This is a genomic window from Pseudoalteromonas sp. SR45-1 (assembly GCF_014163655.1).
Taxonomy (GTDB): Bacteria; Pseudomonadota; Gammaproteobacteria; order Enterobacterales; family Alteromonadaceae; genus Pseudoalteromonas; species Pseudoalteromonas distincta.
This window is the reverse complement of the sequence record NZ_JACJDR010000012.1, coordinates 57,672-115,342: the sequence shown is the minus strand read 5'-3', so window position 1 is coordinate 115,342 and position 57,671 is coordinate 57,672. Positions and strand designations below refer to the sequence as shown.

The 57,671-nt window shown below is 38.1% G+C and carries 52 protein-coding genes (1 of these 52 only partly in view); 28 read left to right on the top strand and 24 right to left on the bottom strand.

Annotated features, from left to right (window positions below; translation table 11 throughout):
• Nucleotides 1–195 precede the first annotated feature (195 nt).
• The 14 genes from H5089_RS13540 (at nucleotide 196) to H5089_RS13475 (ending at nucleotide 10,968) form a co-directional block, all read left to right on the top strand.
• Nucleotides 196–774: an LON peptidase substrate-binding domain-containing protein gene (locus H5089_RS13540; RefSeq protein ID WP_024596915.1), complete on the top strand. Its 579-nt coding sequence runs from the start codon at nucleotides 196–198 to the stop codon at nucleotides 772–774.
• A gap of 68 nt (nucleotides 775–842) precedes the next feature.
• Complete coding sequence (locus H5089_RS13535; protein WP_002962457.1) at nucleotides 843–1,466, top strand: sigma-70 family RNA polymerase sigma factor; 624 nt, start codon at nucleotides 843–845, stop codon at nucleotides 1,464–1,466.
• Nucleotides 1,459–2,139 (top strand): ChrR family anti-sigma-E factor, encoded by a 681-nt coding sequence (locus tag H5089_RS13530; protein ID WP_002962459.1) that lies wholly within the window; start codon nucleotides 1,459–1,461, stop codon nucleotides 2,137–2,139. The genes H5089_RS13535 and H5089_RS13530 overlap by 8 nt, the downstream gene beginning before the upstream one ends.
• A gap of 8 nt (nucleotides 2,140–2,147) precedes the next feature.
• Complete coding sequence (locus H5089_RS13525) at nucleotides 2,148–3,101, top strand: DUF523 and DUF1722 domain-containing protein (protein ID WP_024606012.1); 954 nt, start codon at nucleotides 2,148–2,150, stop codon at nucleotides 3,099–3,101.
• Nucleotides 3,101–4,495 carry a deoxyribodipyrimidine photo-lyase gene (gene phrB / locus H5089_RS13520; RefSeq protein WP_182692601.1) on the top strand — a complete coding sequence of 465 codons (1,395 nt, stop codon included), beginning with the start codon at nucleotides 3,101–3,103 and terminating at the stop codon, nucleotides 4,493–4,495. The genes H5089_RS13525 and phrB overlap by 1 nt, the downstream gene beginning before the upstream one ends.
• A 1-nt stretch (nucleotide 4,496) precedes the next feature.
• A complete protein-coding gene (locus H5089_RS13515) occupies nucleotides 4,497–4,925 on the top strand; it encodes a nuclear transport factor 2 family protein (protein WP_182712422.1) in 429 nt (142 codons plus the stop codon).
• Between the two features lie 2 nt (nucleotides 4,926–4,927).
• Nucleotides 4,928–5,638 carry an SDR family NAD(P)-dependent oxidoreductase gene (locus H5089_RS13510; RefSeq protein ID WP_182692603.1) on the top strand — a complete coding sequence of 237 codons (711 nt, stop codon included), beginning with the start codon at nucleotides 4,928–4,930 and terminating at the stop codon, nucleotides 5,636–5,638.
• Nucleotides 5,635–6,891 (top strand): NAD(P)/FAD-dependent oxidoreductase, encoded by a 1,257-nt coding sequence (locus H5089_RS13505; RefSeq protein WP_182712421.1) that lies wholly within the window; start codon nucleotides 5,635–5,637, stop codon nucleotides 6,889–6,891. The genes H5089_RS13510 and H5089_RS13505 overlap by 4 nt, the downstream gene beginning before the upstream one ends.
• Nucleotides 6,884–7,621, top strand: a complete 738-nt coding sequence (locus H5089_RS13500) for a DUF1365 domain-containing protein (protein WP_182712420.1) — start codon at nucleotides 6,884–6,886, stop codon at nucleotides 7,619–7,621. The genes H5089_RS13505 and H5089_RS13500 overlap by 8 nt, the downstream gene beginning before the upstream one ends.
• A gap of 37 nt (nucleotides 7,622–7,658) precedes the next feature.
• Nucleotides 7,659–8,921 carry a cyclopropane-fatty-acyl-phospholipid synthase family protein gene (locus H5089_RS13495; RefSeq protein WP_182712419.1) on the top strand — a complete coding sequence of 421 codons (1,263 nt, stop codon included), beginning with the start codon at nucleotides 7,659–7,661 and terminating at the stop codon, nucleotides 8,919–8,921.
• The gene (locus tag H5089_RS13490) at nucleotides 8,899–9,399 is read left to right on the top strand and encodes a DUF2878 domain-containing protein (RefSeq protein ID WP_182712418.1); all 501 of its coding nucleotides are present in this window, start codon (nucleotides 8,899–8,901) and stop codon (nucleotides 9,397–9,399) included. The genes H5089_RS13495 and H5089_RS13490 overlap by 23 nt, the downstream gene beginning before the upstream one ends.
• 53 nt (nucleotides 9,400–9,452) lie before the next feature.
• Nucleotides 9,453–9,941, top strand: coding sequence for a chalcone isomerase family protein (locus H5089_RS13485; RefSeq protein ID WP_002962471.1), 489 nt, complete (start codon nucleotides 9,453–9,455; stop codon nucleotides 9,939–9,941).
• A 1-nt stretch (nucleotide 9,942) separates the two neighbouring features.
• Nucleotides 9,943–10,482 (top strand): DUF3833 domain-containing protein, encoded by a 540-nt coding sequence (locus H5089_RS13480; RefSeq protein ID WP_024596925.1) that lies wholly within the window; start codon nucleotides 9,943–9,945, stop codon nucleotides 10,480–10,482.
• 210 nt (nucleotides 10,483–10,692) lie between these two features.
• Nucleotides 10,693–10,968: an HU family DNA-binding protein gene (locus tag H5089_RS13475; RefSeq protein ID WP_002962474.1), complete on the top strand. Its 276-nt coding sequence runs from the start codon at nucleotides 10,693–10,695 to the stop codon at nucleotides 10,966–10,968.
• Nucleotides 10,969–11,060: 92 nt separating this feature from the next.
• Here the strand turns inward: H5089_RS13475 and ilvN are convergent, their stop codons facing one another.
• Complete coding sequence (gene ilvN, locus H5089_RS13470; protein ID WP_182712417.1) at nucleotides 11,061–11,558, bottom strand: acetolactate synthase small subunit; 498 nt, start codon at nucleotides 11,556–11,558, stop codon at nucleotides 11,061–11,063.
• Nucleotides 11,558–13,282: an acetolactate synthase 3 large subunit gene (locus tag H5089_RS13465; RefSeq protein ID WP_024596926.1), complete on the bottom strand. Its 1,725-nt coding sequence runs from the start codon at nucleotides 13,280–13,282 to the stop codon at nucleotides 11,558–11,560. The genes ilvN and H5089_RS13465 overlap by 1 nt, the downstream gene beginning before the upstream one ends.
• Nucleotides 13,283–13,771: 489 nt before the next feature.
• Here H5089_RS13465 and H5089_RS13460 point away from each other — a divergent pair, with 489 nt between their 5' ends.
• On the top strand, nucleotides 13,772–16,786 hold the full coding sequence (locus tag H5089_RS13460; RefSeq protein ID WP_182712416.1) for an immune inhibitor A domain-containing protein: 3,015 nt from the start codon (nucleotides 13,772–13,774) through the stop codon (nucleotides 16,784–16,786).
• A 69-nt stretch (nucleotides 16,787–16,855) separates the two neighbouring features.
• On the opposite strand, the gene H5089_RS13455 is transcribed toward H5089_RS13460, so the two are convergent.
• The 6 genes from H5089_RS13455 to H5089_RS13430 form a co-directional block, all read right to left on the bottom strand.
• Nucleotides 16,856–17,863 (bottom strand): isocitrate dehydrogenase, encoded by a 1,008-nt coding sequence (locus H5089_RS13455; RefSeq protein WP_039487666.1) that lies wholly within the window; start codon nucleotides 17,861–17,863, stop codon nucleotides 16,856–16,858.
• A gap of 206 nt (nucleotides 17,864–18,069) precedes the next feature.
• On the bottom strand, nucleotides 18,070–19,758 hold the full coding sequence (locus H5089_RS13450; protein WP_182712415.1) for a hypothetical protein: 1,689 nt from the start codon (nucleotides 19,756–19,758) through the stop codon (nucleotides 18,070–18,072).
• 11 nt (nucleotides 19,759–19,769) lie between these two features.
• Nucleotides 19,770–20,153 (bottom strand): DUF3192 domain-containing protein, encoded by a 384-nt coding sequence (locus H5089_RS13445; RefSeq protein ID WP_182712448.1) that lies wholly within the window; start codon nucleotides 20,151–20,153, stop codon nucleotides 19,770–19,772.
• Between the two features lie 69 nt (nucleotides 20,154–20,222).
• Entirely contained in the window at nucleotides 20,223–20,996 is a 774-nt protein-coding gene (xni, locus tag H5089_RS13440; RefSeq protein WP_024596930.1) for a flap endonuclease Xni, read from the bottom strand.
• Between the two features lie 10 nt (nucleotides 20,997–21,006).
• Nucleotides 21,007–22,350, bottom strand: a complete 1,344-nt coding sequence (gene ppnN, locus H5089_RS13435) for a nucleotide 5'-monophosphate nucleosidase PpnN (RefSeq protein ID WP_024596931.1) — start codon at nucleotides 22,348–22,350, stop codon at nucleotides 21,007–21,009.
• Between the two features lie 62 nt (nucleotides 22,351–22,412).
• Complete coding sequence (locus H5089_RS13430) at nucleotides 22,413–23,948, bottom strand: GGDEF domain-containing protein (RefSeq protein ID WP_182712414.1); 1,536 nt, start codon at nucleotides 23,946–23,948, stop codon at nucleotides 22,413–22,415.
• A gap of 204 nt (nucleotides 23,949–24,152) precedes the next feature.
• Here H5089_RS13430 and H5089_RS13425 point away from each other — a divergent pair, with 204 nt between their 5' ends.
• The 3 genes from H5089_RS13425 (at nucleotide 24,153) to H5089_RS13415 (ending at nucleotide 30,479) form a co-directional block, all read left to right on the top strand.
• Nucleotides 24,153–25,940, top strand: a complete 1,788-nt coding sequence (locus H5089_RS13425; protein ID WP_182712413.1) for a M61 family metallopeptidase — start codon at nucleotides 24,153–24,155, stop codon at nucleotides 25,938–25,940.
• Between the two features lie 178 nt (nucleotides 25,941–26,118).
• Entirely contained in the window at nucleotides 26,119–28,209 is a 2,091-nt protein-coding gene (locus tag H5089_RS13420; RefSeq protein WP_182712412.1) for a bifunctional diguanylate cyclase/phosphodiesterase, read from the top strand.
• Between the two features lie 98 nt (nucleotides 28,210–28,307).
• Nucleotides 28,308–30,479, top strand: coding sequence for a S46 family peptidase (locus tag H5089_RS13415; protein WP_182712411.1), 2,172 nt, complete (start codon nucleotides 28,308–28,310; stop codon nucleotides 30,477–30,479).
• 105 nt (nucleotides 30,480–30,584) lie between these two features.
• On the opposite strand, the gene map is transcribed toward H5089_RS13415, so the two are convergent.
• Entirely contained in the window at nucleotides 30,585–31,361 is a 777-nt protein-coding gene (gene map, locus H5089_RS13410) for a type I methionyl aminopeptidase (RefSeq protein WP_024605997.1), read from the bottom strand.
• Nucleotides 31,354–31,560, bottom strand: a complete 207-nt coding sequence (locus H5089_RS13405; protein ID WP_024596935.1) for a ParD-like family protein — start codon at nucleotides 31,558–31,560, stop codon at nucleotides 31,354–31,356. The genes map and H5089_RS13405 overlap by 8 nt, the downstream gene beginning before the upstream one ends.
• Before the next feature lie 204 nt (nucleotides 31,561–31,764).
• On the opposite strand from H5089_RS13405, the gene H5089_RS13400 reads away from it, so the two are divergent.
• The 5 genes from H5089_RS13400 to gntR all read left to right on the top strand — a co-directional run bounded on the left by H5089_RS13400 (nucleotide 31,765) and on the right by gntR (nucleotide 39,347).
• Nucleotides 31,765–34,284 (top strand): bifunctional diguanylate cyclase/phosphodiesterase, encoded by a 2,520-nt coding sequence (locus tag H5089_RS13400; protein WP_220486963.1) that lies wholly within the window; start codon nucleotides 31,765–31,767, stop codon nucleotides 34,282–34,284.
• Nucleotides 34,285–34,593: 309 nt separating this feature from the next.
• Complete coding sequence (locus H5089_RS13395) at nucleotides 34,594–35,865, top strand: O-acetylhomoserine aminocarboxypropyltransferase/cysteine synthase family protein (RefSeq protein ID WP_182712410.1); 1,272 nt, start codon at nucleotides 34,594–34,596, stop codon at nucleotides 35,863–35,865.
• 258 nt (nucleotides 35,866–36,123) lie between these two features.
• Nucleotides 36,124–36,504, top strand: coding sequence for a BlaI/MecI/CopY family transcriptional regulator (locus H5089_RS13390; protein ID WP_182712409.1), 381 nt, complete (start codon nucleotides 36,124–36,126; stop codon nucleotides 36,502–36,504).
• An 11-nt stretch (nucleotides 36,505–36,515) separates the two neighbouring features.
• On the top strand, nucleotides 36,516–38,132 hold the full coding sequence (locus H5089_RS13385) for a M56 family metallopeptidase (protein WP_182712408.1): 1,617 nt from the start codon (nucleotides 36,516–36,518) through the stop codon (nucleotides 38,130–38,132).
• A gap of 204 nt (nucleotides 38,133–38,336) precedes the next feature.
• Nucleotides 38,337–39,347, top strand: a complete 1,011-nt coding sequence (gntR, locus tag H5089_RS13380) for a gluconate operon transcriptional repressor GntR (RefSeq protein WP_182712407.1) — start codon at nucleotides 38,337–38,339, stop codon at nucleotides 39,345–39,347.
• Between the two features lie 109 nt (nucleotides 39,348–39,456).
• Here gntR and gntU read toward each other — a convergent pair whose 3' ends face one another.
• Nucleotides 39,457–40,800, bottom strand: coding sequence for a gluconate transporter (gntU, locus tag H5089_RS13375; RefSeq protein WP_004586388.1), 1,344 nt, complete (start codon nucleotides 40,798–40,800; stop codon nucleotides 39,457–39,459).
• Between the two features lie 150 nt (nucleotides 40,801–40,950).
• Here gntU and H5089_RS13370 point away from each other — a divergent pair, with 150 nt between their 5' ends.
• Entirely contained in the window at nucleotides 40,951–41,484 is a 534-nt protein-coding gene (locus tag H5089_RS13370; protein ID WP_182712406.1) for a gluconokinase, read from the top strand.
• A gap of 55 nt (nucleotides 41,485–41,539) precedes the next feature.
• On the opposite strand, the gene H5089_RS13365 is transcribed toward H5089_RS13370, so the two are convergent.
• From H5089_RS13365 to hisG, 10 genes are all read right to left on the bottom strand, one after another.
• On the bottom strand, nucleotides 41,540–41,728 hold the full coding sequence (locus H5089_RS13365; RefSeq protein ID WP_182712405.1) for a DUF1289 domain-containing protein: 189 nt from the start codon (nucleotides 41,726–41,728) through the stop codon (nucleotides 41,540–41,542).
• A gap of 1 nt (nucleotide 41,729) precedes the next feature.
• Nucleotides 41,730–42,269, bottom strand: coding sequence for a hypothetical protein (locus H5089_RS13360; RefSeq protein ID WP_182712404.1), 540 nt, complete (start codon nucleotides 42,267–42,269; stop codon nucleotides 41,730–41,732).
• 108 nt (nucleotides 42,270–42,377) lie between these two features.
• Nucleotides 42,378–42,992 carry a bifunctional phosphoribosyl-AMP cyclohydrolase/phosphoribosyl-ATP diphosphatase HisIE gene (hisIE, locus tag H5089_RS13355; RefSeq protein WP_182712403.1) on the bottom strand — a complete coding sequence of 205 codons (615 nt, stop codon included), beginning with the start codon at nucleotides 42,990–42,992 and terminating at the stop codon, nucleotides 42,378–42,380.
• Nucleotides 42,983–43,762: an imidazole glycerol phosphate synthase subunit HisF gene (gene hisF / locus H5089_RS13350; protein WP_182712402.1), complete on the bottom strand. Its 780-nt coding sequence runs from the start codon at nucleotides 43,760–43,762 to the stop codon at nucleotides 42,983–42,985. The genes hisIE and hisF overlap by 10 nt, the downstream gene beginning before the upstream one ends.
• Entirely contained in the window at nucleotides 43,744–44,478 is a 735-nt protein-coding gene (locus H5089_RS13345) for a 1-(5-phosphoribosyl)-5-[(5-phosphoribosylamino)methylideneamino] imidazole-4-carboxamide isomerase (RefSeq protein WP_182712401.1), read from the bottom strand. The genes hisF and H5089_RS13345 overlap by 19 nt, the downstream gene beginning before the upstream one ends.
• Nucleotides 44,479–44,511: 33 nt before the next feature.
• The gene (gene hisH / locus H5089_RS13340) at nucleotides 44,512–45,102 is read right to left on the bottom strand and encodes an imidazole glycerol phosphate synthase subunit HisH (RefSeq protein ID WP_002960265.1); all 591 of its coding nucleotides are present in this window, start codon (nucleotides 45,100–45,102) and stop codon (nucleotides 44,512–44,514) included.
• A complete protein-coding gene (hisB, locus tag H5089_RS13335) occupies nucleotides 45,099–46,160 on the bottom strand; it encodes a bifunctional histidinol-phosphatase/imidazoleglycerol-phosphate dehydratase HisB (RefSeq protein ID WP_008138596.1) in 1,062 nt (353 codons plus the stop codon). Before hisB ends, hisH begins: the two co-directional genes overlap by 4 nt.
• A complete protein-coding gene (gene hisC, locus H5089_RS13330; RefSeq protein WP_182712400.1) occupies nucleotides 46,157–47,266 on the bottom strand; it encodes a histidinol-phosphate transaminase in 1,110 nt (369 codons plus the stop codon). The genes hisB and hisC overlap by 4 nt, the downstream gene beginning before the upstream one ends.
• The gene (gene hisD, locus H5089_RS13325) at nucleotides 47,256–48,557 is read right to left on the bottom strand and encodes a histidinol dehydrogenase (RefSeq protein ID WP_024597350.1); all 1,302 of its coding nucleotides are present in this window, start codon (nucleotides 48,555–48,557) and stop codon (nucleotides 47,256–47,258) included. Before hisD ends, hisC begins: the two co-directional genes overlap by 11 nt.
• A gap of 5 nt (nucleotides 48,558–48,562) precedes the next feature.
• Nucleotides 48,563–49,462, bottom strand: coding sequence for an ATP phosphoribosyltransferase (gene hisG / locus H5089_RS13320; RefSeq protein WP_002960257.1), 900 nt, complete (start codon nucleotides 49,460–49,462; stop codon nucleotides 48,563–48,565).
• A gap of 419 nt (nucleotides 49,463–49,881) precedes the next feature.
• Here hisG and H5089_RS13315 point away from each other — a divergent pair, with 419 nt between their 5' ends.
• On the top strand, nucleotides 49,882–50,118 hold the full coding sequence (locus tag H5089_RS13315; RefSeq protein ID WP_182712399.1) for a hypothetical protein: 237 nt from the start codon (nucleotides 49,882–49,884) through the stop codon (nucleotides 50,116–50,118).
• Nucleotides 50,119–50,232: 114 nt separating this feature from the next.
• Here the strand turns inward: H5089_RS13315 and H5089_RS13310 are convergent, their stop codons facing one another.
• The gene (locus H5089_RS13310; protein ID WP_182712446.1) at nucleotides 50,233–52,086 is read right to left on the bottom strand and encodes a cytochrome c/FTR1 family iron permease; all 1,854 of its coding nucleotides are present in this window, start codon (nucleotides 52,084–52,086) and stop codon (nucleotides 50,233–50,235) included.
• Between the two features lie 283 nt (nucleotides 52,087–52,369).
• The gene (locus tag H5089_RS13305; RefSeq protein WP_024597348.1) at nucleotides 52,370–53,653 is read right to left on the bottom strand and encodes a sodium:proton antiporter; all 1,284 of its coding nucleotides are present in this window, start codon (nucleotides 53,651–53,653) and stop codon (nucleotides 52,370–52,372) included.
• Nucleotides 53,654–53,984: 331 nt separating this feature from the next.
• Here H5089_RS13305 and H5089_RS13300 point away from each other — a divergent pair, with 331 nt between their 5' ends.
• The 3 genes from H5089_RS13300 (at nucleotide 53,985) to H5089_RS13290 (ending at nucleotide 57,010) form a co-directional block, all read left to right on the top strand.
• A complete protein-coding gene (locus H5089_RS13300) occupies nucleotides 53,985–55,901 on the top strand; it encodes an ATP-dependent DNA helicase (protein WP_182712398.1) in 1,917 nt (638 codons plus the stop codon).
• Nucleotides 55,902–55,910: 9 nt separating this feature from the next.
• Nucleotides 55,911–56,612 carry a tRNA (adenosine(37)-N6)-threonylcarbamoyltransferase complex dimerization subunit type 1 TsaB gene (gene tsaB / locus H5089_RS13295; protein WP_182712397.1) on the top strand — a complete coding sequence of 234 codons (702 nt, stop codon included), beginning with the start codon at nucleotides 55,911–55,913 and terminating at the stop codon, nucleotides 56,610–56,612.
• A gap of 68 nt (nucleotides 56,613–56,680) precedes the next feature.
• A complete protein-coding gene (locus H5089_RS13290; protein ID WP_007580633.1) occupies nucleotides 56,681–57,010 on the top strand; it encodes a hypothetical protein in 330 nt (109 codons plus the stop codon).
• 95 nt (nucleotides 57,011–57,105) lie between these two features.
• Here the strand turns inward: H5089_RS13290 and H5089_RS13285 are convergent, their stop codons facing one another.
• Nucleotides 57,106–57,671, bottom strand: partial view of an alkaline phosphatase gene (locus H5089_RS13285; protein ID WP_182692913.1) — the final stretch only. Its footprint extends 724 nt past the window's final position; 566 of the gene's 1,290 nt are visible here — the last part of the coding sequence; its start codon lies beyond the right edge, outside the window; its stop codon occupies nucleotides 57,106–57,108.

Below are 57,671 nucleotides of genomic sequence, written 5' to 3'. Positions count from 1 at the left end.
TGTTTGCATTAATGTTAGCACCCGTAGTCAGTATGATTAGCGCTTATTACTCGGTTCAAGTGTTTAAAGCTATGGGAGGTTGGTTTAATCTTTAGCCAATTATATAGCTGGTAATTAATTCGATTCATACAAAGCTGATCGACTTAGCAAAAGCGCACGTAAATAAAGGCAGAGTGTTTGAAAGAAGTAGACTTTATGAAACGTGCGATTTTTCCATTACCCATTTTTATGTTACCTGAAGGCTATACGCGATTACGCATATTTGAGCCTCGCTATTTAAATATGGTTAAAACCGCATTAAAAAACAATACAGGGTTTGTGCTTTGTACATTTGAGCACGACACGCCATTTAATATAAGCGCGCAAGGTTGCCTTGTTGATATTATTGATTTTGACCAAGACGACAACGATGTATTATTAATCGATGTGTTTGCTTCTCAAAGCGTTCAAATAAATGACGTTTATCAAGACGAGGACGAACTGCGACATGGTTTGGTGTCTTCTTGTAATACGCCATATTGGTATAAGGATTCTAACAACTCAGTTGGCGAACATGACTTATTGCATGATGCGCTTTTAAACGTGTTTAAAAGTAATCCGGAACTTAATTTACTGTACAAAAAAACTCACTTTGACAAACTGCCTTGGATTGCAGCCCGTTGGCTTGAGCTCCTACCTATTTCTATTGAGAAAAAACAGCAACTTGCGTTTGAAACGAACTTTGATAACTTACTGAATTTCCTCCATACTGTGATTAATAACGAATTTGCCTAAATTTTATGATCCTAAATTAATTATTGCCCGTATTACTTAATACTAAAGCAATAACGGGATAAATTATTATGGTAAGTCAACAACAATCACCACGTTGTGAACCTAATACAGGTAAGTACACTGCCATGCCAGAAACGCCGAGTAAAGAACTCATGCAAGCGCTTATAGATGTTGCACAGTCACGCGATAAAAAAGCATTTTCCTATTTATTTGAATACTTTGCGCCAAAAATTAAACGCTTTGGAATTAAGCAATTTGGTGTTGAAGCTCAAGCAATGGAGCTTGTGCAAGAGACGTTAACATCTGTTTGGCGTAAAGCACATTTGTATCACAGTGATAAAGGTGCGGCTACTACTTGGGTTTATACCGTTATGCGTAACGCTTCATTCGATATGCTTCGTAAAATGAAAAGTAATAAAGAAGAAAACATAAGCGAAGATATTTGGCCGTTATTAAACGAATCACAAGATACACATCACGAATACAGTGATCATTTAGAAGATAAACAAATTAAACGTTATTTAGACAAATTACCTATTGCTCAACGCGAAGTGGTAAGAGGCGTTTATTTTCAAGATATGTCGCAAGAGCAACTTGCACATCAACTTAATATTCCAGTAGGCACGGTAAAATCACGATTACGTTTGGCCTTGCAAAAATTACGTAATGAAATGGGAGATCAGCATGATTAAACATCACCCGAGTGAAACTTTACTGACACAGTATTGCGATGCATCACTTGCTACATCATTGAGTTTAGCCGTTTCTATACATGTAGATATGTGCCCTGTGTGCCAAGCTAAAGTAGCTAAAATTGAGGCAAGCAATGCAAACGCATTATTTAGCGAAGAGCCAGCGCAATATGAGAAACCTCAAGCTGAGCAACCTGAGTTACTTGAAGAATTTGAATTGAATGTGCTTGATATGATCACATCTGATGATTCTATCGACGAAGTTTATGAAGTAGAGCCTGTTTCTATTAAAGTTAATGAGCATAACTATCAGCTTCCACGTGCGCTAACGCGTATTTCTCACAGTAAATTTACCCAAGTGGGTAAGCTTGCGAGATCTCGTATTGCACTTGATGATGGCCCATTACGTTCTAGCTTGTTACATATTGATGCTGGTGGTGAAATACCAGAACACACGCACACTGGCTTTGAAGTTACTTTACTCCTAGATGGCGAGTTTAGTGATGAAGAAGGAAAATATGTCCCAGGTGACTTTATATGGCAAGATGGTAGTCACCAACATACTCCTTTAACAAAAGATGGTTGTTTGTGCTTTACAGTTGTCAGTAGTGCGCTACATTTTAATAAGGGCTTCAGCAAGTTACTAAATCCAATAGGTAATTTGATTTACTAAGAGAATTTATGCACACAGATATAATAAAAATAGGTATAAGCGCCTGCTTAGCAGGCGAAAAAGTTAGATTTGACACAGGTCATAAAAAGTCAAATTTCTGTATGGATGAGTTAGGTAAACACGTTGAATATACACGGTTTTGTCCGGAGGTAGCGGTAGGTTTACCAATACCTCGACCAACTATTCGCCAAGTTAAAGTGGGAGATACTATTAAAGTATGTCGCCCAGATGGTACTGGAGACGTAGGCCAACAACTTACCGAGTATGGTAAAAAAGTTGCAACAGAACAAGCTAAAGAGTTGAGCGGGTTTGTATTTTGCGCAAAAAGTCCAAGCTGCGGCATGGAGCGCATTAAAATATACAACGAAGCAGGCACGGGTAATACTTCTGAAGGCGTTGGTTTTTTTGCTGAGCAAATAATGAAGCACAACCCATTATTGCCATGTGAAGAAAACGGACGTTTAAATGACATGCACTTACGTGAAAACTTTGTAATGAGAATTTACGTATTTAAAAACTGGCAAAAATTAGTACAAGAGCCGCTTACGGTTCACAAGCTTACTCAATTTCATTCTCAGTATAAGTACTTGTTGATGGCTCACAATTACCAAGCTTATCGAGATTTGGGTAATCTGCTTGGAACGTTCGTAGGTGACAATATAAATGCAGTTGCGGATGAATATATTTTAGGTTTGATGACGGGTCTGAAAAAGCCAGCTTCTCGCAGAAATAATTGCAACACCCTAATGCATTTACAAGGCTACTTTAAAAATGATTTATCGAAGGTTGAAAAACAAGAACTTCGTGATGCGATAGACGAATACCGCGAAGGATTGGTGCCATTGTATGTACCACTTACCTTGTTAAAACATCATTTGAAAGTTCATCCGAATGAGTACCTTGAAAAACAAGTGTTTTTTAACCCATACCCTCACGATTTAAAACTACGATTTGGTATTTAATGGATACATTATTTTGGTTTAGGCGCGATTTGCGCCTTTTTTCTAATGAAGCGTTAATTCAAGCGCTAAATAATGGCGCTAAACACGCCATTTTTTTTGTGTCTGAAAAGCAGTGGCAACAACACCAAGCTGCGCCTATTCAGATTGACTTACTCAAGCGCCGAGTTACTTATCTTCAATCACAACTTGCTGATTACGGTATTACTTTACATATTATTGAAGCGCCTAGCTTTAGTGATTGTACGCGCGAGCTGATTAACTTTTGTAAAGCAAACGATGTAAAACACGTAATTGCTAATACAGAGTATGAGCTTAATGAAGTAAACCGCGATAAAGCAATTTTGCATGAATGCGATGAGCTTTCTATTACTTTTACTTTGTACGAAGGTGATTTAATTGCACCTGCAGGCTCTGTCAAAAATCAAAGTAATGAAATGTATAAAGTGTTTACTCCCTTTAAACGTGCATGGTTAAAGCAGTATCAAGATACACACTTTAGTTTGCCACAATGGCCTTTAACTTCTGAGCCAATAAAATTTGATGAAAGCGACTTACTAAAAAGTGATGGATGCTCAGATAAGTGGCCGGTTGACGACGAAACACTCTCTACCGTAGTTGATAATTTTATATGCGACAAACTTACAAGTTACGACGACCAGCGTGATATTCCCAGTGTAAAAGGCACATCGGGTTTAAGCCCGTATTTAGCACTAGGTATTGTAAGCACAAAGCAACTGCTTATTAATATTCAGCAGCGTTATCCTGATATTTTAACTACATCAAAAAGTAAAACGTTTACGTGGATTAACGAGCTTGTTTGGCGCGAATTTTACAGACATTTAATTGCTGAATTTCCGAAGCTTTCGCGCGGCGATAACTTCAACGAAAAGTATAATGCTGTAGTGTGGCGTAAAAGTGAAAGCGATTTTAAAGCATGGTGCGAAGGGCGTACAGGTTACCCATTAGTGGATGCAGCAATGCTACAACTTAAGCAAACCGGTTGGATGCATAATCGTTTACGAATGGTTGTTGCAAGCTTTTTAACTAAACATTTATTAATAGACTGGCGTAAAGGTGAACGCTTTTTCATGCAGCACTTAATTGATGGCGATTTAGCCTCAAATAATGGTGGTTGGCAGTGGGCTGCAAGTACGGGCTGTGATGCTCAGCCTTATTTTAGAGTTTTTAATCCTATCAGACAAAGCGAGCGCTTTGATCCAACGGGCAAGTTTATCCGTAAGTATTTGCCAGAGCTTGAAAACGTGCCAGATAAACACATTCATTTTCCACACACTTATTTAGCCGCAACAGGCAAAGATAAGGAATGTTACTGGCCAGCAATAGTTGATCATAAAGCGGCACGAGAACGTGCACTTGCTGCATTTAAGGTGTGATATGGATAACCAGTTACCAGTAGATAAATTTGTTGAAATATACCAACAGCTTAATAGTACTAATCTTGATTTATTGAGTGATATTTACTGTGACAACATACAGTTTATAGACCCGATGCATGAAATTAACGGCATTGTAGAATTGCGCAGGTACTTTGCTAACTTATACAGCAATGTTAAGCATTGCCAGTTTGATATTACTGATTCGTTTAATAGCGGTAACAATGCTTTTATTTATTGGACTATGCATTATGCACATCCAAAGCTGTCATCAGGTAAAACTATCTCGGTAGACGGTCATAGCAAGCTTATTTTTAAAGATGGCAAAATTATTAAGCACAGAGACTACTTTAATGTGGGCGAGTTGTTATATAAACACATTCCTTTACTTGGTAGCGTTATAAAGCTAATTGATAAAAGGGCAGGTTAATTATGATCACACTTATAACGGGTGCTACATCAGGTATTGGCGAGCAGCTAGCAATTAAATATGCACAGCTAGGAGACACTGTCATAGCTTGCGGCCGTAATAGTGATAAGCTTGCCGAGCTTGCTAAATACGACAATATCCAAGCATGTAAATTTGATGCAACTAACCTGCAAGATATAAAAGAGTCTACTATTGGCTTTCCTCAATTTGACCGTGTTATTTTAAACGCTGGTAATTGTGAATATATAGATGATGCGCGCAACTTTGATAGCGCGTTGTTTGAGCGTGTAATAAACGTTAACTTACTTTCTATGGGGTATTGCCTTGAGGCGTTACTTCCTAAAATAAATCCAGGCGGCCAACTTGTTTTGGTCAGCTCAAGTGTTACTTACCTTGCGCTACCTCGTTCAGAAGCTTATGGCGCATCAAAAGCGGGTGTAAGTTACTTAGCAAAAAGCTTAGCGGTTGATTTAAATGATGTTGATGTGACTTTAGTTCATCCTGGGTTTGTAAAAACGCCACTTACTAATAAAAATGATTTTCCGATGCCTATGGCCGTTACGGCTGAAAAAGCAGCTGACTACATGATTAAGGGTATCCAAAAACGCCGCAAAGACGTTCATTTCCCTTATCGTTTTACACTTATATTAAAAGCTTTACGCATTTTACCACTGCCGATTTGGCTTAAAATCGCAAAAGGATTAGCCCGTTGAAAAAAATAGCAATAATAGGAACTGGTATATCTGGTTTAACATGTGGGCATTTGCTTCACAAACATTACGATGTAACCGTATTTGAAAAAAATGATTATATAGGTGGCCATACAGCAACGGTTGATGTTGATGTGTGTGGCATCAAATACGCAATAGATACTGGCTTTATTGTATTTAATGACCGAACTTACCCATATTTCGAAAAGCTACTTTCGCGCATTGGTATTGATAAACAAACAACCCAGATGAGCTTTAGTGTGCATAACGAAGCCACTGGTTTTGAATACAATGGACATACGTTTACAAGCTTATTTGCACAGCGTCGTAATATTTTTAGACCTAAGTTTTGGCGATTATTGTACGACATTGTTAGGTTTAACAAACTGTGCAAAACAATGCATGAAAAAGGTGATTACCAGTCTGATCAATCATTAGGGCAATTGCTTAACGATAACCAGTTTAATGACTTTTTTAAATACCATTATATTCTTCCTATGGGCGCGGCTATTTGGTCTACCAGTATTAAAGAAATGGAAAACGTAGGCGTTGAGTTTTTTGTTAAGTTTTTCTTTAATCATGGGCTTTTAGATGTAACCAATAGACCACAGTGGTATGTAGTACCAGGAGGCTCTCGTCAGTATATAAAGCCGCTGATCAGAGGTTTTGCCGACAAAATTAACCTCAATACAAATATTAAATCAGTTACGCGGCAAAATGATGAAGTAACAATAGAGTTTGCCAATGGTGAGCAAAGTAAATTTGATAAAGTAATATTTGCTTGTCATTCAGATCAGGCGCTTGCACTACTGGGTGATGCTACTGAGCAAGAAAAGTCAGTATTGGGTGCAATAGCTTACACTGAGAACTCAGTGGTGTTGCACACCGATACAAACCTTTTACCAGATAGAAAAGCGGCATGGGCAAGCTGGAACTACCTACTTAACAACAACACTGATAAAGCTGCTGTTGTAACTTACCAAATGAATATTTTGCAAGGTATACAATCAGATACACAGTTCTGTGTAACGCTTAACCATCTTGAAGGAATAAGCCAAAGTAAAATTTTGCGCGAGTTTACTTATCACCACCCTGTATTTAACCAAGAGTCTATTGCGGCTCAAAAACTTAAACACAGTATTGACGGACACAACAATAGTTATTTTTGTGGCGCTTATTGGTACAATGGTTTTCATGAAGATGGCGTACACAGTGGTGTAGATGTAGCCAAGCAACTTGGGGTCGAATTTGACTAGTGCAGTGTATTTAGGCGATGTTAAACATCGCCGTTTTGCTGTTAAAGAACATCGCTTTAGTTACCCTCTGTATATGATGTGGGTAGATTTAAATAATCCTCAACAACTAAATGGTGTGCATAAACACATAGGTACGTCAGGCTTAAAGGCGTTAAAGTTTAATGAAGCTGATTATCTTAAAGGCACCTCACAGCTTGCTAAACGTCCTCTTATTGAGCGTGCACACGAACAACTTGCCAATTTAGGTATTACTGAAACCTTTACTCATATTTACATGCTTGGGCAACTTCGTTGTTTTGGTGTGTATTTTAGTCCTGTTAATTTTTACTTTTTTGGTCATAACGACACCCGTTTTAAATACATGATTGCTGAAGTAAGTAATACACCATGGAACGAACGTCATTATTATTTAGTACCTTTAGAAAAAAAAGTGAACTTTAAAAAGGTTTTTTCCGTATCACCTTTTATGAATCTAGATATGAACTATCATTGGCATGTTAAGCAATCGCCTGATAAAACATTGATACACATTGAAAATAAGCGAAATGAAGAGCTATTATTTGATGCTACACTTCGCTTAAAACGTAAAGAACTTACTAAAGAAGAAGTTAATAAGTTATTTAAACGTTTTCCGGCCATGACATGGTCTATTTTCAAAGGTATTTATTATCAAGCGTTAAAGTTGTTTATAAAACGAGTTCCTTTTTTAGGTCACTCAGGCAAGCCATAAAGCACATAGATAGTCAGGACAATTAATAGGTATTTCAATGGATAAAGTGTCGAGCTTAAACTGCGAACAAAGCACAAACTGGTTAACTAACATATATAAAAAATTAGTGACTAAAGCCTTTTCGTCAATTGAAACAGGCCAAGTTATTTTAGTAGATGCAAACGAGCGTACAGTTTTTGGTGACCCATCCTCAGCACTAAAAGCAACGATTATAGTAAACGATAAAGCTATGTATAAGGCATTTGCATTATCTGGGAGCGTCGGCGCTGGTGAAGCGTATATTTTGGGGCATTGGTCTTGTGACAACTTAACCTCTTTCATTGAGATATTTGCTATAAATGAGAAGCAACTTGATGAGTTTGAGAAGAAATTCGCATTTTTTAGTAATATTGCACACCGGTTTAATCACATAAAAAATAAAAATTCTGAATCGGGCTCTAAGAAAAACATCGTTGCTCATTACGACTTAGGTAATGATTTGTACGAATCATTTTTGAGTAATGAAATGCTTTATTCAAGTGCTGTATATCCTACAAAAGAAGCGACACTTGAAGAGGCTCAGCAATACAAGCTTAAACGCATTTGTGAGCAAGTTGAGCTTCAAAAAAATGATTCAGTAATTGAAATTGGTACAGGGTGGGGGGCTTTTGCTATATATGCAGCCACACATTACGATTGCCATGTAACAACAACAACCATATCTGATGAGCAACATGATTATGTCGCTAATAAAATTTCAGAACTTGGTCTAGAAAGTAAAATTACATTACTTAAGCTTGATTACAGGCAATTGAAAGGAAAGTACGACAAGCTTGTTTCTATCGAAATGATAGAAGCGGTAGGCCATGAGTACTTACCTAGCTTTTTTACCCAATGTGGTGAATTGTTAAAAGATGATGGTGCCATGCTCATACAAGCCATAACTATTGGCGATCAGCGTTATAAGCATTACTTAAAAAACTCTGATTTTATTCAGCAGTATATTTTTCCAGGCGGGTGCTTGCCATCACTTAACGAAATGAGTGAGCAGATTAAAAATAATACCGACATGGTAATTCATACTGTTAATGATATTGGTGCACACTACGCAAGAACATTAGCAGATTGGCGAAGCCGTTTTATAAAAAGCTGGCCTGATTTGGACCGCTCAAAATTTGATGAACGTTTTTATCGTTTATGGTTATTTTATTTTGCTTATTGCGAAGGCGCGTTTAGAGCCAGAGCAACAAGTACGGTGCATTTAATGGCGCGTAAACCACGTTTTGTTAGCGATAACGATGATATTGCGCTCGGTTACTAATTTTGTTTTATTTCAAGCAGTGTGGTTTTTATCCTTGCTGCTTGAAGCTGGCTCGCTACTTTTTAGCGGATTGATTATTGTTTTAATGTTTTGGTTGTCAAAACAAAAAAAACAAGACACCTTACTTCTAATTAAAGCCCTACCTTTAGCACTATTGTTAGAATTTATAGCGGTAAAGTTAGGCTTGTTAGAATTTAAAGTTTATCCCTTCCCTCTATGGCTCGTCTTTTTATGGGCTGCGTTATTACTTTCTTTAAATACCTCAATGGTTTTTTTGAGTAAATTAAAGCTTTGGCAGGCCTTTTTAGTATGCATGGCTTTTGCGCCAGCAAGTTATTGGGCTGGGGCGCGCTTTGAAGTAATAAGCTTAGGCTTACCTTTATGGCAGTTTTGGTTCGTTTACGGTGCGCTTTGGTCTACAGTGTTTACTGTTATTCTTTTTATAAACCAAAAAATCAAGTTATTCATCAATCGCTGATCGCCCACAATTCCCATTTCGTAACATTACACATTGACTCGAGGGAGCTTATTTTGAAATTTTTACTAAAGGCAGTTACTTTTTATTTGCTTACAACTTCAATTGTTTTAGCTGACACACAGTTTAATAAAGTAGGCGAAGCACGTATGGAGTATTTATTTTGGGATGTATATGACGCGGTTTTATTTACCCCTTCAGGTAATTACAGCGCAGGAACGCATCCTATTAAATTTAAACTTACCTATTTACGTGACTTTGAAGCTAAAGAAATCGTAAAAGCAACAAATGAGCAGTGGGAGCATATTGGAAAAAAAGAGCTAGCAGACAAATACGACAGTAAATTATTGTCTATTTGGCCTGATATTAGACAAGGTGATTCGCTAACGTTAGTCACAAATGAGCAGGGTATGAGTACTTTTTATCATAATGATGAAAAAATTGGCGAAATAAATGAACCTCAATTTTCGAGTGATTTTTTAGCCATTTGGCTGGATGAAAAAACCTCTGAGCCGAAACTACGAAAGCAACTATTAGGGAATTAATATGAATGTATTTAACGCGTTTAAAACAGCTCTTGTATGCTTATCTGCTTTGTTGCTGATAAGCTGTTCGGCACCAAATGTAGAGCATTATAAAAATACATCGCCAAACTTTGACTTTAAAACATTTTTTAGTGGAAATTTGAAAGCCTACGGTGTTGTACAAGACTTTAAGGGTGAATTGACCCGCAAGCTTGTCGTAGATATGAATGCGAACTGGGATGGTAACCAGGGCGTTATTGAAGAAGACTTTGTTTATGACGATGGCGAAACTCAAAAGCGTATTTGGAAAATAACGTTAAACGAAGACAATAGTTTAACGGGTGTGGCAGATGATGTTATAGGTACTGCAAAAGGTAGAAGTGATGGCAGCGTATTTCATTGGAATTACGATGTAGAGCTTCCATACGATGGCAGTACTTTAAAAGTGAATTTTGATGATTGGATGTACCTGGTTACACAATCGCGCTTGATAAACCGCACATCTATTGTTAAGTTTGGAGTCGAGGTCGGGGAAGTGACCTTAGTGATCGAAAAAATATAGCTTATTTACCCAGTTGCTTAACTTGCGCCAAAATTGTACTCAAATTAAGTCTTTGTTAACCCAACACGCTGTATTTTACAGAGAATTATTTAAATTTTACTCATTTTTTAAGAATTTAAGCAAAAAATGCAATTTGCTGTTGCTAACTCTTTAAAAATGCATAAAGATAGGTTTTGCGAAGGCAAAATAATAACGAATAGGAATCTAACAATGAATAAAGCTCAATTAGTTGAAAAAATTGCTACTGATGCAGAAATCTCTAAAGCCGCTGCTACTCGTGCTCTTGACGCGTTTACAGGTGCTGTAACTTCTTCTTTAAAAGAAGGTGATTCAGTAGCATTAGTTGGTTTTGGTACTTTCTCAGTAAAAGAACGTGCAGCTCGCACTGGCCGTAACCCACAAACGGGTGCTGAGATCCAAATCGCAGCGGCAACTATCCCAAGCTTTAAAGCAGGTAAAGGTCTTAAAGACCAAGTAAACCCTTAATAGGTTTAACGAATTAAATTAAAAAAAGAGCTAATTAGCTCTTTTTTTTTATGTTTAATAAAGACATCAATTGATGCCTTTATATTATAAATTTATGCTTTTAAGGCTTTATCGCCTCGACCAATGCCAACAGCGCCAGAACGTACAACTTCAATAATATCGGTTTCATGACGAAGAGTGTCTAAAAACGATTCTATTTTGTCTGTACTGCTCACTAGTTGTAGACTATAGCTTTGTCGGCCCATATCTAAAATAGCACCTTGGAACACATCAACTACTCGCGTAACCGCTGCACGAGTCGTCTCGTCTTGAGCTAATACCTTGACAAGCAATAGCTCACGTTCAATGTGACTCATTTCTGTTAAATCGATAATTTTAAGCACGTCGACTAATTTGTTAACCTGCTTTGTAATTTGCTCTACAACTCTGTCATCACCCATAGTGGTAATGGTAATACGTGATAGTGATTGATCGTCAGTTGTGCCAACAGTTAGGCTGTCGATGTTATATGCACGTTGTGAAAAAAGCCCAACAATACGTGATAGGGCACCTGGTTCGTTTTCTAATAAAATAGATAAAATACGACGCATTATGCTTTTACTCCTTTACGTAACCACATCTCATCAATGCCGCCTAACTTAATTTGCATTGGGTATACATGTTCTTTTTCATCAACGTTTATATCTAAAAAGACTAATCGGTCGTTAATTGACATTGCTTTATCGATAGCAGGTTGTAACTCATCTAGTGTGTTTACTTGTATGCCTACATGGCCGTAGCTTTCAACTAACTTAACAAAATCAGGTAGTGAATCCATGTAAGATGATGAATGACGTCCACCGTAAACCATGTCTTGCCATTGGCGTACCATACCTAAAGAGCGGTTATTAAGTGATACAACTTTTACCGCTAGGTTGTACTGTAAACAGGTTGATAGTTCTTGAATATTCATTTGAATAGAGCCATCACCCGTAATACACACAGACTCTTTATCAGGAAAGGCTAGCTTTACACCCATTGCAGCAGGTAAACCAAAGCCCATGGTGCCTAAGCCGCCTGAGTTGATCCATTGACGAGGATGCTTAAATGGATAATATTGCGCTGCAAACATTTGATGCTGACCAACGTCAGAACTTACGTAAGCGTCGCCATTAGTAGCTTTATAAACCGCTTCAATTACAGCTTGTGGCTTAATTTTGTCGCCATCAGTGTTGTAGCTTAAGCACTTTTGTTCGCGCCAGCTGATGATTTGTCGCCACCAATCCTCTTGCGCGCTGCGGTCTATTTTAATTGGGCTTTTATCAATACCCGCTTGTAGTTGTTCAAGTACGGTTGCTAAACAACCTACAACTGGTATGTGTGCTTTAATTGTTTTAGAAATTGAAGTTGGGTCAACATCAACATGAACAATTGTGGCATTAGGGCAAAACTTTTGAACATTATTAGTTACCCTGTCATCAAATCGGGCACCAAGCGCTAAAATCACATCGGCGTTAGCCATTGCTTTGTTTGCCTCAAGCGTGCCGTGCATGCCTAACATACCTACAAAGTTTGGATGCACACCTGAAATACCACCCAATCCCATTAGTGTATTTGTAATGGGGGCATTTAATGATTCAACTAAATGCGTTAATTGCTCTGATGTATTTGAAATGACAATACCACCACCAGAGTAGATAACCAGTTTTTTGGCCTCTAAAATAGCTGTTACGGCTTTGCGAATTTGTTTTGAGTGCCCTTTAGTATTAGGGCTGTAAGTTCTCAGCTCGGTGGTTTTAGGAAATTCGTATTCAAACTTAATAGCAGGGTTAAGCATATCTTTTGGAAGCTCAACAACGACAGGACCTGGGCGGCCAGTGCTAGCAATATAAAAAGCTTTAGCTAAGATTGTAGGGATGTCTTTAGCACTTCTACAGTTAAAACTGTGTTTAACTACAGGGCGAGAACAACCCACAATATCGGTTTCTTGGAATGCATCGTCGCCAATCAAATTTGTAGGCACTTGGCCTGATAACACAACCATAGGAATTGAATCCATGTAGGCCGTTGCAATACCTGTAATACAGTTTGTAGCGCCAGGGCCTGAGGTTGCAAGTACAACACCAACGTCTCCAGTAGCGCGGGCATAGCCGTCAGCCATATGTGTTGCAGCTTGTTCGTGACGTACTAATATATGTTCAATGTCATCTTGCTGAAAAAGTGCATCATATAAGTCTAAAACCGAACCACCGGGATAGCCAAATATGTATTTTACCTTTAACTCTTTTAATGCCTGAACTACTAGTTCAGAACCATTATATTCTTGTTTGCTCATCCTCATTCCTCTGTGCGCTTTTTTATGCATAAAAAAACCCCCGCGTAGTGCGAGGGTTTTTAAAAAGCAGTATCACCTTTTAATACATCCCCGCTGGGCTTATAACTAAGACCAGTACGAGTACGACTAAAAGATTAATGTGTGTGTTCATAGTTTTTACTCTACTTAGCAAAACACTGCTTTTAAATTAAAGATTTTGTATAGGTTTATTTTTAAGGGTTTTAAGCCTTCATGTCAACCTTGAAAGCTGTTTTTTGCATTTTAAATTCGTTTTGTGGCTTTTTTTAATTTAAACCTGCAGAAAGCCTATGTTTAATTGAGTTTACTGGCAGAAATTATGCATTTTAGGTTGTAAGTTCGATTTTAGATATAAAAGAGTGTGAGAGACCATTAGCTTTAATTGCATATGTTAACTATATGTTTTTATCGCATGTTTAAATTTCTATTATTAGGTATGATTGCTACATAATTATGTTTGAGGAAAACACAGTGAAAAAAGTGACGTTAATTGCGCTTTTAACTACGCTATTAAGCCCTATGGTGGCGGCTAATAACTTAAGTCCGCATGATGTTGGTATAACTAACGAAGAGCGTATTTCATATTGGCTTAAAAAAAGAGACCAAATATCTTCAAGTGAGTTAGATAGTTCATTTAAGTCATATATGAGTAACAAAGACGTTGCCAATCACTCAATTAAAAATGGCTTTAGGCAATTTAAATCCTCTTCCAACTTTTTTTCAAACACAAATAAACAACAGGTCGCTTTTTCAACGTCGCTAGTGCCAGATCAAAGCGTTAATGATGTAAAAGTGTTAGGTATCTTAATTGATTTTCCTGATCTTAAACATGACGACAATCAACTTGTAGAGCAAGACACCGACATGTTTTACGCTGATTATTCAACTGAGCACTATCAGCAAATGCTTTTTAATACTCAAGGTTATACAGGCCCTGATGGACAAAGCTTAAAAACGGCTGCTGATTATTATAAAGCGGCTTCGGGAAATAGCTTAAACTTTAGCGGGCAGGTATATGGTTGGGTAACCGCTAATAGCAATGCAAAAATATATGGTGAGCGCCAAGGCAGTACACGGGATATAAATGCGCCCGCTTTAATTAAAGAGGCTGTGGAGAAAGCAGTTGCAAAGTTTAATATTAATTTAGCGGATTATGACTTAACTGATTTAGATGATATTGATGGCGACGGTATCCTTAATGAACCTAATGGCATTATTGACCATGTAATGGTATTTCATTCAAGTATTGGCGAAGAAGCGGGTGGCGGTTACCTAAGCACCGATGCTATTTGGTCGCACCGCTACTATGTATTTGATGAAAATAGCGGGCCGAGCGAGATTGCAGGCAGCAACATTAAGCTCTTTGGTTATACCATTAACCCTATTGATGCCGGGATTGGTGTGGTTGTGCATGAATTTGGGCATGATTTAGGATTATTAGATGAATACGACTTACAATCTAACACGGTAGGTGAGCCTGTCGCGTCTTGGTCAGTTATGTCGACAGGAAGTTGGGCTGGTTCGCCAAGAGGCTCAGAGCCAGTTATGTTTAGCCCTTATGCGCTTGAATATTTACAAAAGCGGTACCAGGGTAACTGGGTTAACCAGCTTACGCTTGATATGGATGAGATAGAGGCTAACTCACAGCAAACATTAATTAATACTGCGAGTACTTCACAACAGCAAAATCAAATAAAAATATCACTACCACCAAGGCTCGAAAAATTTAGGGCTCCAATAGAAGGTGATTTTCAATACTATTCAAATACGGGCGACAATATTAGCAACAGCTTAGCTAATACAATAGCGCTACCAAGCACAACTGAGACACTTACTTTAAGCTTTATTGCTTATTACAGTATTGAGCGCGATTACGATTTAGTTCAAGTAAAAGTAGATGGCGAGCCAATCGCGAGTAATTATACGCAAGCGCTTAATCCATACTACGGTGATATTGGTCCGTATATCTCAGGTGATTCATTTCTTAATAGTGATGCTAAGCAACCTAACGGCTATTTGACCCATAAGTTTGATTTATCAGCTTATGCTGGGCAAACAATTGATTTAAAAATTGAATACATAACAGATGCGAACACACATTATTATGGTTTTGTTGTTGATGATATGCGCATTGAGCAAAGTGATACTTTAATTTGGCAAAATAATGCACAAGATCAAGTTAACACTGTGTTTAATGGCTTTGAAAAAGTTGGTAGTTACACATATGCATCGCCATCACATTACTATTTACAACTGCGTTCATACACAGGCGTTGACAGTAGTTTGCAAGCAGAGCAGTACTCACCGGGGTTATTATTGTGGTACAGCAATGAATCTCAAGCAGATAATAATACTACCGAGCATCCAGGCAGTGGTTTTGCATTAGTGGTAGATGCCGATCAGCGATCAATAAATAAAGGTAGTACGCAAACTCCGGCAGCTTCAGCAATTCAAATACGTGATGCTGCTTTTAGCCTATATCAACAAAGGGCAGGGTTAGGTGATGATGATTTATCAGCTATCACCGGGTTTACTGATAAAACCGATTATAGCTTTGAAGCGCAAAAACCATCGGGTGTTGTGCTTCCACAGGTTGGTTTTGGATTTAGTATTATAAGCCAGTCAACAGACAGTGAAGATATAGAAGTAGAGCTTACTTACGATGTTACTAAGGGTATTAATTTTACTAAAAACGGTTTAACCGTTAATTTTAGTGTAGAAGGTTTTGCACTTACTCCTGCGGACAAATTTACGTGGAGTTTTGACGATGGAAGCTCCAGCACAGAGTTAACGCCTACTTATGAATACCAAGACTATGGCACTTATAACGTTGAGTTTATGGCAGATAATGGTACTTCACAGCAAGTCGCTGTAGCACAAGTTACATTAGTTGAACCATTAACTGTAAATGAAATTGAATATGTAATAAACCAAGGAGCTTTAACAGCTGAGGCATCGCTTACAGGTGGAATCGCACCGTATACTTATAATTGGCAGCTAGGAGATGGAAGTACTTTAGCGACTCAATCGCTTACGTATAATTATTTGTACTCTGGCGATTACCAAGTAACGCTTACAGTGACAGATGACGAAGGCACTGAACAATCAAAAGCGATTGATGTAACTGCTAATGTTCCGCTTAGCATAAACGCAAACGTTACAGTTAGTGATTTAAGCGCACAATTTAATGCCCAAGTAACCGGCGGCTTTAATAGTTATACTTACAGTTGGGATTTTGGTGATGGCAGTGCGTTATCAAATTTACAAAACCCAAGGCATACTTATCAAGCTGACGGGACTTATAACGTAACGTTGAATATTACTGATACTCAAACCAATGATACTTTTACTCAAGAGTTATCTGCTACTGTACAAAAACAACAAAGTAGTTCGGGTTCAAGTGGCGGATCACTGGCGGGTTTATTAGGATTACTACTTTTGGGCTTAATTAGGTTTAATACTAACCTGCATAAATACACTAGGTAGTAAACGTAGTTAGCAAACACAAAAAAGCCCGCTAAATTAGCGGGCTATTTAAATTAATAACAATATTAATTATAAACGGTCAATTACTGATTGAGTGAAATCAGTTGTACCGTGGCTGCCACCTAAATCGCGAGTTGTACGGTCGCCTGATTTAATTACATCAGCAACAGCACTACGAATACGCTCTGCAGTATCGCCCATATTTAAATGCTCAAGCATTTGAATAGACGCTAAAATTACAGATGTTGGGTTAGCTAAGTTTTTGCCAGCAATATCTGGTGCACTACCGTGTACAGCTTCAAAAATTGCTGCGTCTTCACCAATGTTAGCACCAGGTGCCATACCTAAACCGCCAACTAAACCAGCACAAAGGTCAGATAAAATATCACCAAATAAGTTAGTCGTAACAATTACGTCAAACTCTTCAGGTGTCATTACCAGCTTCATACATGTTGCATCAACAATCATTTCATTTGATTCAATTTGTGGGTAACGCTCAGCTACTTCACGTGCTACTTTTAAAAACAAACCAGATGTTGATTTTAAAATGTTAGCTTTATGAACTGCAGTTACTTTTTTACGACCTTCGCGTACCGCTAGCTCGTATGCAAAAGTTACGATTTTTTCTGCGCCTTCACGCGTAATGATCGATTTTGCTTCTGCTTCATTTCCGTCTTCACTTACTACTTGGCCAGCACCTGAGTACATACCTTGCGTGTTTTCACGAATAGTAATGATATCAATATCGTCGTAACGCGCTTTAGTACCAACAAATGATTTAACTGGACGTACGTTAGCGTATAAACCAAATTGCTTACGAAGTGTTACGTTAATAGATGTAAAACCTTCACCTACAGGCGTAGTTAATGGGCCTTTAAGAGTGATTTTGTTTTTAGCAATTGTATCAACTGTTTCTTGCGGTAATAACTCACCTGTTTTTTCAAGTGCAGCTAGGCCAGCATCAACAAATTCATAATCAAAGTCGCAACCTGCGGCTTTTAATATTTCAAGTGCTGAGTCGATAATGCTCGGACCGATGCCGTCGCCTTTGATCACTGTGATGGTTTGTTTGGCCATTGACTTTTCCTTTAAAGAGTTTGATTTGCACATAAATTATTACTCTGAGAGAGTAACCGCTTGTTAGAACATTTATGTGAACGTGCTTGAAAATTTAAGGGCGCATTTATACCAATTTATTACCCATTTTGCTAGTTTATACAAAAAATACTGGGTATACACGAAAGTTATAATGGGTATAAAGACATAAAATAGCTTCTAATAAACTAAATACTATTAAACAACTCGAGAGATTCTAATTGTTGATAAAAATCAGCTTTGTTATGCCACTTGAGTATTTTTAGCTGTTCATTTAACGTTTGCTGCTGCCACGGAGTTAGCAAAAGTTCTGGTTTAAACACATTTTGAGCAACAACCTTAAGTGTGATCCAAAGTTTATGGGTCTCAGTTAAGTGCTTTTTAGGTGTTTGCTCTGCTTCTAAGAGTGCTGCTGTCCATGGGTTATCACTCAATAAAAGAGTAAGCTGTTGTGTTAGTTGTTCGGTGTTAATTGAATTTACCCCAAAAAATGAGCAGATAGGGGCACTCAATGTTTTATTTGGTGTGTCGTCAATCAGTGTTTTACGAGAAAGTTGTGTACTGCATTGCGTTAATAAAAAATGGGCGTAAGCGTATAAAGGTAAAGTAATGTGCTCAAACTGGTCGTGATCATTTTTACTAACCAATAAAGCCATTATTTTTACTAATCCATTTAATCTGTTAGTCACGTAGGCTTGCAATGGATGTGGGGTAACATTAACTAATTGTTCAAAAACAACCCGTTGAATTATTGCAGGTGCATTATAATAACCGACCATAGATAAACTATGTTTTAAGTCTTTTGCGGGCTGATGTTCTTTATTATATGGTTTTACTGCCTCGCATAAATTAGCAATTACGAGAGGGTGGGGCGCCATCAGCAGGCTTAATCCTTTATAGCTGTATTCGTGCTGTAACTTAATATTACTTATTAGCTCAAGTAAAGATTGTGCCTTATCAATCTCAAGCTCACTTTGTGGTTTTACATGTTCACTGTTAAATACTTTAAAGCTAATGGTTTTATCAGTGCAATGCCATTGTTTTGGATTATCGTTAAGCGTTGCTTTTACTCTGTACCAGGTTAATTTATTTGGATTTGCTGTACTAATTAAAACATGCCGTTGTTGTGCATCAGTTGCTAAATAAATCATGGTTTGCTCAGCGTATAAAACGCGGCTTCCCGGTAATAATGGCCCTAAATGCGCTATTAGTGATTTAATTAATTGCAGTGCGAACAAGTTAGGTGTGCGAATGTACAAATCGGTAAGTGCTTTATATAAGCTAATATGTTTATTAGCCGTGTTGCTCGTAATGTTCATGCTAATAATATTTGCTAGAGCAATCAGCGTTATGCCCCCATCGTAAAGCATTATTTTAGGAGCACTTACCAATGCTTGTTTATACTTATTTAATTTAGCTAGTAACTGCGTAACAGGTTTTGCTGAATCGCCACTAGCTAACATTACTTTTGCTGCTAACTGATGACGCATTTTCCAAATTTTTTTATCAGAATCTTGAAAAGGTGTTTGCTCGCAAAGCTTGTTTAATTGCGCTCCAACACATAAATGTTCAATGAGTGTAGCGGCTATGTATAGCTCACTTAAGGCACTATTATAATTTTGAGATTTACACAGGGCAGCAGTTATGACGCTCTGACTAACAACTAAATTTGTTGCATAAGAATAACTTGGATTATAAAGCGTTAATCGGGATTGTAATGCGAATGGCTGTTTACTGTAGAGCACTCTATATTGCTCAGCTAGCTTACTTGCCATTGGATATAGAGCTGTCCATTTTTGTTTATTGTTATAATAACTTAAAAACAGCTGCGTATTATTAAGCAGCTGCTCTAAGGTAGTTGAAACAGCTTCATCCATTAAACCTTCACCTAATTTTGTTCTTGGTATTTATTGTATGCACTCGGGCCCCATAAAAACAGCTGCCCATTTTTAAATAATAGGCCAGTACATTCATCCATAGTGGTAATACCGTCAGATGTTTTATGTTGTGTACGATAAAAAATTATCTGAAATACTTGTTCACCATCTCGTTTGGCATAAGTAAGATCGGGGCTGCCTAAGTAATCAAGAACACTATTTAGTGTTGTTGGCTGCTCAAGTGATAGTTTTTCGATGTAACGTTTATTGAAAGCCTCTCGGTCTTGCCAAATCATAGCTTGAGGATCGTCTTTATAAAAGGTAATCACCAATGCAGCTATCAGTGCATATAGCCCTAAACCTAAAATTAAATATCGGATAAATTTTTTCAATATGGCTTACTCTGACTCCGGTAACTAATATCAGTATACGTTTTGTAATGTTTAGAGGCTATTAACTTGCGACTAATTAAGTCTTAACTGCTTTAAACTAAAACCTAAATTTATATCGGTGCGTAAACTAACCAAGTGCTTTGAAATTACGTACATATCCATATTAGCGGCTAACTTTGCTTTAATACTCGGGCTTAGAGACTCATCTTCGGCTGCTTGTTCAATTGAGTTATAGTTATTAACTATTTGCTGCGCAGATTTAGTACCTATTCCTTTAACTCCCGGAATATCATTTGTTTTATCGCCCGCTAATGCCCAAAAATCAACGAGTTTATTTTGCTCAACACCAAAACGCTCTTTTATACTTGTCTCATCTAGATAGAGCTTTTTAAAGTAATCGTAAACTGTAATGTAAGGGCCAATATAAGGTAAAAAGCCTTTATCAGTAGAAACAACAGTGCTCGTTATTTGATTATTTGATGCCTTAAAGGCAAGCGTTGCAATAATATCATCAGCTTCATCGTTAATAGGCTCAAATACTACAATACCTGTTTCTTCAATTGCGGCTTTAAAATGCAATAGAGCATCTTTTAATACTTGGGGCATTGGCGCGCGTGAATGTTTGTAGTCTTTATAAAAATGATAACGCCAGCTTTTGTCACCATCGAACACAGCAATGGCATGGGTTGCATTACTCGTATCTAAAAGCTTTTTACAGGCGTGGGCTACACGTGCACAGCACGTTTGTATCATTTGCTCGTCGCTATGATGTTTTTGATTCGCGTCAACGGCGTAAATGCGCCTAATTAAATTAAGCGCATCTATAAGAAGTAAATGGGGTTTCAAACTATAAAACTCATGCTTTTATTTTGTAACATGGAACATATTTACTACCAGGGAGCTTCATGCGACCTTGAAGAACAAATGCCTGTAATAATTTATCCATATTTGTCATAAGGGCAGGTTCGCCACTTAAAATGTATGGACCGTTTTGTTTAATGGCTCTAACGCCTTCGTCTTTTACATTACCAGCAACAATACCAGAGAAAGCTCTACGCAAATTAGCCGCGAGTAGCTGTTTAGGCTGATCAAGGTGTAAATCTAAACTTGCCATATTTTCATGTGTTGGTGCAAAAGGTTGTTGAAAGTCGTTATCTATTTTTAATGTCCAGTTAAAGTAATAAGCATCACCTTCACTTTTACGGTAATCACGAACATTAGCCATCGATGACTTTAGTTTTTGACCGACTAATTCAGGATTATCAATAATTACTTCAAACTTATCCAACGCTTCCTTACCAAGTGTCATTTCAACGAACTCGCATAGCTCTTTAAAGTACGCCTCGCTTTGTTTGGGGCCTGTTAAAATAACAGGTAAACATTGCTTAGTATTATCTGGGTGCAACAATATGCCTAATAAATATAACAACTCTTCAGCAGTACCTGCGCCACCAGGAAAAATGATAATTGCGTGAGCTGTTCTAATAAAAGCTTCAAGGCGTTTTTCAATATCAGGTAAAATAACGAGTTCGTTTACAATAGGATTTGGTGGCTCGGCAGCAATAATGCTTGGCTCTGTTAAACCTAAGTAGCGATTATCGGTGTTACGTTGCTTTGCGTGGCCAATAGTTGCGCCTTTCATTGGGCCTTTCATGGCACCAGGACCACAACCGGTACAAATATTTAATCCACGTAAACCAAGTTCGTAACCTACTTGTTTTGTGTACTTATATTCAACCTCGTTTATTGAATGTCCGCCCCAGCAAACAACCATGTTAGGCTCGCTTTTAACACGCAGTGCACCTGCATTTCTGAGCATATCGAACACCATATGGGTTATGGCTTTTTGCTCTTTTAAATCTTTTTCGTATTTTTGACAAATAAACAAAATATCACGAATAACAGAAAATATATGTTCGTGAATACCGGTAATTATTTCGCCATCAACAAATGCGGTTTCGGGTGGGTTTTCAAGTTCAATTTTAATACCTCGTTCGCGGCTTACTAAACGAATATCAAAATCTTTGTATTTGTTGTATATATCGTTACTGTCGTCGGTATGACTACCTACATTGAGGACTGCAAGTACGCAGTTTCTAAATAATTTATAACGCTCACTAGCAGACGATTGCTCTAATAAATCAACTTCTAATTGCGACAGTAAATCTAAAACCCCAGTTGGGTTTAACTGTATTAACATAGACGTGCTCCTACTACTAAATCGTAAAACTACTTGTCATAAAAGTTATAATAGCTATGACATTATTTACTGGTACAAAGTCTATCTCGCCCTGAATTTTTGGCTTCGTAAAGTGCATCATCAGCTCTATCAAATGCCTTTAATAGGGTATCGCCTTTCTTAAATTGAGTTGCACCTACCGAAATAGTGATCTCAATTTGTTTTTCTCTAAATTTAAAAGGTATATTTTTAATTACCTTTCTTACTTTATCCAGGGGTAATGTTGCGTTTTCTAGCGACACACCTGGCATTAATAGTACAAATTCTTCACCGCCATAACGCGCTATAAAATCAGACTTTCTTACCGATTTTTGCAACGCTTTTGATATAACTTGTAAGGTAATATCACCTGCGGTGTGGCCAAATCTATCATTGATAGATTTAAAGTGGTCAACATCAATAACTGCAAGCGTAACATCTGATGGCTGCACATTAAACAAATGCATTTCGTGATTGTAACGTTCGTCAAATGCAGCCCGGTTAGGCAGTTTTGTAAGTCCATCTAGTAAGCTTTTAAAGCGCTGTTCGTTTAAGCGTTTTTTATACGTTGTTAACTTATCTTCTAAAGTAACAATTCGAGTATTTATTTCATTAAAACTAGCGCTAAGCATTTCTCTGTCTTTTCGTTCTAACTTTTCTTTTGCTATAAAATCTTCGCTTATTGATTTTAATTCGTTATCTACGAGTTCTTTTAAAGATGAGATTGATGTAGCTTTTTGCGTTTGCTCATTAAGATTTTTTATTTTTAGTTCAATGCTTTTATTAAGTGAGTCAAACTCAACTTCCATAGACTCAGAGTGCTTGCTAGTTGAGACGATAGAGTTATGAAGATCTTCGAGGGTTTGATTTAATGAAACTAAAAAGCTTTGCGCGGATTTACGCTCTTTACTTATATTTTTTACCACTACATCAATAATACTAATTGCAACATCAAGTAATGTATCGATTGAGTCACTTTCTGTAATATTATTTTTTATATTATTAATTTGTAGCGTAGCTTCTTCTTCAAGTATAAGTTCATTTGCGAGCTCAAGTAGTTTTTTTGCACGCGCCTGTTTTACTGGGCGCTGCTGATCAACTTGAGGGTTTTGCTTGGTAAGCAACGCTTCATGATAAAAGCTAATAAGTTGATCAAGTAGCGGAATGTAACCATGAGTTGAATGAACGTTATTAATCTCGTGATCGAGTAAATTTCTTAGAGTCCTACGAGTATCGTCAGGTAAACCTTTGGTTTTTTGTAATTGTTTACCGGCACTTTGCACACTGTTGTATAAATTACGTTGCTGAGCTTGTTGAATCGATTCTTGGTTTTTAAGTAGGATTAAAGTTTCACTAATAAGGGGAGCAAGGTTTTCAAAACTCATGCCTTTATTAAGCGCACTTCTAAATTTGGCGAGGCGATTATCTAACTCGATATCTAGTCCTTTACAGCTCAACGATAGTTTAGCTGTAAAGTCACATAGAACATCTACTTGATGTTTACGAGCGCTCTCAACAGCCATACGCGCATCAATTGCTTGTTTTAGCTTTTTATCTGTTGCGTTAGATCTTTGTGACACCTAAGCATACCGCCATCAAATTAATTTCATTATCTTCAGTTTACAACAAATTTTTATTATGTGTAGTTATCTAGTAAAAAACTTAGAAATTTTAATAAGCTACTACTTATAAACTCGTATATAGGGTCATTTATCGTATTTAATTCACTTTTAAATAGGGGCTTGTTAGTCTTGTAAGCAATTAAGTTTCCACTAAGAGTCTCTATGAAAAAGTTATTAGCCCTTTCAATTTTAGCTGCATGTTCAGCGCCTGTATTTGCCGATGTAAATTATTCTTTAGAAATCTCGCAACCACAGCATCATTTAGGTGATGTAAGTGTTGAGTTTCCAAAAACAGCGCAAGCACACCTTGATATAAAACTTCCTGCGTGGCGCACGGGTCGCTACGAAATGTTAAATCTTGCAAATGGCATTCGCTACTTCAAAGCCAAAGATGAAGATGGCAAAGAACTAAAATGGGAAAAAATAGATCACAGTACATGGCGTGTACATCTTAATGAACCTACAGAAGTAAATGTTGACTACCAGGTGTATGCAAATGAGCTTGGTAAACGTGCTCGCCACATTGACGACAGCCATGCATTTATAGATGCGTCAGGCTTTTTTATGTTTAGTGAATCATTTCGCCAAGAGCCTGTAACCGTTAATTTAGACGTGCCTAAAAAGTGGCGTTCTGTATCGGGTATGAATAATTTAAAAGGCAAAAATTCATTTAAAGCAGCCGATTACGATGTACTTGTTGATTCACCAATCGAAACGGGTATTAACCAACTACACACATTTGAAGTAGAAGGGCGTGAATATGATTTAGTTATATGGGGCGATGGTAACTACGATGTAGAGCTAATGCTTACCGATCTTAAAAAATTAGTTGCCACGGGTAATGTAATTTGGGATGGCTATCCGTATGAGCGTTATGTATTTATGGTGCATGCAACATCAGGAGCTGGTGGTGCAACAGAGCATTTAAACTCAACAATTATTCAACGACCACGTGACCGATTTGGTAGCCGCGAAGATTACTTAGGTTTTATTAGCACCGCTGCGCATGAGTTTGTTCATACATGGAATGTTAAAGCATATCGCCCTCAAGGTTTAGTGCCATACGATTACACTAATATGAACTATTCAAAACTGCTGTGGATTGCAGAAGGTTCAACAAGTTACTTTGAAGATCATTTATTAGTGCGCTCAGGCATTCAAACAACAGATGAATTTTTTAAAGTAATGAGTAAAACCATTAACCGTCATTTGCAAACACCGGGCCGTGAAGTGCAAAGCGCAAGCGAAACAAGCTTTGATAAATGGATTAATCAAGGTGGCGATCACGCACGTAACTACAGCACCAATATTTATTCAGAAGGTTCGTTACTTTCACTTGCTTTAGATATTGACTTACTAGAAAAAAGCCAAGGTAAAATAAGCTATCGCGACGTGCACAAAGCACTTTATAACAATCATAAAATGCCTGCTGGATTTACAGATACAGATGTACTTAATATCTTAAAAGATTTAACAGGACGTGATTATTCAAGCTGGTGGCAAGAAAATGTAGAGTCGCCTGCAAGTATTAACTTTGACGATTTACTTACTAAAGTAGGTTTAAAGTTTGAGCGTCCTGAAAAAGCAAAAGCACTTGCAAGTATTGATGCTACCGCCAGAAATACAGGTGAATTACTGACGTTAAGTTATGTACGCCGTGGTGGCAGTGCGTGGAAAGCGGGTTTAACTACCGATGATAAAATTGTCGCTATAAACAAACATCACGTAGGTAAAGATTTAAAAACTAGCCTAGAAACGTTTAAGGCAGGCGACAAAGTAACCGTTGACTATCTTCGTCGCGATGCACTTGAAAGCTTAACATTAGTATTATCAGAAGATTTCGATAAGCCTAAAAAAGTAGTTGCTGATAAAGAGGCAACGCCACAGCAAAAAGCGCTTTTCAAAGCATGGATTGGCGTGGAACATCCAAATGATGTGACAAAAAAATAAATTTAGTTTTTATAGCGTTTAAATACAGTTAACAATTATTAAAAAAGAGCTTCGGCTCTTTTTTTGTTTTGTATAATGGCGTATATAATGTACATGGAAATTTAATATTAAAATTAAATTTAATTATTATTTGGTATTTTTATTACTAAATAAAATTACTTATGGATATAGCCTCAAAATGAAATTAGACGACGTTGCTTCAGACTTAACCAACCAATTTGTAATTAACGACTATTTGCATCAGTTATTTGATGCGGTAAATGTAATTTCTGTTCAAGGTTATGACAATGAGCGTCGTGTTATTTATTGGAATGAAGGCAGTGTGCGACTTTACGGATACACCAAAGAAGAGGCCATAGGGCAAAAAATAGAAGACCTTATAATTCCTGAATCAATGTGTGAATTTGTAATTGACGCACACAGTGATTGGGTAGAAAAAGACATAGAAATTCCAGCATCCGAAATTACCCTAAAAGGTAAAAATGGCGAAAGTGTATCTGTTTTTTCTAGCCATGTTATGTTTACAAATCAATATAATACAAAACAAATGTATTGCATTGATATTGACTTATCTGAGGTTAAAAAGGCACAAGCAGATGCATCATTTAATGAGGATATGCTAAAAACTATTTTTGAGGCAATTCCTGACTTATTTTTCTTGATGGAAAATGATGGAACTATTATTGAGTATCATGCCAGTAATGAGACCGATCTCTATACCAAGCCAAAGCAATTTATTGGTAAAAAAATGGGTGATGTACTCCCGCGCGCTGTAGCCAAAAAATTTGAAACCTATATCAGCCTCGTATTAGAAAAAGAGCAGATGATGAGCTTTAAATATGAGCTAGCTTTACCCCATGGGCTCGTTTTTTTTGAAGCAAGAATAAATAAAATAACAGAACATAACCAGTTAATGGTTATTATTCGAGATATTACAGAACAGCATAAATCAGATGAACTAATTAGACATCAAGCGTATTACGATAGTCTAACTTTACTCCCTAATCGTTTTTTAGCACTTGATCGTTTGTCGCAATTGCTTATTGAAGTACAAAGAAATAACGAGAAAGCTGCGGTACTGTTTTTGGATTTAGATGACTTTAAAAAAATAAATGATTCCTTAGGTCATGAAACAGGAGACAAACTTTTAATTGAATCAGCGCAAAGGCTACAAGAGGCACTGCGAAAAGACGACACGGTAGGGCGCCTAGGTGGGGATGAGTTTATCGTATTACTACGAGGTATAACTGATCACCATTCTGCTTTAAAAATTACTGAAAAACTGGTCAATAACTTTAGAGCCCCTTTTAAAATTGAAGGCCGAGAACACATACTAACAGCGAGTATTGGTGTAGCCATATACCCAGAAAATGGTAATACAGTAGCTGATTTATTACGAAACGCTGACACTGCAATGTATCAAGCAAAATCATATGGCCGTAATACTTATTCATTTTTTACTAAAAAAATGAATGTAATTATTCAGCGCCGACTCGTAATAGAAGAGCAGATGCGTGGCGCCCTTGAGCGTGACGAATTTGAGTTATACTACCAGCCCCAATTTGACGCCAAAAATAAACACATCATTGGTGCAGAAGCGTTATTACGTTGGCATAACCCTGTACTAGGTAATGTAACACCCGATGAGTTTATACCTATTGCAGAAAATACAGGATTAATTGTACCGATTGGCAAGTTTGTAATTAGCCAAGCATTAGATTTTTTAAACACATGGCAAAGTACTTGTAAACGAAAACAGCAATACACTATTGCCGTTAACTTATCACCTCGTCAATTTAGAGACGTGGGATTACTCAGCTTTATTCAAAACTCATTGAGTGAAGCAAACGTAAATCCCGAACATTTAGAGTTTGAAATAACTGAGGGAGTGCTGATGAGTTGCCACACTAATGTTGTTGATATATTGACTGAAATTACGGCATTAGGCATTAACTTATCAATGGATGACTTTGGTACAGGTTATTCATCATTAAGTTATTTGAGAGAATACCCTTTTAATGTACTCAAAATAGATAGAAGTTTTATTGACGGTATTGTACTAAACAATGAAGATTGTAATCTCGTAAAGGCAATTATTGCCATGTCGCACAGTTTAGGGCTGACAGTGGTAGCCGAAGGCGTAGAAACAAAAGAGCAGCTTACTTTATTGAACGAATTAGGCTGTGATTTTATGCAAGGTTTTTACTTTAGTAAACCCATACCAGCAAAACAGTTTCTTGATTTTTCGATGAATTTTGATAAAAAGTAAGATTAAACACTCGATTGTAACAATTCATTGCACGGCTATTGACCTCATTAGCTACTGACGAGTAACCTGTTATAGAAACAAATAAAAAGGATTCTATAATGCGTTTAAAACCTCTTGTAGCTACATTAGCAGCCACATTTTCTTTATCACTTTCAAGTAGCGCCATAGCCGACGAAGGCATGTGGCAACCACACCAACTTCCAGAGTTAGAATCAATTTTAAAAGCCAAAGGGCTTGAAATTGATGTTGAATCTATCTCTAAATTAACCGAATTCCCAATGAATGCGGTAATTAGCCTAGGTGGCTGTACAGCATCGTTTGTATCGCCTAAGGGTTTAGTTGTGTCAAACCATCACTGTGTTTATGGCTCGGTGCAATACAATTCAACACCTGAAAACAACATATTAGAAAATGGCTTTTTAGCTAAAAGCCCTGCTGAGGACTTACCAGCAGCGCCGGGTTCACGCGTATACGTCACAGAAACAGTTACTAATGTGACTGACAAAGTTAGTAAAGGTATTGAAGAACTAAGCGGTAAAGCACGCTACGACGCAATAGTAAAAAACGAAAAAGCGCTAGTAGCTCAGTGTGAAGCCGACGAAAGCTACCGTTGTAACGTGTATTCGTTTCATGGTGGTTTAGAGTTTTACCTAATTAAGTCACTTGAAATTAAAGACGTACGTTTATCTTACGCACCAGCTATGGGCGTAGGTAAATACGGTGGCGATATAGATAACTGGATGTGGCCGCGCCACACAGGCGACTTTGGTTTTTACCGCGCTTATGTAGGCAAAGATGGAAAACCAGCTGAGTACAGCGAAGACAACGTACCTTACGTACCTGACTCTTACCTAAAAGTAAGTGCCAAAGGCGTGCAAGAAGGCGACTTTGTAATGGTTACAGGCTACCCAGGGCGTACTAACCGCTACCGTATAGCAACAGAGGTAGATAACGTATTTAACGACAGCTACCCTAAAGCACGCGTTCATAACTCAAAATACGTGTCGCTTATTGAAGAAAACTCAGAAGACGGCAGTAAAGCGCGTATTGCTTACGAAAGCACCATTGCAGGTTATAACAACTATATTAAAAACTATGGTTCGATGATCGAAAGCTTCAAAAAAGGTACTATGCTTGAGCGCAAAAACCAGTTTGAGAAAGAGTTAACACAATGGATCAATAGCGATAGTGAGCGTAAAGAGCAATACGGAAGCGTATTAGGTGAGCTATCTGAGCTAATTGCACAATCACAAGAGCACAGTGAACGCGACCGTATGTTAGGTTATGTACATCGCTCACAAATGATCAGCACAGCACGACGTTTATACCGCCTAGCTTACGAAAAACAAAAGCCAAATAGCGAACGTGAATCTGGTTATCAAGAACGTGACTTACCTCGCATTAAAGCAGGGCTTGAGCGCATGACGCGCCGTTATGATAGCAAAGTAGACAAAGCTATTTTACTGCACTTTTTAGAGCTGTATGCAGCCCTTCCAAAAGAAGAGCGTTTTAGCGAGGTTGATAACGTATTTAAAGTACAAAATGGGTTTGATAAAGCAACCCAAAGCGCGTTACTTGATAGCATGTATGAACAGTCAAGACTTGATAATGCCACTGTTCGCAATTCATTGTTTGAGCAATCGTTTAGCCAGCTAAATCAAAGCCAAGACCCATTTGTGCAGTACGCTAAAGCAATCTTTAAAGTAATGAAAGCAGAGGAAGATAAATCAAAAGCACTTGCAGGTAAATTACAAGCAGCTCGCCCAGAGTTAATGAGCGCAATCATTGCGTTTAACAAAGCTAAAAACAAACCTGTATACGCCGATGCCAATAGCACACTACGAGTAACCTATGGCACCGTAGGTGGCTACTCACCTCAAGATGGCTTGGTAGCAACACCTTTTACCTCGCTTGAAGGGTTACTCGCTAAAAACACCGATGTTGACCCATTTAATGCACCTAAAAAGTTACAAGAGCAAATTAAAGCCAAGCTTTACGGTGATTACACGGGCGGCATGAATACAGTACCAGTAAACTTTTTATCAAATGTAGACACTACCGGTGGTAACTCAGGTTCGCCAACACTTAACGGCAAAGCAGAGCTTGTTGGTTTACTGTTTGACGGTGTTTACGAAAGTATTATTGGTGACTGGGATTACAACCCTGAGCTTAATCGCTCAATCCACGTTGATTCACGCTACATGCTGTGGGTAATGGATAAAGTAGATAATGCACAAAACTTATTAGACGAAATGACAATCGTAAAATAAGTAATTAGTGAGATAAGAGAAGGGCGCTTACCGTAAAGGAAGCGCCTTTTTTGTTAATCATAATGGGTTACGGTTTGTATACGTCAGTAGCATAACTTAGTTTTGCTAAGCACGCTTCTCTTCATCGCGAAGTGTTAAAACTTCGAAGCCCGTTTCTGTTACTAGAACGGTATGTTCCCACTGAGCAGAAAGTTTCTTGTCTTTTGTTACGACTGTCCATCCATCTTTTTTAGTTTTTACCTTCTTGGAACCTTGGTTGATCATAGGCTCTATAGTAAAGGTCATACCTGCTTCAAGCACTAACCCTGTATGAGGTTTACCATAATGCAAAACTTGCGGCTCTTCATGCATTTCTTTACCAATACCATGACCGCAATATTCACGTACTACACTATAACCAGAAGATTCAGCGTGCTTTTGAATAGCATAGCCAATATCACCAAGCGTTGCTTTTGGCTTTACCACCTTAATACCTTCCCACATAGCATCATAAGTCGTTTTAACCAATCGTTTGGCTTCTGAGCTTGTCGCTGCAAAAGTATACATTTTACTTGAATCACTGATATAACCATTTTTCTCTAAGGTAATATCAATATTTAAAATATCTTTGTTTTTTAATTTATAAATATTATTGGGTACACCATGGCACACTACGTCATTAACAGATGAGTTCAATGAATACCGATAGCCATATTGGCCTTTACTGGCAGGACGAGCATGTAACACATTGGTAATATAGCTTTCTACTTTAGTGTCTATATCTAACGTAGTTATGCCCTCGCAAATAAAATCATCAAGCATTTTAAATACCTGAGCTAAAAGCTTTCCTGATTCTCTCATGAGCTCAATTTCTGCATCAGTCTTTATTGTTGCTTTACTCATGCAAAAGATCCTGAATAGTAAGCTTTTCTTTTATGAGTTGTTTTTTAATTATTTCATGGTAGGTAAGTGTCGGATTTAACTCAGCAAGCATGCCTATTTTAATCCAAAACTCTGCTTGTGAATTGATAGATCTGGACATGATATTACTCGATTTTCTAATTTCTTCATGCAGCCCATCTGATATTTTCACTATTCCCATTATATATACCGTATATGATTTATGCATGTATCGTATATAATGAAAACATGGATGTCAACTTGGAGGTCTTACAATCAAAAGTGTATTTCTCGGCCACTTCACAAGAAAAATGATTAATAAGTAATACTTTATGTTTGCATTGAATTGTATAAGCAATCCTTTTAAACTGCATTGGGGCAGCTGATAAATTTAATGGGTTATGATATGAGATTGAATGTGACAAGAAGTGCGACTAGTATTTTATATAGCGCTATTTTGTATTTTCACTGTATTATTTTTGCACTAGGAATGGTTGAATCTACTTTTTCTGGGTATGAATTAATGAAGGTGATAAGCCCCACGACGGCAATAATTTCATTGTTAATTGCAGGCGTTTTAGCAACCATAAAAAAAGTAAGTCTATATACAAAGAAGTATTGCATCGCAATAGCTACAGTTGCTGCATTGTGTTTTCTATTTATTCAGTTTTCTTTTTTATTTCATATGCAGGTTAATTTCGATCTGGGAAGCCTTGATAACAACCCATTTACTTTATCATTGTACGCCATTTTTATGTTTACTTGTTTTTCAGCAATTACTATCAAAGCTTTTCATAAAAATATAAAAATAAATGAAATGAAAAAAATAAAATTAGTCGTATTTATAGTTGTATTAATCGGTTCAACTGTGTGGCATCAGTCAACTTTGAATCTAGTCAGAACCCAAGATGCTAATGCAAGAGAAAAAATACACTTATTAGAAACAATGATAAACCGCTCTTTGGCTTCACAGAAAAAAGCTCTAGCTAGAATAAAGACTAGAGTAGAAAAAGTTAGTTTTGAAGATTTTATGCGTCTAATTAATATAGACTCAAAAAATTACATTAGTGATTATAATATAATCAAAGGTGTTTTAGTTCTTGATAATGAATTAAATTATATTTCAGGCGATAATTTTTCTAGCAGTTTTTACTTAAATGGAATGCTAGAAAAACCTACAATAAAATTATGGCTTAAAAGAGATATAGAGGAAGTCCAATTTGCAGCTAACTCATTAACTCTAGACTCCGATATACCAATTTTAATGTTTTTAGCCCCTGTTAAACTTGCGAATCAAAGTCGTTTTTATATATTAAATTTACTAGATATGAACTTATTATTAGAGAAAAGTTATTTAAAATATCTTAGTCGGTATGATACATATTTAGAATTAACTCCAAATGTATACTTTTCAGTAGACTATAAAAATAAAACTCAGTCTGATTTAAACAAGCTAACTAGCCGTTATAACCATTTTATCACTGAAAAAATAAATGTGATGGGTTTAGTTGAACATAATGTCTATACCTTTATCAATGACTATGAAGCAATACACATTGATACCATAATTGATCAATTAATATTATGGTTTACGTTTCTATTTATATTTATTTTTGTACTGGTAGCTGATTCATCAAGAGCCTTAGAGTTTAGTACAAAGCATGATGAATTAACTGGTTTACTGAGATTGAAAGCTTTGGAAGAAGAGTTTCTGCAGCTTAGCTCGGTTAGAGGATATAGTAATTTTGCAACTGTAATAGTTAAACTAGATTTTTATGAAGAGATACATAACTCTTTAGGTTATGAAATCAGTGATAAAATTCTGAAAAAAGCTTCTGAAAGAATAAGTATAAATGTTGACAACCGAGTATTAATTTCTAAGGGAATTAACGATAGCTTTGTTTTATATTTTACAGATACTACACCAGCTATCCTTGAGCAAAAAATTGAGGCTCTAATACTCGATTTATCTAAAGCGTACTGTATAGACACATTTGACTTCAATCTTACTGCAAGTGCTGGAGTGGTATTTTATCAAACCCCCGAATTATTTAATTTTAAGCTTAACCTTCAGCAAGCAAATATAGCCCTTGAAAAATCTACAGAGCTTGGAGGGAATCAAATACACTTTTATCAACAAATAATGGATGATAAACACAGCGAAAAAATTATTATCCGAAATAATTTAAACACGGCTCTAAAGAACAACGAATTAGAAGTGTTCTACCAACCTATACATAACTTGAATGGGAACCAAATTGTAGGTGTTGAAGCGCTAGTTAGGTGGTGTTGTAACGGTGAATGGATCTCTCCGGCAAAATTTATCCCTGTAGCAGAAACTACGGGTCAAATAGTTCGAGTAGGTAAACAAGTTTTAAATCAAGTCCTTCACGATATAAAAAAACATTCGCAACTGCAAAATATAACCGTAGCAGTTAATTTTTCAACCAAGCAGATTATTAAAGACAATTTTTCTATCGACTTACTCCATTTACTTACTCAAAATAACATCACATATAAAAATTTCACTGTTGAAGTCACTGAGTCCTCCTTTCAAGAAAAGACATCTATAGAGAAAACATTACTTGAATTAATTAATTCAGGTTTGAATGTTGCTATAGACGATTTTGGGACTGGTTTTTCAAGTTTGTCATATCTTGCTAATCAGCCCGCGAACATTATTAAAATTGATCGAGAGTTTACTCTTGGAGCGGATAAAGATACGAAAGAACGAAAGCTTTTAGATACCATTATCAAAGTTTGTTATGACTTAGGCAAAAAAGTGGTAGTAGAGGGGGTAGAAGATGAAAAGCTAATTACACACTTATCTAGATATAAAGGTATTAGGATTCAAGGTTACTTTTTCTCAAAGCCGCTTCCTGTTGACCAACTTATTGAATATATTCGAGCCATACAATACAAATAATATTAGTAATTTATGTTGTCCTCCAAAGTTTCTAATACATATTTCGATTAAGCTTGTTTTATTTAGTGCTTAATACTAATTCATTAAATATAACCTTAAAATAACTTACTACCTAATGGAAGAACACAGCCATATAAAGTTTTTTTATATGGTTTTTCTAAAAAGTTCAAAAGAACATAATCCTTGAACTCATAGCTATTAACCGTCTTAACTTAAATCAAATCACCTTAACACCCTTAAATATATTTCATGTACATTTTATAACCAAGAAGTGCTAGGTTAGTGGTAAATTAATTGAAGGAAATAATTATGAAATTAGAGTCATTAGCACTGCACCACGGTTACGAATCTGAAGCTACAACTAAATCAGCAGCCGTGCCTATTTACAATACATCATCGTACACATTTGATAACACCCAGCATGGCGCTGATTTATTCGATTTAAAAGTACCTGGAAATATTTACACCCGCATAATGAACCCAACCAATGCAGTACTTGAACAACGTATTGCCGCGATGGAAGGGGGCATTGGTGGGCTGGCTGTTGCCTCTGGGATGGCTGCTATTACGTATGCTATTCAATGTTTGTGCGAAGTCGGTACTAACATTGTCAGCACCAGCCAAGTATATGGTGGGACGTATAACTTATTTGCTCATACACTACCTAGGCAAGGTATTGAAGCACGCATGATTAAAGCCGATGACTTTACCGCGTTCGAGAATGCAATTGACGACAACACCCGCGCTGTTTTTTGTGAATCTATTGGTAATCCTGCAGGTAATATTGTTGATATTGAACGTTTAGCACGTATTGCACACAGCAAAGGTGTGCCGCTTATTGTTGATAATACCGTGGCTACGCCGTATTTATGCCGCCCATTTGAGCTGGGCGCCGATATAGTGGTTCACTCACTTACAAAGTATATAAACGGGCACGGTACTGCTATTGGCGGCATGATTGTCGACTCAGGTAAATTTGATTGGAAAGCGAATGCCATGCGCTTTGCAATGATGAACGAGCCCGATCCGTCGTATCACAATGTGGTTTATACCGAAGCTTTTGCTGAAGCTGCATTTATTGGACGTTGTAGAGTAGTGCCACTTAGAAATACTGGCGCAGCGCTTGCGCCTAAAAACGCATCTGACATTTTAATTGGCCTTGAAACCTTAGGCTTAAGAATGGATCGCCACTGCGAGAATGCACAGCACTTGGCTGAGTATTTAGAAAATCATCCAAAAGTGCTTTGGGTTAATTACGCAGGGCTTAAATCAAGCCCGTATAACGAAATGAGCCAAAAAATTACCAGTGGTAAAGCATCGGGTATTTTAAGCTTTGGTATTGCTGGTGGCCTAGAAGCGGGTACTCGTTTTATTGATGCGCTAAACATGATTTTACGCTTAGTTAATATTGGCGATGCCAAGTCGCTTGCGTGCCATCCTGCGTCAACTACACACCGCCAATTAAATGATGAAGAGCTTGCTAATGCGGGTGTAAGTCGCGATTTAATCCGTTTGTCAGTCGGTATTGAAAACATTGCTGACATAATTGCCGATGTAAGCCAAGCGCTCGATAAAGCATAGTTACCTCACTACCTTTCATAAAAAACTTTAAAGGATAAAAAGCGTTAGTTGAAAATAAACTATCGTTTTTTATGTTTTTCTAAAACTAATTAACAAGTATACACCCTTATTTTATATACCTTTTTTATAAAACCTCCCTAAGACTTTTATATTTCTATCGTTTGTTTTTCATTCACATGTCAATTTTGTATTGACACTAAGATTAGTTACTACTACATTTGTAACAGTACCACTACAAGTGTAGTAATAGGAGCGACAATGAAACTTAGTGATTTTGAAATGGATATTATGCAGCTGCTCTGGCAGGAAGAACCCTGTACCGCGAGTCAACTACATAAAGTGCTTTTAGCTGATAAGCAAAAAGATAAAAAAGTAGCCTATACAACAGTTAAAACTATCGTAGATAGGTTAGAACACAAAGGGGCGATTGAGCGCTGTGGACATGAAGGTCGAGCTATTGTTTTTAGAACAATCGTGACTCAAGAAACATTATCGGGGCAAGCTATGCCTAGTTTTATGCAACGATTTTTTAAAGGTAATTCTCGTAGTTTAATTGCCCACTTTATTAAAGAAGAAAAGCTAAATGATGAAGATATAGAATATTTACAAACGCTTTTAAAAAATAAGAAGTTAGATTAAAGGAGAGGGTAATGACGGATTATTTACTAACTTGCACACTTATTAGCTTATGTATTTTGCTTACAGTAAAAGGGCTAAAAAATGCCCCAGCACGATTAAACTTTTACATTTTAATGACTGCCTTGGTATGTTGGTTTGTCCCTTGGCAGTACTTTTCCCAGTTACCCTTATTTGAAGGGGCAAATCGTTACACATTCAACGTGGCGCAATTAATTCCCGATGTTAAAGCATTAATACCAAACGCTGAACAAGTAGCAACTAAGGACGAATTACAAAGCGATATGGGTATATGGGACTTATTGCCATCACTTAGTAATGTTTTTATAGTTTTAGTTTTAGCTGGTTTTGGATTGTTTTCATTACGCGTGAGCCTTTATGTAAAGCTTATAAAAAACTTATACATTAACTCAAAGCCAAGTCCTGAACTTAAACACATTAACAATCAGTATCCAATTAGACTAACAACCCATACAGAGCCTGCTTTTGCTACCGGGTTAATAAAGCCTGTTATTTGGCTAGAGTCGACGATGGTAAATCGTGAAGAATTAGATTCAGTCATTCAACACGAGGTAACTCATTTACAACAAGGTGATATTTATTGGACGTGGCTTATTTGTTTTATAGAAAGCGTTTTTTGGTGGAATCCTATTTGCTTAAAGTTAACTGGTTTAGCAAAAGAGCAACTCGAACTTAGCTGTGATGAGTTGTGTATGCAAAAGCTAAAAGGTAAATACCAATTGGATTTAGCCAGTTTATTGCTACAAGAGCAAAGTGCTAAAAGCTCGCCTAACTTTTTTACCCCCCCACTTTTGAATATTGCTCATTCTAAGAGTTTTAATATTCAGAGGATCAAAATGTTAAACAAGGAAAAAACAATGAAAAGTAAATATTTGGTTATGGTTGCGGCGGCAATGTCTTTTAGTGCTTTAGCTGCAGCGCAAATTGTAGATGGTAGTTCAGATAACAAGCAGCAAAGTACTAATACGTCTCAGGCTCCTATTAAAAGTGAAGAATATAATCAACAACTTGCACAGCTTCTTAAAAGTGCAGCAGGGGCAAAAAGTGATAACCCTGAACTGTTAAACAAAGCTGCGCAAGGCATACAACAATGGCACTTAAATAGAGATAAACTTGCTGGTTTTGAAGAAGCTGAAATTAAACTACAAAGCTTTAGGCTGCTAGATCACGTTTACTCTAAACTTGAGCAATATGAAGATATACTGAGTGCTTACGAAAAATGGTATGAGCCTGGTAGTAACCCGCCTTACTTTTTAAAAAATTCACTAGCAACCGCGTATATACAGCTAGGGCGTTATGAGCTTGCTGTTGCAGAGCTTGAAGATTTATCAAAACAGCTTGAAGGGAAACTACATGTTGGCTCTGCTGATAACTTAGCACTGGCATACATTTACCTTGATGATTACGATAAAGCGTTAAAAACCCTAGAGAAGGTTGATGCAAAAGACGATGTATACGGAAATATCCTTAAATATTATGTTTATGATAAACAAAATAACCGTAAAAAGATGGATGAAATCAAAAGTAAAATCCCAGAAGCATTTGCAGTTACCCCCGCGTTATTACCACAAAGCGGCCTACCTGGTTCGCAATTGTTGAGATTGCTATAAGTTTTCAATTACGATGAGGCTCGGAGTATCTGAGCCTCTGTTTAATGTTATTGGTACAAATACAGATTTATTCATTAAAATAGGTCTAGGTTATTTAAATCTCTTGGTAATCGCTTAGTGATAACTTAAATAAAAATGGCTAAAAGTAGTGATTTTTCACAATAGTTGGTATGTTACAAGTAACATTTTATTTAATTGTGTGTGATGAAAAAAAACAAACGTTCTTCTCTTCAAGATATTGCCGATGCGGTTGGTGTAACCAAAATGACGGTGAGTCGTTATTTACGTAATCCCGAAAAAGTATCAGAGTCTACTCGCACTAAAATTAGTGCAGCTATTGATACGCTAGGTTACATTGCAAATAAAGCCCCTGATTTACTCTCTAATGCTAAAAGCTACTCTATTGGTGTACTAGTCCCATCGTTAACGAACCACGTATTTGCTCAAGTTATAAAAGGTATTGAAGATGTAACAGGGCCTGCAGGATATCAAACAATGTTAGCCCATTATGGTTACAACCCTGAAATTGAAGAAAAACGGGTTGAGTATCTATTGTCGTATCACGTTGATGGTTTAATTTTATCAGAAACCACACACACAGACAGAACGCTAAAAATGATTGAAACGTCAGGCGTACCTGTGATTGAAATAATGGATACTCATCACTCTCCTATGCAGCAAGCGGTTGGTTTTGATAACGTTAAAGCCGCTTTTGATATGACGACGGCACTTTTAAATAAAGGCTATCGCAATATTGTTTATATAGGTGCAAGGCTCGATGTACGAACACGTCTAAAATTTCAAGGTTATTCAGATGCTATGTTAGCTAAAGGCTTTACGCCTAAAAGTGTGATGACTGATCAAGCTTCATCTTATAGTTTAGGCGCCGAACTTTTACAAAAAGCGCGTACTGACTACCCAAATACTGACTGTTTGTTTTGTACTAATGATGATTTAGCAATTGGGGCTATTTTTGAGTGCCAGCGAAACAATATTTTAGTGCCTAGCCAAATGGGGATTGTGGGTTTTCATGGTCATGATATTGGCCAAGTAATGGTGCCTCAATTAGCAAGTGTGATCACCCCTCGTTATCAGATAGGTAATGTTGCGGGAAGAGAGTTGTTGAGCCGGATTAATTCAGATTTGGATGCTAGGATTAATTATAAGCAAGTAATTGATACTGGTTATATAGTTCATCTAGGTGAAAGTGTTTAAATACTCTAATTATATGAGCCTAATTACCTGTGCCTAATTACCTGAGCCTAAATAACAAAAGGCTCAGGTAATTTTTATATGTGTGATGATAACTCTACATACTGTAATTTTACAAAAACAGAGAAATAATCATAGCGACAAGTGCGCCAACAGTACCAATAATAGTTTCCATTACCGTCCACGTTTTAAGAGTTTGCATTTCGCTCAAACCGAGATAGCGACTCGCTAACCAAAATCCTGAGTCGTTTACATGGGAGAGCACAATAGAGCCCCCACCAATAGCGATAGTGACAGCGGCAAGCTGCGCTCCATCAAGGCCTAAAGGCTGAAGCATTGGAATAATTAAGCCACACGCTGTAAGCATAGCTACTGTCGCAGAGCCTTGAATAACCCGCACAGCGGCTGATAATACAAAAGCGAGTATTACAATCGGTAATCCTGAGCCAGCTAAGTAATTACCTAGTGCAGTACCTACTCCTGAATCAACTAATACTTGTTTAAATACCCCACCGGCACCAGTGACAAGAATAATAATTCCTGCAGGTTGTAAGGCACTACCACAAATTTCCATGATTCTAGCATTAGGGACACCGCGCCTTGCACCGAGCAAATAAAATGCCATTAGGCAGGCAACTAAAATTGCTGTAAATGGATGACCTATAAAGGCTAACCAATTATATAAATCAGAGTCTTTTTCAACAAAGCGGCTACCAATAGTATTTAAACTAATCATAATTAACGGCAGAGCAATTAAACCTAATGCTAATCCAAAACTAGGCGTCCCTTTACCAACTCTTTGGTTATCGTCGATTTGTTCGTGCTGTGGGAGTTCTACATGAATAGATTTAGAAATAATAGAGCCCCAAATTGGACCTCCTATAATCATTGCCGGTATGGCAGCAATAAGGCCAAATAAAATCATATAACCATAGTCAGCGCCTAATTGAGAGGCAACCAAAATCGGCCCTGGCGCAGGAATAAGAAACGCCTGACAAGACGCTATCCCAGCAAGTAGCCCAATACCAATTTTAACAACGCTGCCACCGCCTTTTCGTACCACAGCAAAAACAATACCGATTAAAAGTACAACGGCTACATCAAAAAAGAGGGGGAGGGCACAAATAAAGCCCGTAAAGGTAAGCGCCCAATTAGCGTTTTTTTCTCCAAAACGGTGTAAAAGTGTGTGGGCAATGCGATCCAGCGCGCCGGTTTCTTCCATTACTTTGCCAAACATGGCGCCTAAAGCGACCACCACCGCTACAAAGCCTAGTGTTCCGGCCATTCCTTTTTGAATTGTAGCGGCAATTATTTCTGGGCTCATTCCTGAGAATAATCCTGCAATCATAGAAACAAGGATCAAAGAGACGACAGCATGTAGTCGTACTTTCATTACTAAAAAAAGCAATAAAAATATGGAGCCTACCGCTGTTAGTATTAATGATAAATCTGACATTTTTCCCTACTTATATTCAGTGTGAATTATGATGTTTAGTGTGTGTTTAACTTCACTTTCGTATTTGTTACGCGTAACATGTTACCCGTAACTCAATATAATATATACATTGAAAATAATTAATTATTAAATTAAGGCGAGGGTAAATACATGAGTAACACAAATGTAGGTCGTATTTATATTGTAATGGGGGTTTCAAGCACAGGAAAGTCAAGTGTGGGTGATGCATTAGCAAAACGCATTGGCGCTAAATTTATCGACGGAGACGACTTACATCCCAAGGCTAATATATTAAAGATGTCATCTGGGCAGCCTTTAAATGATGCTGATCGTGTGCCTTGGCTCGAAAGAATACGTGATGCTGCATTTAGCATTGAAAAGAAAAATGAAGTCGCGGTAATAGTCTGCTCAGCATTAAAAAAGAAATACCGAGAACAAATATGTGATGGAAATATAGGCATTACCTTTTTACATCTTTTTGGTGATTTTGAGCTGGTTAAAAGCCGTATGCAAGACAGAAAAGGGCATTTTATGCCTGTTGATTTACTCAAAAGCCAATTTGAAGCGCTAGAAGTTCCAAAAGAAGATGAGCCCAATGTTATAAATATAGATATTAATAACTCATTTGAGCAAGTAGTCGAAAGCTGTATTAGCGCAACTAAAATGAATAGCCACAACAAGTAAAAAGTTTTTAGTTAATCAATTAACTGTTACTTTTAACATTTAGGGGCTTTATTTGTTATGAGTTAGCGTCTGCTCGTGGTGTTTCTAAAATCGCTTTTTTTTCATCTTCAGATAATATTATCCAATCAAAAATTTCTTCGTTGGTACGCCCACAACCGGTGCAGTAACCGCTGCGCCTTTCGCATATTCCTAGGCAATCAGTTTTAAATTTAGATTGTTTTTTGTTTTGATTTAATTGGTGCATATTAAAGTCCTAGTGGTGGTGCAATTTCAAAGCGAGAAGAAAACCCGTTACCTTCTTGATTAGTAGCAAGTGTAATGACTGGGGTTTTAGTATCAAGTACAAAGGTGCTGTAAATTGAACTTGCTGTTTCTTTTTGGCTTTCCAACCAACCTGTTTTGGTTAAGCATTGGCGTAATTGCTTAGCCAGTTTTTGATGAGACTTTATTGTTTGCGTTTGTGTATTAACAGGTGTTTGGCATTGGTAGCTTGCTTGCTCTGACTTATTTAAAGTAACCGTACAGTTTGCTCCAATCATATGAGCACTAGTACGCCATTGATTAGTAAACTGGTTATTTACTTTATCTGTTTTGATTGAATTAAAACCAGACTCATAACTGCTTATAAGGTTACTTATGGTGCTGCATTCGTCGGGTGTTACTGTGGTTTTTACAGACTGATTCGTTGTAGTAGTAGTGGTTGTTGTAGTTGTAGTCTGATTAGTTTTGCTGGTACAGCCCGCTAAAATAAACGCGACAATAGAAGGAATAATATAGTTTTTCATAGTTCACAGTAACCGATTAATTTAGCCACGCACTATATCACACGTGATTTACTGTAAAAATAAAAAGGCCCATATAAATATGAGCCTCTTTGTTAGTCACAACTAATGCTATTTATGGCGACCTTGCAAGCATTTAACTACATCTTCAAGGGCTAAGCCTTGGCGTTGTAGCAATACTGTAAGGTGATAAATTAAATCAGCAGATTCGTTTGTTAGCTCATCGTTATCGTGTTTCATAGCGGCAAGGGCAACTTCTACGCCTTCTTCACCTACTTTTTGACAACTACGGCTTAAGTCTTTTGCAAATAATGACGCTGTGTAGCTTTTTTCAGGGTCGTCATTTTTACGCGCAACAATCACATCTTCTAACTGTGCTAAAAAGCTTAAGCTTGGTTTTGCTTCATCACCAAAACAGCTTTGTGTGCCTAAGTGACACGTTGGGCCTTCTGGGTTGGCAAGTACTAAAATTGAATCGTAGTCACAATCGGTATGCACAGATACTACGCTTAAGTAGTTTTCTGATGACTCGCCTTTAGTCCATAAACGCGATTTTGAACGCGAGTAAAACGTTACCTTATTGGTATCAAGCGTAACAGCGAGTGCTTCGCTGTTCATAAAGCCTTGCATTAAAATAACACCAGAGCGGGCATCTTGAATAATCGCAGGGATCATGTCACTTTTAGCGAAATCGACCTGAGCTTGGTTTTGTTGTGTTACTTGCATAATCTTGCTGCCACTTGGTTATCTGTTAAAAATTGTTTTAGTTCGCCAATGTTAATCACATTTTTATGAAAAACGCTGGCAGCTAATGCACCATCTACTTTGCTTTGTTTAAATACATCAACAAAATCTTGCATACTACCCGCACCGCCAGAGGCGATTAAAGGAATGTCACACAGCTCGCGAATTTTACTTAGTTGCTCGTTGTCGTAACCGTTACGAACGCCATCTTGGTTCATACAGTTTAATACAATTTCGCCTGCGCCTAGGTCTTGTACGCGTTTAACCCATTCTTGTGTTTTATAGCGCGTACGGCTTGATGCATTAGGATCGCCGGTTAATTGGTAAACTAAATACTCGCCGATAATTTCATCAAAAAAGCTGTCAATGCCGACTACAACACATTGCTTACCAAACTCATCGTGTAATTCTTTAATAAGTTCAGGACGCGCAATAGCAGGGCTGTTAATGCTTATTTTGTCTGCGCCGCGCTCAAGTACCCGCGCTGCATCAGCCACTGATTTAATACCGCCGGCTACACAAAATGGAATATCGATATTACGTGCAATGCTCTCTACCCAGTTTACATCAAGTAGGCGTTTTTCAACGCTTGCACTGATTTCGTAAAAAACCAGTTCATCGGCGCCAGCTTCGCTATAGGCTTTAGCCATTGTTAAAATATCGCCAACTATTTCATGGCCTTTAAACTTAACGCCTTTAACTACTTGGCCGTCTTTAACGTCTAAACACGGGATTATGCGTTTTGATAACATGCCAGTGCCTCCTCAACGCTAAATGCGCCATCAAGCAAAGATTTACCTAAAATAACGCCGCCCACACCAAGCTCTTTAAGCTTTTTAATGTCATCTAGTGAGCTTACGCCACCTGAGGCTTGCACTCTAATTGTGCTGTTATGGTGAGTTAAATCTTCGTAAAGCTCAAATGATGGGCCCGTCATGGTGCCATCTTTACTGATGTCCGTGCATAAAAAATCAATAACACCTAAGCTTACATAAAAATCTACCAGCTCAAGTAAACCAAATTCAGATTCACTTAACCAACCGTGCGTTGCTGGTGCCCAGCCCGTGGCTGTTTTATTTACATCAAGAGCAATTACAAAATGCTCTGCGCCAAATTGCTCAATCCAGGCTTTTACTTGTTCGCGTTTTTCTACTGCCATTGAACCAATAACAACTTGGTTTGCACCGGCTTTTAGCCAATCACTTACATCTTGCTCTGAGCGAATACCGCCGCCCACTTGGTACGGTACGTTAAGTGCTTTGGTTGCAGCTTGAATATGTTTCCACTGTTTTTTACTTGGATCGCGTGCACCTTCTAAATCAACAAGGTGTAACTTGCCTGCGCCACTGTCGGCGTATTCTTTTAAACGCGCACCAAGTTCGAAAGGGTAAAACTGTGCTGTGTCGTATTTACCTTGGTACAAGCGCACAATTTGATTTTGTAATACGTCTAATGCTGGAATAATCACAAATAATCTCTTTTTTGTTAGTTAATGGGCAGCTTATAACTGCCAATCAACAAAATTTTGTAATAAACGTGCGCCAACTTTTGCGCTGCGCTCTGGGTGAAATTGCATGCCTGCGTAATTGTCTTTAGCAACAATGGCTGAAAAGGTTTGACCATATTCGCCGCTCACTAGTGTGGCGTCGTTTACGGTGTGCGCAAAGCTGTGAACAAAATACACTTGCTCATCAAGCGTTAGCCCTTTAGTTAATGCATGCTCTTTGTTAACGCTTAAGTTATTCCAACCCATATGCGGCGACGTTAAATTGCCTACATCAAGCGCTTTTACTTGCCCTGGTATTTTACCTAGGCACTGTACGTTACCTTCTTCGGTGCTTTCGCACAGTAACTGCATACCTAAACAAATGCCCATAAGCGGGCGCTGGTATTCATTTATAGCTTGTTGCCAGCCGTTATCTACTAGGCGTTTCATAGCAACCGACGCGTGACCTACACCTGGCAATATAGCGCGCTCAAAACCCGCTAATTGCTCTGGTGAAGTAATTACTGTTGGCGTTTGGCCTAAGCGTTCAAACGCAAAGCGTACTGAATTTATATTGGCACAACCGGTATTAATTATGGCAATCATAAACATCCCTTAGAGCTGGCTGTTTGTTGGGTCGTGTCTTGTGCTACGGCCATACGAAGAGCACGTGAAAACGCTTTAAATAAGCCTTCTACTTGGTGATGACAGTTACCGTCGCTTACCGATAAAATAAGGCTAATTGCGGCGTTATCACTTAAGCTTTTGAAAAAGTGCTCAACCATTTGCACGTCTAAGTCGCCTGCTTTTTCGCGGCTAAAGTTAGCGTTTAATACAAATGATGCACGGCCCGATAAATCAATTTGTGCTTCAGCTTTACACTCGTCCATAGGAAGCGCAAAACCATAGCGTGCAATTTGCGATTTAGTGCCAAGCGCTTGTTTAAGTGCAACACCAAGAGCAATACCAATGTCTTCAACAAGGTGGTGCTCGTCTATGTGTAAATCGCCTTTGGCTTTAATGTTTAAACCAATGTTTGCGTGGGTGCGAATTTGATCAAGCATGTGATCAAAAAAGCCAAGTCCGGTGTCTATGCTGCCATTTTTAGTTTGATCTAAGTTTATGGCTACATCAATTTGGGTTTCTTTAGTGTTGCGTGTAACACGACCCTCGCGGTTTGCGGTAGTCAATTTTGTCACTATCGCACTCCAATCGCCGTCGTATAAAATACCTTCACAACATAAGTTTTGAGCAAGGCCAATATCGGTCTGGCGATCGCCAATAACAAAAGAGCGCGCTAAGTCTACTTTGCCAGAGCGCATAAGCTCGGTAAGTAAGCCCGTTTTAGGTTTACGGCAATCACAGTTTTGCTCATCAAAGTGTGGGCAAATTAATACTTCGTCAAAGCTAATGCCTTGGCTTTGCATTATGTCCATCATTTTGTCTTGTGCTATGTCAAAATCAGCAGTAGGAAAGCTATCTGTGCCTAAACCATCTTGGTTAGACACCATTACTAAACGGTAACCTGCGGCTTGTAATTGTAATAACGCAGGAATAACACCAGGTAAAAATGCTAGCTTTTCAAGGCTATCTACCTGTTTGTCGGTAATTGGCTCTTCAATAATAGTGCCGTCGCGGTCTATAAATAAATAGGGGTTACTCATGATACTTCGTTTCCTGCTAAAGATGCTGCGGTAGCCGGCGTTTGTAAGCCATCTAACCAAATTTTTACTTGTTCAAGTTCTTGTTCACTGCCAATTGAAATTCGTAGCCAGTCGTCTTCACCGTATAGTGTAAAAGCGCGCATAACCAAACCTTGCTCAAGTGCAATTTTAAAGTAGTTTTTATCGGCTAATTTTAAAGTAACAAAGTTACCTTCACCAGTGAGAATTTTTAATGCAGCAGGGGAGGCGTTTAGCCAATCTACCAACTTAGCTTTTAAGCTATTTAAAATAGTAACTTGGCGGCGCATTGATGTAATTGCATCGGGTGCAATTGCTTGCGCTGCAATACTTGCTACAACACCTGATACCGGATACGGCGCAATGACTTTACGAATTGGCGCTAGTACGCTCACTTGTGCAAGCGTAAAGCCCGTTCTGAGCCCTGCTAGCGCAAAGGCTTTAGAAAGCGTACGCAAAACCACTACATTACTAAACTCATTAATAAGTTTAGTCGCGCTTTGCTCTGGGAAAAACTCTATATAGGCTTCGTCAACAATAACTAATGCTTTACCTGCAAGTGCTGTTGCAATCGCTTTTACTTTATCAAGTGGCGTTAAGCTGCCAGTTGGATTATTTGGGTTACAAATAAATACCAGCTTTGAGCTGCCAACAGCTGCAACTATTTCATCAACACTGCCACTTAATAATAATTCTTGTGTAAGCGCGTTAATACTAACGTTGTGTGTATCGGCGGTAACTTTGTACATACCGTAAGTTGGTAAAAATAGCGCAATACTATCTTTAGCTGGCTCACAGTATGTGCGCACTAAAAGCTCAATGCCTTCATCTGCGCCGCGCGTCATTAATACATTTTCGCTTTCAAGCTCTGTATAAGCGGCGTAACGGTCAATAACCAGTTGCGGTTGTGGATCAGGGTAGCGATTTAAATCCTCAATACTCAGTTCAAGATTTTTAGCATACGGGCTTTCGTTAGCATTTAGCCACGTAGTACCGGTTAGCTTTTCACTTTTTGCAGAGCTGTATGCAGCAAGGGCTGCAATATTCTTAGGTAATAAGCTAGACGCTTGTGCGCTCTCATTGCTCATTTTTAATTGCCTCTAAACGAATTGAAACCGCATTAGCGTGGGCATCAAGGCCTTCTGCATCTGCAAGTGGTAAAATTGCTTTTGAAAGCTGCGTTAAACCACTTTTAGTAATTGTTTGCACTGTGTATGTACGGAAAAAATCAAGCAAGTTTAAACTCGAGTAAGTTGCACTGTAACCATATGTTGGTAACACGTGGTTAGTACCCGATGCGTAATCGCCTGCAGATTCTGGTGTGTAGTCACCTACAAATACTGAGCCTGCATTTTTAACTTTATCTAGGTAAGGTGTTGCATCGCCTAGTTGTAAAATTAAATGCTCTGGGCCGTATTGCGCCGATACATCAAATGCTTGCTCAACAGAATCAACCAAAATAAGTGAAGAATTAGCGAGCGCTTGCTCGGCTGTTTCTTTGCGGCTCAAATTAGCTAACTGGCGTGTAAGTGCCTGCTGAGTTTGTTCTATAATACTTTCGCTGTTACATAATAAAATAACTTGCGAGTCTGCGCCGTGCTCTGCTTGTGAGAGTAAATCGGCGGCTATAAATTCGGGGTTTGCACGTTCATCTGCAATAACTAATACTTCAGAAGGACCTGCTGGCATATCAATTGCCATACCTGGGATAGTTTGCGCAACGAGCTGTTTAGCCATTGTTACGAAGCTATTACCTGGGCCAAAAATTTTGTTTACTTTAGGAACCGATTCGGTGCCATAAGCCATTGCTGCAATTGCGCCTGCGCCACCACTTTCTATCAAAGTAGTAATGCCACATAACTTAGCTGCATATAAAATAGCAGGGTTAATTGCTTTATCACCCTGTACCGGCGTAGCAAGTACAACGGTTTTAGCGCCGCTTAACTGTGCTAATACACCTTGCATAATAACCGACGATGGCAGTGGAGCACTGCCACCGGGTACATAAATACCGACTGCTTCGATGGCTTGATATTTCAGTTCACATACAACGCCTGGTTGGGTTGATAATTTAATATCTTTTGGCAACTGCGCTTCGTGAAAACGTTTAACATTTGCATAAGCGGTGTCAATTGCGTATTTAAGCTCTGCACTTAGTGCTTGCTCAGATGCGTTAATTTCATCTAGCGGTACGCGCAAACGTGGGTTAGCTCTATTATCAAACTCTTTGGCCATGCTAAGTAAGGCCTCATCGCCTTGCTCTTTTACATTAGCTAAAATAGTTTTGCATATTGCTTCAACCTTTGCGCTTACAGAAACTGCAGGGCGCATTAGCGCCGCTGCTTGTACTTGTGAAGATTCCTCATTCCAACGAAGCATGGTACTTACTCCATCATTTTTTCAATTGGCATAACTAAAATAGAGTTAGCGCCTAGGGCTTTTAACTGCTCCATTGTTTCCCAAAATAATGTTTCGCTGCTTACCATGTGCAGTGCTACGTATTCTTCATTACCCGCAAGGGCAAGTAGAGTCGGTTGACCAGAACCAGGTAAAATTTCACAAATTTCATCAAGTTTGTTTTTTGGTGCGTGTAGCATGATGTATTTGCTTTCTTTAGCTTGTCTAACACCACGTAGGCGCGGCATAAGCTTATTGATTAGTGCTAGTTTGTCAGCGTCTTGCAGATCTTTATTTTGAATTAAACATGCGTTTGATTCTAAAATTGTATCACCTTGAATTAAGCCGTTAGCTTCAAGTGTTGCGCCAGTAGATACTAAATCACAAATTGCATCAGATAAACCTGCACGTGGTGCTACTTCAACAGAGCCAGTAAGCATTACTGTACTTGCGTTGATGCCTTCGCGCTTTAACCACTGAGTTAAAATTTCTGGGTAGGTAGTTGCAATACGTTTGCCTTCAAACCAGCTCTTATCGCGAGCGCCTAGCTCTTGTGGCCATGCAAGTGCAAGACGACAGTAACCAAAATCTAGTTTTGAAAGTTTGTTTACTTCGCTTGGAACACCTTGGCGTTCACGTTCTGCTTGAACTTCTACTAGTACGTTTTCGCCAACAATACCTAAATCACATACACCGTCCATTACTAAACCAGGAATATCGTCATCACGCACACGTAGTACGTCAATTGGCATATTAGTTGAGTGTGCAATTAAGCGTTGTTCACGAAGGTTAAGTTTAACACCTAACTGTTTTAATAGATCTTGACAATCTTTAGATAGGCGGCCGCCTTTTTGGATGGCGATACGTAGACGATTTGTGTTACTCATTATTCATTTTCCTTTAATTTAAAAACTAAAAACCCCGAGGGGAACCTCAGGGCGAAAATGAATCAATGTTTTTTGAATCGCCAGAGGTTCCTTTTAGGAATAACCTCTCAGCGAAAGACCTGACAGGTTATTCCGGTGAATGGTGGTGATGATGTACTGTTGTCAGGTTTAAGCGCATTTTTTATCCTATTTAACTGCTCGTTGTTATAGTAACGTTCAGTTGTTATCTGTTTAAATAAATTTCGCATTCATAAAAACATAAACAGCCATATTATGGCAAGTTTTTTTTAGCTTAATTAAAGCATATCTTATAACTGTCGATAATATTAAGAAGGGAAGTGCATTTTTTGCATATGTTTGTTTGTTTATTAGCCAAACCAAGCGTTTAGATAATTTAACAGTAAACTAAGGAAGTGTGTATGGATATCATGATTCCTTATTTAGGAAGAATAACCAGACTAGAAGTTGAGTCAAAAAGTGCTTTTCATATTGCGGGTGTGCAAAGTGGATCGGCCGCTGAAAAAGTTGAGCTAGAGAATAAAAAAAGGCGTGAGTTACAAAAAAAGAAAAAGCTCAAAATGCTTGATGATCAAAATAGTAAAAAAAAGTCTAACGTAGATGATGACGAAAACCCCCATTTAGATACGTGGGCTTGATAATACCAATTTTACTAAATACATAAGCAATTAACTAAAAAGGCCCTTGCGGGCCTTTTTACTATGTATTTTGCTTATGCCAATTAGCTTAAACTCTTAAGCAGATAGGCATTACTATTGGTTTTTGCTTTTAAATATATAAAAGCTAAATATAGCGAACACACATACCTGAGCTACAATACCTTGCCATGTTGACTTAATACCAAGCCATGCTATTTCAAAGCTCATTGGTAGCGACGCAATACCTATTATATCGGCCTCTTGTAATGCAATAACGGCTTTGCCCATAAGCACAAACGAGAGTGCAAATAATAGGTAAGTGGTAATTGCAAAAAACTTAGCAACCGGTAATTTAATTGAGTACTTAATTAATACCCACGTAATAATAGCCAGTATTGCTACAGCTATCGCGAAACCCGATGCAATAGATGAATATTGAGCAGGCGAGCTTTGCGTTAATAAAGACTGATAAAACAATACGGTTTCGAATACTTCTCGGTACACGGCAATAAAAGAAAGCCCCGCTAATCCCCAAAGTGTTCCCGACTCAAGACGCTTATCTATATTGTCTTTTATATATTTTTGCCATTGTTGCGCACTTGTTTTACTGTGCATCCATACGCCAACATACAGTAAGATTACAGCGGCAAACAATGCACCAGCACCTTCCATAACTTCGCGACTTGCACCACTTATTTCTATTAATGTTTGCGCAGCAGCCCATGTTAAGCCACCGGCAATAAGTGCGGTTACCCAGCCAACATGTACGTATTTAAGCGCATCTTGACGTTTCGTTTTAATAAGCACAGTCATAAGGGCAATAATAACTAAGAGTGCCTCTAAGCCTTCTCGCAGTAATATTATTAAACTCGCTGAAAGTAGAGCGCCATCAGTTAGCTTGGTTTCGTTTAGCATGCTATCTGCTTTAGCGAGTTGTGTTAGTGCGGCATTTACTTTTTCGGCAACGACGGCTGTATCTTTTTCGTTTTTGAATGTTTGGCGTAGGTTCATCAGTTGTACTTCGATGTTTTTACGCAGTGTTTCGTCGTAGGCATTTAAGTTGTTTTCAACAAGCTCAAAGCCATCTAAGTATGCGCTAATTGCTAAATCACTTGCTTGTGAGTAATTACCTTTAGCATGCGCTGCTTGCGCTGCAAGTAACTGCGTTCGAGTAACCGTTATCGGATTCTTTTTACCGGTAAATAATTGCTCTGGATTACCACGTAACCATTTAACGTAGTGTGCTTGCGCTTCACTTTGACCCGCTGATAATTGTGCAGGGTTTAGGTTTACAATCTGCGAAGCGGTAATGTTTTGTTCTACATTTTGTGGTTTTTGAACATCTTTAAATGCCAAGCTACCTACATAAAAAGCTAAAGACCATCGTTGTTGTTCATTAAATTGGGTAAAAGCAACCATAGGTGTGTCGTCAATGCCGTTACTTACAGCGTCAAATAACCCCATTAATGAGCGGTTTGTTGCGCGCTCTTCGTCGGTAAAGTTGGTAGGCTCTGGCGATAAATTTTTTGCAAGCGGACCGTCGCCTTGACCACTAGGGCCGTGACACATTGAGCAGTTAGTAGCAAAAAGCGCTTTAGTTTGCTCAACCGGAAGCAGCGATGTAGGTAACGATAGTTGTGGCATAAATGTAAGCAGCGACTCACGAAGCGCTGAGCTTGCTGCACGTACATCGGCAACACTCGCTTTATTGGCAATCGCTGTATGCAGTGTTTTAGCTTGTGCCTTTACTGTATCAAACTCATTGGTTTGGCTTGATAGCTGTCCAGCTTGCTCAATAATAACGTGCGAAAATTCAGTCATTTCTTGATATTCGTCTGGGTCTAGTATTTCACCATTTCCAACAGCTGCCACGTAATCTACACCTACATACTCTGCAAGCTGTGCAATTTGTTTTATTTTTGTTTGCTCATTAGGTGAGGCCGACACATTAAAGCTTGCCATAGCCATTATAAAAAGCACAATAAAACAATGAAGTTGTCGTTTGCCCAGAGATACCAAATTTAAAAACACGTGAGAATTATTTTTGGACATTGAAAAGCCCTACAGAGGAAAAGCCAAAATTATAATTGTTTTCATTTGCATTTCAAGCGGATTAATTTAAACAAAGAAGATAAATAAAAAGGATAACAATTTATAGAACTTTAAAGTGTTTTTGTAACACGTGAGTAACAGTAACCAAGTGATTTATATAATAACTTGGTTACTGAGTTGATTGCTCACAAAGCATTTATTACTTTGCTTGCTCAGCTGATTTAATACTGCTTTGAATAAGCGGTGAAATAGTTAAGCCTTGTACAATAATAGAAAATATAACCACAACGTAGGTAACAATCACGATTAGGTTATGTAGGTCAGAGCCACCTACAAAAACTTGCTCGCGTGGAATTGCTGCCGCCATTGCCAGTGCAAGCCCACCGCGTAGCCCACCCCAGGTTAAAATTTTAACACTGTGTTTATCGTAACTTCTAAAGCGTTTAAAGATGACAAAGGGTGCGCCTACGCTAATAAAGCGTGCTAGTAATACTGCAGGTACCATTAGTAAGCCTAAGCCAATTTCACCAAGCGTGATTGGCATCGTCACTATTAGCATACCTATTATTAAAAACAGTAGGGCATTTAAAAAGCTATCGGTTGCATGCCAAAAATCTTTTACGTAACGAGTGTCTTCAGGCCCCGTGCGCTCAGTTGCTTTAGTACGAGTAATGTTACCCATTAATATGCCGCTTGTTACCATGGCAAGTGCGCCTGATATTTCCCAAATATTTGCAGCAGCAAAACCTGCGGTAGGAATAGTTAAGGTTATCAATAAGCGAATGTTTACATCGCGGCTGTTAATAATTAAAAAGTGGCCAACCAAAGCGATAACCAAACCAAACGCAATGCCGCCTAGGGCGTCTACAAAAAAGAGTTCTGCTATATCGCCAAATTGTGCATCGGTGCCATAAAAAGCAACCGAAAAAATGGTCGTAAATATTACTAAACCAATACCGTCGTTAAATAGCGACTCACCTTCTACTTGAACTGAGATTCCTTCTGGCGCTCGCATTTGTTTAATAATTGCAAGTACGGCAATAGGGTCGGTTGGGCTAATAAGCGCGCCAAATAATAAACAGTATATAAACGGTACATCAAAGCCAAATAAGGCAAATAGATAAAAACTCAAATAACCGACTATAAAAGTGGAAGCAATAGTAGAAAATAGCACTAGTGCGGTTATTTCCCAGCGCTGTTTTCGAAGCGCCATAAGGTTAATTTCCAATGCGCCAGCATAAAGTAAAAATCCGAGCATACCTTTGAGTAATAACTCGTTAAAGTTAATACTGGAAACAATTTGGGTCATGGCTAACGCATTTTGATCGCCTAATAATTTAACGGCAATAATCAATAATAAAGAAATAACAACTGAGCCTGTAGTAATGGCAATTGTAGTTTGCATTTTGAGGATATATTGGTTTGCAAAAGCAATAAAAATTGCAATGGCAGAGAGAAAACAAATGAGATACCAAGCATTCATTGGCTAACCTTACTATTTTTTTAACGACACACGAAAAAGAGGATTATAAACCCGCGTATGGTACTCCTGTAATATTTCAGAGTCACAGTTTTTATGCCTAAATATAGCTTTTAATACGGATTATTTTTAGTAAGAGTTAATAGAAAATTAGGCTTTGTAAATATTGTCATTATTAAATTAAATGTACGTTATAAATACACAGTGTATTGTAATATCGAATGATTAATCTCACTATTAAAGTGCGTATTAATTCGTAAAGTAAAAGTGGGTTTTATAATTACTTGCCCTTAATGCTTTGCTTACGTAAAATCCCGCTATTATTTATTTTAAAGTGATTGGTATTATCAAACAGCTGTTTAGTGCAACCGGGCCTTTAGCGTTATCTTTAGATGGGTATACGCCTCGCCAACCACAAATTGATATGGCAGTAGCTGTTGCGGATGCATTAAAAAACAGTTCGCAATTAGTTGTTGAAGCAGGCACGGGTACGGGTAAAACATTTGCATATTTAGCCCCTGCACTTAAGTCAAAAGGGCGCACGATAATATCAACAGGTTCTAAAGCTCTACAAGAGCAGCTTTATCACAGAGATTTACCGCAACTAGTTAAAGCTTTAAGTGCTTCAAAAAAAACCGCCTTATTAAAAGGGCGCGCCAATTACCTATGCACCTACCGACTTAATCAACATGTTGCACATGTACCTACTGACGACTCCGACGTAATGCATCAACTAGCTATGGTAGCTAAGTTTGCAAGCGAAACACAATCGGGCGATTTGGCCGATTGTATAGGTATAGAAGATGATGCCAAAGTACTGCCTTATGTAAATTCAACAGCCGATAATTGTTTAGGTAAAGAGTGTCCAGATTTTCAAAGCTGTTATATACGCAAAGCACGTTTAACTGCGGCCGATGCCGATGTGGTTGTAATTAATCACCATTTGTTTTTTGCTGATATGGCTGTAAAAGAAAGTGGCTTTGCTGAACTTATGCCAAAAGCCGACGCATATATATTTGATGAAGCCCATCAGTTAAGCGAAATTGCCAGCGATTACTTTGGTGAAAGTGTTAGCACTAAAAAGTTGGTAGATTTAATTAATGATTTACGTGCTATTTATAGAGCTGAAATTCCCGATATGCTGCAACTTGGTAAAAGCTTAAACAAGCTTGAGACAAGCGTTGCTGATTTACGTTTACAATTTGGTGTTGATGGCAGCCGTGGCGATTGGCGAGAAAAACTAAGCGATAAACAAATTTGCTCGGCGCTCCATCGTGTGATCAGTGATTTAGATTTTGTTTATCAAGTACTCAAGCTTTGCCTAGATAGAAGCGACAAAATTGAGCATCCATTTGAACGTGCACTTGCGTTTAAAGGGCAGTTAGAGCGGGTTTTTGATACAGCCCAAACCGGCTTTAGTTATTGGTATGAAACAACGCGCCGTTATTTAACAATTAATATAACGCCATTGAATGTATCTGCTAAGTTTGCTCAAATGATGCAAGACACGGGCGCAGGATTTGTATTCACTTCTGCAACACTTTCGGTTGATAACAAACTAGGGCATTTTAATGCAAGCCTAGGTTTAAAGCCAAAACAAAGCATGATGGTAGATAGCCCATTTGACTACCCTAATCAGGCGCTGCTGTGTTTACCTCGCTACTTACCCGAATCGCATGCTGATAATATGCCACATGCAATTGTAAAACTAACGCTTGAGCTTATAAAATCAGCACAAGGGCGTTGTTTTGTGTTATTTACTAGCTATCGAATGATGCACTTAGTGGCCGAAGGGCTAACTACACAAATAGACTACCCAGTTTATATGCAAGGGCAAATGTCTAAGCGTATAATTTTAGAGAAATTTACTCGCCATGGTAATGCGGTATTACTCGGCACGGCTTCTTTTTGGGAAGGTGTCGATGTACGCGGCAGTACATTAAGTTGTGTTATTATAGACAAATTGCCATTTGCAGCCCCTGACGATCCATTGCTACAAGCTAAAATGCAAGATTGCCAAATGCAGGGAAAAGACCCTTTTTCACACATACAATTACCGCAGGCTGTAATTGCGCTAAAGCAAGGTGTAGGGCGTTTAATTCGAGATAGTAAAGACAAAGGCGTACTTGTAATATGTGATAATCGCTTAGTTACACGCCAATATGGCCAAGTATTTTTAAAAAGCTTACCACCGATGCGCCGCACGCGAAGCTTAGAAGATGCCAATACATTTTTAAAACAAATTAATTAGAGTACTAAAATGATCAAAAGTAATATCCTTGCCCTTGATGCTTCAACTGAAGCACTTTCAATTGTTTTACATTACCAGGGCCAAACGTTTCATCATTTTGAAGAGTGTCCGCAGCAGCACAGCCAAAAAATACTTCCACTTGTGGATGAACTTTTAACTAAAGCAAACTGTAAATTAAAAGACTTAGACGTAATTGGTTTTGGCCAGGGGCCAGGTAGTTTCACCGGTGTACGTATTAGTGTTGCTATAGCGCAAGGCTTAGCGTATTCAACTAATTTGCCGCTTGTTGGTGTGTCTACACTGGCTACTATGGCTCAACAAACGTTTGAACAAAAAGGCAGCCTGAGTGTTTATCCAAGTATAGATGCGCGTATGGGGGAGATATACTTTGCACATTACCAAGCGCAAAATAATCTAATGCTTTTAGTTAACCAAGAATGCGTTATAAAACCTGATTTACTAAATAATGACTATATAGCGACCACTGAGCCATCTGTAGCTGTGGGCACGGGCTTTAAAACCTATCCTGATGCGCTAAATGACTTTGAAAACGTGACAATTAATACTGATATTACATTGCCTGATGCGCGTTATATATTAGCGCATGTTGAAGCCGCGTTTTTAGCGGGTGACGTTGTAAAAGCGAGTGACGCTCAACCTAAATATGTGCGCGATACGGTAACGTGGAAAAAGCTACCAGGGCGTGACTAATCATATTATTTGCAAATTGGTTGTTTTTAAATCATAATTTTATACAATATTAAGGTTGGAGACGCGTAATGACGCTGCCTATTGGTTCAGGTTTTTTTACCGGGGATATTCCGGGTAGGGTTAGCCCTACTAAAGTTGTTACTAATAAACCACAGAGTTTATTAGACCAGCCGGCTGCTCAAAAAACGAATACCGATTATGTAAAAAGCAGTGTCGAGGGCGTCGAACTAGCTAATCAGCTGTTTAAAAGCAGTGCTAAAAGCAATGAATACAGCCAAACAATTTACGACCAACCGACAGCTCAAGTAAGTAAAGCGATTTCTACTTATACTGAATTTGCTAATTTAGAACGTAGAGCCGAAGTACAAAATTTAATAGGCGTTGATATATACGCTTAAAGCTTAATTGAGCGCTTTAGATAAATACAGCGATAAAATTCAATAAAAAGCCCGAACATGTGTTCGGGCTTTTTGTGTTCAAAACGAGGTGAAATTTACTGCTCAATAAAGCCAATCAGCTTATCTGCAATATCAGTATTATTTTGTGAGCCGATAAATTGCTCACTGCCTTTGCCATAGGCAAATACTTGAACGTCTACAGCGGTGTGTCCGCCAGTTGTCCAGCCAGTAAAGCTTGCATCACTAATAATACTTTTAACAGCTAAATTAAGCGCTTTTTCGCCCATTTTTTTAGCTTGCTCAAGTTTGATTTGGTTTTCAGTTGTAAATTCAATATTGGTGTTAGCAGTCCATACTGGTTTTAAGTCTTTAGACTCCATAAGTTTGTCTGTTAACTTACTAGCCGTTGCCTTAACACCTTTAATTACGTCTGTTTCCCATTTAAATTGGCCGTGCGAACCAATAGTTAAGCCGCCCGTTGAATGATCGGCTGTAACTACAAGTATAGTGTCTTTATTTTTATCAACGTACGCTTTTGCTTTTTCGATTGATTTAGCAAAGTCGTCCATTTCAGCCATCGCACACGCTATATCGTTAGAGTGACCACACCAATCAATTTGGCTGCCCTCAATCATCACAAAAAAGCCTTCTTCATTCTGGT

Coding starts and splice junctions, on each gene's coding strand:
- H5089_RS13515 (WP_182712422.1), top strand. CDS start 4,497: ATGGATAACCAGTTACCAGTAGATAAATTTGTTGAAATATACCAACAG.
- H5089_RS13400 (WP_220486963.1), top strand. CDS start 31,765: ATGAGATTGAATGTGACAAGAAGTGCGACTAGTATTTTATATAGCGCT.
- H5089_RS13415 (WP_182712411.1), top strand. CDS start 28,308: ATGCGTTTAAAACCTCTTGTAGCTACATTAGCAGCCACATTTTCTTTA.
- H5089_RS13385 (WP_182712408.1), top strand. CDS start 36,516: ATGACGGATTATTTACTAACTTGCACACTTATTAGCTTATGTATTTTG.
- hisD (WP_024597350.1), bottom strand. CDS start 48,557: ATGCTTCGTTGGAATGAGGAATCTTCACAAGTACAAGCAGCGGCGCTA.
- H5089_RS13490 (WP_182712418.1), top strand. CDS start 8,899: ATGATATTGCGCTCGGTTACTAATTTTGTTTTATTTCAAGCAGTGTGG.
- H5089_RS13540 (WP_024596915.1), top strand. CDS start 196: ATGAAACGTGCGATTTTTCCATTACCCATTTTTATGTTACCTGAAGGC.
- hisH (WP_002960265.1), bottom strand. CDS start 45,102: ATGATTGCCATAATTAATACCGGTTGTGCCAATATAAATTCAGTACGC.
- H5089_RS13420 (WP_182712412.1), top strand. CDS start 26,119: ATGAAATTAGACGACGTTGCTTCAGACTTAACCAACCAATTTGTAATT.
- H5089_RS13535 (WP_002962457.1), top strand. CDS start 843: ATGGTAAGTCAACAACAATCACCACGTTGTGAACCTAATACAGGTAAG.
- ilvN (WP_182712417.1), bottom strand. CDS start 11,558: ATGCGTCGTATTTTATCTATTTTATTAGAAAACGAACCAGGTGCCCTA.
- H5089_RS13365 (WP_182712405.1), bottom strand. CDS start 41,728: ATGCACCAATTAAATCAAAACAAAAAACAATCTAAATTTAAAACTGAT.
- H5089_RS13425 (WP_182712413.1), top strand. CDS start 24,153: ATGAAAAAGTTATTAGCCCTTTCAATTTTAGCTGCATGTTCAGCGCCT.
- H5089_RS13525 (WP_024606012.1), top strand. CDS start 2,148: ATGCACACAGATATAATAAAAATAGGTATAAGCGCCTGCTTAGCAGGC.
- H5089_RS13455 (WP_039487666.1), bottom strand. CDS start 17,863: ATGGCCAAACAAACCATCACAGTGATCAAAGGCGACGGCATCGGTCCG.
- H5089_RS13495 (WP_182712419.1), top strand. CDS start 7,659: ATGGATAAAGTGTCGAGCTTAAACTGCGAACAAAGCACAAACTGGTTA.
- H5089_RS13530 (WP_002962459.1), top strand. CDS start 1,459: ATGATTAAACATCACCCGAGTGAAACTTTACTGACACAGTATTGCGAT.
- hisG (WP_002960257.1), bottom strand. CDS start 49,462: ATGAGTAACACAAATCGTCTACGTATCGCCATCCAAAAAGGCGGCCGC.
- hisF (WP_182712402.1), bottom strand. CDS start 43,762: ATGTTATCAAAACGCATAATCCCGTGTTTAGACGTTAAAGACGGCCAA.
- hisC (WP_182712400.1), bottom strand. CDS start 47,266: ATGAGCAATGAGAGCGCACAAGCGTCTAGCTTATTACCTAAGAATATT.
- H5089_RS13290 (WP_007580633.1), top strand. CDS start 56,681: ATGACGCTGCCTATTGGTTCAGGTTTTTTTACCGGGGATATTCCGGGT.
- H5089_RS13465 (WP_024596926.1), bottom strand. CDS start 13,282: ATGAGCAAACAAGAATATAATGGTTCTGAACTAGTAGTTCAGGCATTA.
- H5089_RS13370 (WP_182712406.1), top strand. CDS start 40,951: ATGAGTAACACAAATGTAGGTCGTATTTATATTGTAATGGGGGTTTCA.
- H5089_RS13450 (WP_182712415.1), bottom strand. CDS start 19,758: ATGGATGAAGCTGTTTCAACTACCTTAGAGCAGCTGCTTAATAATACG.
- tsaB (WP_182712397.1), top strand. CDS start 55,911: ATGATCAAAAGTAATATCCTTGCCCTTGATGCTTCAACTGAAGCACTT.
- H5089_RS13475 (WP_002962474.1), top strand. CDS start 10,693: ATGAATAAAGCTCAATTAGTTGAAAAAATTGCTACTGATGCAGAAATC.
- H5089_RS13310 (WP_182712446.1), bottom strand. CDS start 52,086: ATGGCTATGGCAAGCTTTAATGTGTCGGCCTCACCTAATGAGCAAACA.
- gntU (WP_004586388.1), bottom strand. CDS start 40,800: ATGTCAGATTTATCATTAATACTAACAGCGGTAGGCTCCATATTTTTA.
- ppnN (WP_024596931.1), bottom strand. CDS start 22,350: ATGTTAATACAGTTAAACCCAACTGGGGTTTTAGATTTACTGTCGCAA.
- hisB (WP_008138596.1), bottom strand. CDS start 46,160: ATGAGTAACCCCTATTTATTTATAGACCGCGACGGCACTATTATTGAA.
- H5089_RS13315 (WP_182712399.1), top strand. CDS start 49,882: ATGGATATCATGATTCCTTATTTAGGAAGAATAACCAGACTAGAAGTT.
- H5089_RS13390 (WP_182712409.1), top strand. CDS start 36,124: ATGAAACTTAGTGATTTTGAAATGGATATTATGCAGCTGCTCTGGCAG.
- H5089_RS13480 (WP_024596925.1), top strand. CDS start 9,943: ATGAATGTATTTAACGCGTTTAAAACAGCTCTTGTATGCTTATCTGCT.
- map (WP_024605997.1), bottom strand. CDS start 31,361: ATGAGTAAAGCAACAATAAAGACTGATGCAGAAATTGAGCTCATGAGA.
- H5089_RS13405 (WP_024596935.1), bottom strand. CDS start 31,560: ATGGGAATAGTGAAAATATCAGATGGGCTGCATGAAGAAATTAGAAAA.
- H5089_RS13305 (WP_024597348.1), bottom strand. CDS start 53,653: ATGAATGCTTGGTATCTCATTTGTTTTCTCTCTGCCATTGCAATTTTT.
- phrB (WP_182692601.1), top strand. CDS start 3,101: ATGGATACATTATTTTGGTTTAGGCGCGATTTGCGCCTTTTTTCTAAT.
- H5089_RS13395 (WP_182712410.1), top strand. CDS start 34,594: ATGAAATTAGAGTCATTAGCACTGCACCACGGTTACGAATCTGAAGCT.
- H5089_RS13360 (WP_182712404.1), bottom strand. CDS start 42,269: ATGAAAAACTATATTATTCCTTCTATTGTCGCGTTTATTTTAGCGGGC.
- H5089_RS13510 (WP_182692603.1), top strand. CDS start 4,928: ATGATCACACTTATAACGGGTGCTACATCAGGTATTGGCGAGCAGCTA.
- hisIE (WP_182712403.1), bottom strand. CDS start 42,992: ATGCAAGTAACACAACAAAACCAAGCTCAGGTCGATTTCGCTAAAAGT.
- gntR (WP_182712407.1), top strand. CDS start 38,337: ATGAAAAAAAACAAACGTTCTTCTCTTCAAGATATTGCCGATGCGGTT.